At 52.9% G+C, this 54,431-nt stretch carries 50 protein-coding genes, 1 pseudogene and 1 riboswitch; of the genes and pseudogenes, 27 read left to right on the forward strand and 24 right to left on the reverse strand.

Going from position 1 to position 54,431, the window contains the following annotated elements; all coding sequences use genetic code 11:
- Nucleotides 1–375 precede the first annotated feature (375 nt).
- Together RAC90_RS19265 and RAC90_RS19270 are read right to left on the reverse strand one after the other, a co-directional pair.
- Nucleotides 376–552 (reverse strand): hypothetical protein, encoded by a 177-nt coding sequence (locus RAC90_RS19265; protein ID WP_375124663.1) that lies wholly within the window; start codon nt 550–552, stop codon nt 376–378.
- 85 nt (nt 553–637) lie between these two features.
- Nucleotides 638–910 (reverse strand): ogr/Delta-like zinc finger family protein, encoded by a 273-nt coding sequence (locus RAC90_RS19270; protein ID WP_072193591.1) that lies wholly within the window; start codon nt 908–910, stop codon nt 638–640.
- 538 nt (nt 911–1,448) lie between these two features.
- Here RAC90_RS19270 and RAC90_RS19275 point away from each other — a divergent pair.
- The 6 genes and pseudogenes from RAC90_RS19275 (at nt 1,449) to RAC90_RS19300 (ending at nt 5,160) form a co-directional block, all read left to right on the forward strand.
- The gene (locus tag RAC90_RS19275; RefSeq protein ID WP_375124664.1) at nt 1,449–1,715 is read left to right on the forward strand and encodes a helix-turn-helix transcriptional regulator; all 267 of its coding nucleotides are present in this window, start codon (nt 1,449–1,451) and stop codon (nt 1,713–1,715) included.
- Between the two features lie 28 nt (nt 1,716–1,743).
- A pseudogene (locus RAC90_RS19280) lies at nt 1,744–2,064 on the forward strand (ash family protein); the annotation flags it as partial.
- Nucleotides 2,065–2,088: 24 nt separating this feature from the next.
- Nucleotides 2,089–2,283 carry a host cell division inhibitor Icd-like protein gene (locus RAC90_RS19285; RefSeq protein ID WP_375124685.1) on the forward strand — a complete coding sequence of 65 codons (195 nt, stop codon included), beginning with the start codon at nt 2,089–2,091 and terminating at the stop codon, nt 2,281–2,283.
- A complete protein-coding gene (locus RAC90_RS19290; RefSeq protein WP_110015913.1) occupies nt 2,280–2,504 on the forward strand; it encodes a hypothetical protein in 225 nt (74 codons plus the stop codon). Before RAC90_RS19285 ends, RAC90_RS19290 begins: the two co-directional genes overlap by 4 nt.
- Nucleotides 2,501–2,824, forward strand: coding sequence for a DUF5375 domain-containing protein (locus tag RAC90_RS19295; RefSeq protein ID WP_028723019.1), 324 nt, complete (start codon nt 2,501–2,503; stop codon nt 2,822–2,824). Before RAC90_RS19290 ends, RAC90_RS19295 begins: the two co-directional genes overlap by 4 nt.
- An 11-nt stretch (nt 2,825–2,835) precedes the next feature.
- Complete coding sequence (locus RAC90_RS19300; protein WP_375124665.1) at nt 2,836–5,160, forward strand: phage/plasmid primase, P4 family; 2,325 nt, start codon at nt 2,836–2,838, stop codon at nt 5,158–5,160.
- 315 nt (nt 5,161–5,475) lie between these two features.
- On the opposite strand, the gene RAC90_RS19305 is transcribed toward RAC90_RS19300, so the two are convergent.
- Together RAC90_RS19305 and RAC90_RS19310 are read right to left on the reverse strand one after the other, a co-directional pair.
- Entirely contained in the window at nt 5,476–5,886 is a 411-nt protein-coding gene (locus RAC90_RS19305) for an ASCH domain-containing protein (RefSeq protein ID WP_015701119.1), read from the reverse strand.
- 660 nt (nt 5,887–6,546) lie between these two features.
- On the reverse strand, nt 6,547–8,484 hold the full coding sequence (locus tag RAC90_RS19310; protein ID WP_311093013.1) for a methyl-accepting chemotaxis protein: 1,938 nt from the start codon (nt 8,482–8,484) through the stop codon (nt 6,547–6,549).
- A gap of 563 nt (nt 8,485–9,047) precedes the next feature.
- On the opposite strand from RAC90_RS19310, the gene RAC90_RS19315 reads away from it, so the two are divergent.
- Entirely contained in the window at nt 9,048–9,590 is a 543-nt protein-coding gene (locus RAC90_RS19315) for an RES family NAD+ phosphorylase (protein WP_073991325.1), read from the forward strand.
- A gap of 353 nt (nt 9,591–9,943) precedes the next feature.
- On the opposite strand, the gene RAC90_RS19320 is transcribed toward RAC90_RS19315, so the two are convergent.
- From RAC90_RS19320 to RAC90_RS19355, 8 genes are all read right to left on the reverse strand, one after another.
- Nucleotides 9,944–11,584 carry a methyl-accepting chemotaxis protein gene (locus RAC90_RS19320; protein ID WP_264239034.1) on the reverse strand — a complete coding sequence of 547 codons (1,641 nt, stop codon included), beginning with the start codon at nt 11,582–11,584 and terminating at the stop codon, nt 9,944–9,946.
- 369 nt (nt 11,585–11,953) lie between these two features.
- The gene (gene crcB, locus RAC90_RS19325; RefSeq protein ID WP_210454281.1) at nt 11,954–12,328 is read right to left on the reverse strand and encodes a fluoride efflux transporter CrcB; all 375 of its coding nucleotides are present in this window, start codon (nt 12,326–12,328) and stop codon (nt 11,954–11,956) included.
- A gap of 16 nt (nt 12,329–12,344) precedes the next feature.
- Nucleotides 12,345–12,593, reverse strand: coding sequence for a hypothetical protein (locus RAC90_RS19330; protein WP_375124666.1), 249 nt, complete (start codon nt 12,591–12,593; stop codon nt 12,345–12,347).
- 63 nt (nt 12,594–12,656) lie between these two features.
- Entirely contained in the window at nt 12,657–13,088 is a 432-nt protein-coding gene (locus tag RAC90_RS19335; protein ID WP_375124667.1) for a 2,3-bisphosphoglycerate-dependent phosphoglycerate mutase, read from the reverse strand.
- On the reverse strand, nt 13,054–14,346 hold the full coding sequence (eno, locus tag RAC90_RS19340; protein WP_375124668.1) for a phosphopyruvate hydratase: 1,293 nt from the start codon (nt 14,344–14,346) through the stop codon (nt 13,054–13,056). The genes RAC90_RS19335 and eno overlap by 35 nt, the downstream gene beginning before the upstream one ends.
- A 10-nt stretch (nt 14,347–14,356) precedes the next feature.
- A complete protein-coding gene (locus tag RAC90_RS19345) occupies nt 14,357–14,782 on the reverse strand; it encodes a universal stress protein (RefSeq protein WP_058707132.1) in 426 nt (141 codons plus the stop codon).
- Nucleotides 14,783–14,784: 2 nt separating this feature from the next.
- Complete coding sequence (locus RAC90_RS19350) at nt 14,785–15,687, reverse strand: DHHA2 domain-containing protein (protein WP_375124669.1); 903 nt, start codon at nt 15,685–15,687, stop codon at nt 14,785–14,787.
- Nucleotides 15,688–15,757: 70 nt separating this feature from the next.
- Nucleotides 15,758–15,826, reverse strand: a riboswitch (Fluoride riboswitch).
- 92 nt (nt 15,827–15,918) lie between these two features.
- A complete protein-coding gene (locus RAC90_RS19355) occupies nt 15,919–16,059 on the reverse strand; it encodes a hypothetical protein (protein ID WP_210454284.1) in 141 nt (46 codons plus the stop codon).
- A 47-nt stretch (nt 16,060–16,106) separates the two neighbouring features.
- Between RAC90_RS19355 and nhaA the strand changes: the two genes are divergently transcribed.
- The 3 genes from nhaA (at nt 16,107) to RAC90_RS19370 (ending at nt 18,194) form a co-directional block, all read left to right on the forward strand.
- Nucleotides 16,107–17,264, forward strand: a complete 1,158-nt coding sequence (gene nhaA / locus RAC90_RS19360; protein WP_275044411.1) for a Na+/H+ antiporter NhaA — start codon at nt 16,107–16,109, stop codon at nt 17,262–17,264.
- Between the two features lie 195 nt (nt 17,265–17,459).
- Nucleotides 17,460–17,600, forward strand: a complete 141-nt coding sequence (locus RAC90_RS19365) for a hypothetical protein (RefSeq protein WP_210454286.1) — start codon at nt 17,460–17,462, stop codon at nt 17,598–17,600.
- Between the two features lie 234 nt (nt 17,601–17,834).
- Nucleotides 17,835–18,194, forward strand: a complete 360-nt coding sequence (locus RAC90_RS19370; RefSeq protein ID WP_375124686.1) for a GntR family transcriptional regulator — start codon at nt 17,835–17,837, stop codon at nt 18,192–18,194.
- Nucleotides 18,195–18,495: 301 nt separating this feature from the next.
- Here the strand turns inward: RAC90_RS19370 and RAC90_RS19375 are convergent, their stop codons facing one another.
- A complete protein-coding gene (locus tag RAC90_RS19375) occupies nt 18,496–18,831 on the reverse strand; it encodes a FlxA-like family protein (RefSeq protein WP_375124671.1) in 336 nt (111 codons plus the stop codon).
- 990 nt (nt 18,832–19,821) lie between these two features.
- On the opposite strand from RAC90_RS19375, the gene RAC90_RS19380 reads away from it, so the two are divergent.
- From RAC90_RS19380 to RAC90_RS19410, 7 genes are all read left to right on the forward strand, one after another.
- A complete protein-coding gene (locus RAC90_RS19380) occupies nt 19,822–20,544 on the forward strand; it encodes a hypothetical protein (protein WP_210480267.1) in 723 nt (240 codons plus the stop codon).
- A gap of 2 nt (nt 20,545–20,546) precedes the next feature.
- Nucleotides 20,547–21,011 carry a hypothetical protein gene (locus RAC90_RS19385; RefSeq protein ID WP_375124672.1) on the forward strand — a complete coding sequence of 155 codons (465 nt, stop codon included), beginning with the start codon at nt 20,547–20,549 and terminating at the stop codon, nt 21,009–21,011.
- 779 nt (nt 21,012–21,790) lie between these two features.
- Nucleotides 21,791–23,938 carry a TonB-dependent receptor domain-containing protein gene (locus RAC90_RS19390; RefSeq protein WP_375124673.1) on the forward strand — a complete coding sequence of 716 codons (2,148 nt, stop codon included), beginning with the start codon at nt 21,791–21,793 and terminating at the stop codon, nt 23,936–23,938.
- 102 nt (nt 23,939–24,040) lie between these two features.
- A complete protein-coding gene (locus tag RAC90_RS19395; protein WP_375124674.1) occupies nt 24,041–24,982 on the forward strand; it encodes a siderophore ABC transporter substrate-binding protein in 942 nt (313 codons plus the stop codon).
- Complete coding sequence (locus RAC90_RS19400; RefSeq protein WP_375124675.1) at nt 24,979–25,938, forward strand: ABC transporter permease; 960 nt, start codon at nt 24,979–24,981, stop codon at nt 25,936–25,938. The genes RAC90_RS19395 and RAC90_RS19400 overlap by 4 nt, the downstream gene beginning before the upstream one ends.
- Nucleotides 25,928–26,920, forward strand: a complete 993-nt coding sequence (locus RAC90_RS19405; protein WP_375124676.1) for an iron chelate uptake ABC transporter family permease subunit — start codon at nt 25,928–25,930, stop codon at nt 26,918–26,920. The genes RAC90_RS19400 and RAC90_RS19405 overlap by 11 nt, the downstream gene beginning before the upstream one ends.
- On the forward strand, nt 26,917–27,675 hold the full coding sequence (locus tag RAC90_RS19410) for an ABC transporter ATP-binding protein (RefSeq protein WP_375124677.1): 759 nt from the start codon (nt 26,917–26,919) through the stop codon (nt 27,673–27,675). The genes RAC90_RS19405 and RAC90_RS19410 overlap by 4 nt, the downstream gene beginning before the upstream one ends.
- A gap of 223 nt (nt 27,676–27,898) precedes the next feature.
- On the opposite strand, the gene RAC90_RS19415 is transcribed toward RAC90_RS19410, so the two are convergent.
- Nucleotides 27,899–28,612, reverse strand: a complete 714-nt coding sequence (locus RAC90_RS19415) for an IclR family transcriptional regulator (protein WP_033739386.1) — start codon at nt 28,610–28,612, stop codon at nt 27,899–27,901.
- A 175-nt stretch (nt 28,613–28,787) separates the two neighbouring features.
- Here RAC90_RS19415 and RAC90_RS19420 point away from each other — a divergent pair, with 175 nt between their 5' ends.
- From RAC90_RS19420 to RAC90_RS19435, 4 genes are read left to right on the forward strand one after another with little or no spacing between them, the layout of a single operon-like run.
- Complete coding sequence (locus RAC90_RS19420; protein WP_054633280.1) at nt 28,788–29,480, forward strand: diguanylate cyclase; 693 nt, start codon at nt 28,788–28,790, stop codon at nt 29,478–29,480.
- Nucleotides 29,480–30,418 (forward strand): hydroxyacid dehydrogenase, encoded by a 939-nt coding sequence (locus RAC90_RS19425; RefSeq protein ID WP_058702313.1) that lies wholly within the window; start codon nt 29,480–29,482, stop codon nt 30,416–30,418. Before RAC90_RS19420 ends, RAC90_RS19425 begins: the two co-directional genes overlap by 1 nt.
- Nucleotides 30,415–31,347 carry an SMP-30/gluconolactonase/LRE family protein gene (locus RAC90_RS19430; RefSeq protein WP_058702312.1) on the forward strand — a complete coding sequence of 311 codons (933 nt, stop codon included), beginning with the start codon at nt 30,415–30,417 and terminating at the stop codon, nt 31,345–31,347. Before RAC90_RS19425 ends, RAC90_RS19430 begins: the two co-directional genes overlap by 4 nt.
- Before the next feature lie 38 nt (nt 31,348–31,385).
- On the forward strand, nt 31,386–32,738 hold the full coding sequence (locus RAC90_RS19435; protein WP_033739395.1) for an MFS transporter: 1,353 nt from the start codon (nt 31,386–31,388) through the stop codon (nt 32,736–32,738).
- A gap of 515 nt (nt 32,739–33,253) precedes the next feature.
- Here RAC90_RS19435 and RAC90_RS19440 read toward each other — a convergent pair.
- The gene (locus tag RAC90_RS19440; RefSeq protein ID WP_033739396.1) at nt 33,254–34,594 is read right to left on the reverse strand and encodes an MFS transporter; all 1,341 of its coding nucleotides are present in this window, start codon (nt 34,592–34,594) and stop codon (nt 33,254–33,256) included.
- 543 nt (nt 34,595–35,137) lie between these two features.
- Between RAC90_RS19440 and RAC90_RS19445 the strand changes: the two genes are divergently transcribed.
- Nucleotides 35,138–35,806: an ATP-dependent Clp protease proteolytic subunit gene (locus RAC90_RS19445; RefSeq protein ID WP_054687222.1), complete on the forward strand. Its 669-nt coding sequence runs from the start codon at nt 35,138–35,140 to the stop codon at nt 35,804–35,806.
- A gap of 92 nt (nt 35,807–35,898) precedes the next feature.
- Here the strand turns inward: RAC90_RS19445 and RAC90_RS19450 are convergent, their stop codons facing one another.
- Both RAC90_RS19450 and RAC90_RS19455 read right to left on the reverse strand, forming a co-directional pair.
- The gene (locus RAC90_RS19450; RefSeq protein WP_375124678.1) at nt 35,899–36,912 is read right to left on the reverse strand and encodes an NAD(P)-dependent alcohol dehydrogenase; all 1,014 of its coding nucleotides are present in this window, start codon (nt 36,910–36,912) and stop codon (nt 35,899–35,901) included.
- Between the two features lie 334 nt (nt 36,913–37,246).
- Nucleotides 37,247–37,840, reverse strand: a complete 594-nt coding sequence (locus tag RAC90_RS19455; RefSeq protein ID WP_375124679.1) for an NAD(P)H oxidoreductase — start codon at nt 37,838–37,840, stop codon at nt 37,247–37,249.
- 98 nt (nt 37,841–37,938) lie between these two features.
- On the opposite strand from RAC90_RS19455, the gene RAC90_RS19460 reads away from it, so the two are divergent.
- Nucleotides 37,939–38,844, forward strand: coding sequence for a LysR family transcriptional regulator (locus tag RAC90_RS19460; protein ID WP_033739403.1), 906 nt, complete (start codon nt 37,939–37,941; stop codon nt 38,842–38,844).
- On the opposite strand, the gene RAC90_RS19465 is transcribed toward RAC90_RS19460, so the two are convergent.
- From RAC90_RS19465 to RAC90_RS19485, 5 genes are all read right to left on the reverse strand, one after another.
- Entirely contained in the window at nt 38,834–40,717 is a 1,884-nt protein-coding gene (locus tag RAC90_RS19465) for a sigma 54-interacting transcriptional regulator (RefSeq protein ID WP_375124680.1), read from the reverse strand. The genes RAC90_RS19460 and RAC90_RS19465 overlap by 11 nt on opposite strands.
- Nucleotides 40,718–40,856: 139 nt before the next feature.
- Nucleotides 40,857–42,020, reverse strand: coding sequence for a metallo-dependent hydrolase (locus RAC90_RS19470; protein ID WP_205955594.1), 1,164 nt, complete (start codon nt 42,018–42,020; stop codon nt 40,857–40,859).
- 13 nt (nt 42,021–42,033) lie between these two features.
- Nucleotides 42,034–43,428 carry a DASS family sodium-coupled anion symporter gene (locus RAC90_RS19475; protein ID WP_375124681.1) on the reverse strand — a complete coding sequence of 465 codons (1,395 nt, stop codon included), beginning with the start codon at nt 43,426–43,428 and terminating at the stop codon, nt 42,034–42,036.
- Nucleotides 43,429–43,502: 74 nt separating this feature from the next.
- On the reverse strand, nt 43,503–44,201 hold the full coding sequence (locus RAC90_RS19480; protein ID WP_172912828.1) for an RraA family protein: 699 nt from the start codon (nt 44,199–44,201) through the stop codon (nt 43,503–43,505).
- 4 nt (nt 44,202–44,205) lie between these two features.
- On the reverse strand, nt 44,206–45,165 hold the full coding sequence (locus RAC90_RS19485) for a hydroxyacid dehydrogenase (RefSeq protein ID WP_375124682.1): 960 nt from the start codon (nt 45,163–45,165) through the stop codon (nt 44,206–44,208).
- 995 nt (nt 45,166–46,160) lie between these two features.
- Between RAC90_RS19485 and ompC the strand changes: the two genes are divergently transcribed.
- A complete protein-coding gene (gene ompC, locus RAC90_RS19490; RefSeq protein ID WP_033739413.1) occupies nt 46,161–47,264 on the forward strand; it encodes a porin OmpC in 1,104 nt (367 codons plus the stop codon).
- A gap of 276 nt (nt 47,265–47,540) precedes the next feature.
- On the opposite strand, the gene RAC90_RS19495 is transcribed toward ompC, so the two are convergent.
- The gene (locus RAC90_RS19495; protein WP_375124683.1) at nt 47,541–50,642 is read right to left on the reverse strand and encodes a multidrug efflux RND transporter permease subunit; all 3,102 of its coding nucleotides are present in this window, start codon (nt 50,640–50,642) and stop codon (nt 47,541–47,543) included.
- Nucleotides 50,643–51,291: 649 nt separating this feature from the next.
- Between RAC90_RS19495 and RAC90_RS19500 the strand changes: the two genes are divergently transcribed.
- The 3 genes from RAC90_RS19500 (at nt 51,292) to RAC90_RS19510 (ending at nt 53,790) form a co-directional block, all read left to right on the forward strand.
- On the forward strand, nt 51,292–51,822 hold the full coding sequence (locus tag RAC90_RS19500) for a GNAT family N-acetyltransferase (RefSeq protein WP_033739417.1): 531 nt from the start codon (nt 51,292–51,294) through the stop codon (nt 51,820–51,822).
- A 187-nt stretch (nt 51,823–52,009) separates the two neighbouring features.
- Entirely contained in the window at nt 52,010–52,708 is a 699-nt protein-coding gene (locus tag RAC90_RS19505) for a response regulator (RefSeq protein WP_033739419.1), read from the forward strand.
- Nucleotides 52,705–53,790 carry an ATP-binding protein gene (locus RAC90_RS19510; RefSeq protein ID WP_058709011.1) on the forward strand — a complete coding sequence of 362 codons (1,086 nt, stop codon included), beginning with the start codon at nt 52,705–52,707 and terminating at the stop codon, nt 53,788–53,790. The genes RAC90_RS19505 and RAC90_RS19510 overlap by 4 nt, the downstream gene beginning before the upstream one ends.
- On the opposite strand, the gene RAC90_RS19515 is transcribed toward RAC90_RS19510, so the two are convergent.
- A partial coding sequence (locus RAC90_RS19515) for an ATP-grasp fold amidoligase family protein (protein WP_375124684.1) occupies nt 53,746–54,431 on the reverse strand: 686 nt, incomplete at its 5' end. The genes RAC90_RS19510 and RAC90_RS19515 overlap by 45 nt on opposite strands.

Here is a 54,431-nt window from a genome sequence, read left to right on the forward strand (position 1 = left end):
AAAACGCATGCAAAACCATTTACCTTTTGCATGGCTTTTACAAGAAAAAAGCAGAATTTTAGGGGGGTAAATAGTCTACAGAGCGTATAGTTCTGCACAACGGTGGGTGTAATTCAGTTTTTTTGCGGACGTCACTTCTTACAACTATAACCGTGCGAGCCTTATACTTTTACTCACATTTAATTACCTGCCACTCCCTCCCCCGACTGCCGAATATCGGCTGTTTAATTCTCCCCCTGTTATGCCGACCTCAACCTAAGCCCTGTAATGCTCTCTGCCGTGTTGCTCTTCACTTCCCCACTTACTCCTCGCTCTCGAGTCTTGCGTTCTTTAAGCCCCTCTAAGTGGCGAGATTCTCCCCCGCCCGGACCTTGCCTACTTTTCGAGAATGGTACGATTGGCACCATTTAATCCCGCTGCGCGCTCTCGTAGCCCCGCCACGCCTGCGCACTTAACATAGTGGTTTTCATGCACCTGCATGAATGGCTCCGCGCCGCGCTGCTGCTGGCGTTTTTTGCCGTTTTCAGGTGCCGAAGACTCATGCGATTTCATGCAGCACAGACATGCACTCATGCAACAGACATAAAAAAGCCCGGCATATGCCGGGCATTAGATATTTCTGGCCGTCTTCATTCTTTCAGGGTTGTGCGTGCCGGTCCCTGCGGGAACAGGCTGAACCGTAGCGGCCAAGCGTCTGCGGCTGACGTACCGTGCCGCTCTTCACCTCTGCCTCAGTGGCAACAGGCCTGCCGGGCTTCATGATGATTCTCTCGACGCTCTCCAGTGCGGTGAATGTGCAGGAGCAGTCAAGGTTCCGGCACTGGTACCAGGTGCGCTTCACGGACGGTGCTTCATAAGAACTGGTCCGGGTATGAGCCACCTGACCGCATTCGGGACATTTCAGGGCCATTTCGTTTTTCCTGTGTGGTCGTTTTCGGTCAGTCAATTGTGCCGGGGCTGGCACAGGCGGTGCCACCGGATGACATTGTGTGACGGCTCAGACAAAGGGCCCTTCTTCTGGCCAGCCAGGAAAAGGTCTCACGAAACCCACTACTCAGCTTTTAGTTTTATATAAATCCTTCACCTTTCTTCACCGGAAAGAAAAAGATAATTAATACAGTAAATTAAGGGGTGAACAGTTGAAAAAGCATCCTTCACCCACTGTTCACCATCCTTCATCCTCTCAAAAAGCCTGCCGGACACTTATCCGCGTTATTTCCTTTTAATTTTTCACTTTCAATAGCCAGAAACTAAGGCCTGATTTTACCTCGTCTTTATATGTTTTTATTCGTTCCTATTCGTTTTATATGAGCAGTAAATGACCATTTTGTAAGGGTGGTGACACAATCCCGCCCTGTTGATTCCCACAAAAATATGCCCAGAATACAGAGCTGCCCGATGCCGGACGTATCCGCCCGGCTCCGTATGGAATCAACGAGAGGTAGCCCATGCACACTGCTTTAACCGCACCACCCTCCGCCCCGGCGGCTCCGTCAGCCCCTTACGTGCCGCCGTTTCAGGAGCGATTTATGCGCCTGCCGGAGGTCATTCACGTCTGCGGCCTGTCCCGCTCGACGATTTACGACCTCATCAGCCGCGACGCCTTTCCCGCGCAGATTTCGCTGGGCGGTAAGAACGTCGCGTGGGCGGCCAGCGAGGTGAACGCCTGGATGAACGAACGCATCGCCGCCCGCGGTCAGGGGCGTGCGGCATGACCTTCACCCACCGCTGAGACTGTCCGTCATGCTGCATTTCTTCGCTTTCCCCGGCTTGCGCGCCGGGGGCCTTCCCTGGTACAGTGTTTCTGCTGTCGCAAAATCGACAGCCGGGCGTAGGAACCCGAGCGAAACAAAGGCGACACCAGACGCGCCATGCGTCTTTTTTTGTGTCTGTGCCCATGTGCACCCATTTTTCGGGCGGCGGTTTTGTTTCCGCTGCGCCGTCTGCGTAATGGTGGCCCGGGCGGGGCAGCCTTCGGGCTGGCCGGTTTCCTTTGTTGCCGGTATTCCTACCCCCGTCCGGGCTACCACCCCTGAGCGTAGGAACTCTGGTGGTAGCTGTAAAAAGCTAACGAAGGAGTTTGCCCCTGTGACTACCGTCCATAATTCCTCGCATTCAGAATTTGTCTTTGTGTTTGCCGCCGTGCGCCGCTGTGAGCGTCATGCCCGCGTGCAGATGCTGCGCACCACTGCCGCCACCGGACGCGCCGCCCGCCGGCTGCCGGCCCGCGATTACGTGCTGGCCTTTGCCGCCCGCCTGCCGGTCACGGAGGTGCGCGCATGAATCACGCCACCATTACCCTTGACGACCTTGCCCGCCTGGAGCACCTGCGCAACGCCGGACGTCTGGCCTGTGAGGCGGCGGCCCTGCGCGACTGCTGCACCCCGCCGGAGCCTGCCGACAGCGAACAGCTGGCCTCGCTGCTGTTTCTCATCACCGGCCAGCTGGATGACGTGGTGACCCGCTGCCGCGACGGCTGGATGAACGGGGAGGTGAGCGCATGAACGCCCGCACCCTGTCCCCTGAGCTGCGCGCCGCGCTGTCCCGCCGCGCCGTGGCCTGCGCCTGGCTCACCCTGTGCCGCGAGCAGCAGCGCCACTGCGGCCTGACGCTGGCCCGCCTGGAGCGCGCCATTGAGACCGAACTGGAGGGGTTCTACCTGCGCCAGCACGGCCGGGCGCGCGGGCTGGAGATAGCCTGCGCGCTGCTCGACGACCTGCTGACCGCCGGGCCGCTGAAGGCCGCCCCGTGCCTGAGCTTTTTAGGCCAGGTGGTGATGGACGAACTCTGCGGGCGCATCCACGACGCGCCGCCGCTGCACTGAGGGAAAACACAATGAAAATGACCGTATCCGACGCGGCCAGCGCCGCGCGGGGCCAGTGGCCCCGCATCCTGCCCGCGCTGGGCGTGAAGGTGGTGAAGAACCGGCACACGGCGTGCCCGGTGTGCGGCGGCAAAGACCGCTTCCGCTTTGACGATAAAGAAGGACGCGGGACGTGGTTCTGCAACCAGTGCGGGGCCGGTGACGGCATGGACCTGGTGCAGAAGGCGCTGGGCGTCAGCCTGACCGGGGCCGCCGCGCGCGTGAACGACCTGACCGGCAATCTGCCGCCGGTCACGGAAGCCGCTGCGCCAGAGCCGGACGACGAGGCCGCCCGCATGGCCGCCGCCGCGCTGGCGCAGCAGCTGGTCAGCAGCGCGAAGGCGGTCACCGGCAACGCCTACCTGTCCCGAAAGGGGCTGCCGGAGCATTCCTGCCTGACGCTCACGAAGCCGCACAAGGTGGCGCTGACGTCCTACCGCACCGGCGACCTGCTTGTACCGCTGCACGACGCGGACGGCGCGCTGGTCAACGTCCAGCTGATTAACGCCGCCGGTGACAAGCGCACGCTTAAGGGCGGTCAGGTGAAAGGCGCCTGTCACGTCCTGAGCGGTAAAGGCACGCCGAAACGCATCTGGCTCACCGAGGGCTACGCCACCGGGCTGACGGTGCACGCGCTGACCGGGGATGCGGTGTGGGTTGCCCTGTCGTCCGCTAACCTCCTTTCCCTGGCCGGCCTCGTCCGTGAAAAGCACCCGACGCTGCCGCTGGTGATTGCCGCCGACCGCGACCTGAACGGCGACGGCCAGCGTAAGGCGAAACACGCCGCCGCAGCCTGCAACGCCAGTGTGGCCCTGCCGCCGGTGTTCGGCGACTGGAACGACGCCCTTACCGCGCACGGGGAGGACGCCACCCGGCAGGCGCTGCGCGAGGCTTCAACCCCGCCCGCCGCCAGCCCGTTCGACACCATGAGCGAGGCCGAGTTTACGGCGATGAGCGCCAGCGAGAAGGCGGAGCGCGTCGCGGAGCACTACGGGCGTAATCTGGCCGTGGACGCCAGCGGCGAAATCCTCTGCCGCTATGAGGCCGGGGCGTGGAAGGTGATTTCCGGCAACCAGTTCGGGCGCAACGTGGCGAAGCTGTTCCAGCGCCTGCGCGCGCCGTTTTCGGCGGGCAAGGTGGCGGGCGTGGTGGACACGCTCAAGCTGATGCTGCCCCAGCAGGCCGCGCCGCAGCGCCAGCTCATCGGATTCCGCAACGGCGTGCTCGACACCCGCAGCGGCACCTTCAGCCCGCACCGGCGTGAGAACTGGCTTCGCACCGTGAGCGACGTGGACTACACCCGCCCCGTGCCCGGCGAAACGCTGGAGAGTCACGCGCCGCACTTCTGGCAGTGGCTCGACCGCGCTGCCGGGCGCAGCGCAGAGAAGCGGGACGTGATTCTGGCCGCGCTGTTCATGGTGCTGGCGAACCGCTACGACTGGCAGCTGTTTCTGGAGGTCACCGGCCCCGGCGGCAGCGGCAAGAGCATCATGGCGGAAATCGCCACCATGCTGGCGGGAACGGACAACGCCGTGTCGGCCACCATCGAGACGCTGGAGTCGTCGCGCGAGCGCGCCTCGGTCATCGGCTATTCGCTCATCCGCCTGCCCGACCAGGAGAAGTGGAGCGGCGACGGCGCGGGCATCAAGGCGATTACCGGCGGCGATGCGGTGTCCGTTGACCCCAAGTACCGCGACGCCTACTCGACCCACATCCCGGCGGTAATTCTGGCCGTGAACAACAACCCCATGCGCTTCACCGACCGCAGCGGGGGCGTGTCGCGCCGCCGCGTCATTCTGCACTTTGCGGAAATCATCCCGGCAGACGAGCGCGACCCGCAGCTGAAGGAGAAGATACAGGCGGAGCTCGCCGTTATCGTGCGCCAGCTGATGCAGCGCTTCAGCAACCCGCAGGACGCCCGCGCGCTGCTCCAGCAGCAGCAGAACTCCGGCGAGGCGATGCGCATCAAGCGCGACGCCGACCCGATGGTGGACTTCTGCGGCTACCTGTTTGCCACCGCCGAGCCGAACGGCCTGCACATGGGCAACGCCAGCATCCGGCCCCTGCAGCCGAAGCGCTACCTGTACCACGCCTATCTGGCGTACATGGAGGCCAACGGCTACCGCAACCCGCTCAGCATGAAGACTTTCAGCCAGGCGCTGGAGAGCATCCTGCGCGAGTACGGCAAAAGCTACCTGAAGCGGCGCACAAAACTCGGGATGCAGACCAACCTCGGGCTGACGGACGAAAGCAGCGCCGACTGGCTGCCGAAATGCGATGACGTGTACGCAGTATGACAACCTGAACCGGCGGAAGCCGGTTTTTTTACGTCCGCCGCGCACCCGTAGTGAACGATATGCCCAGACCTTCTCTGTTCACCACAAAGTCAGCGACTGATAAAAAATGAGCGTTGAGCAGTGCAAACAAAAATAACGGGCTTACTGTACTTCAGCTCATTGCAATTTAAGTAAGTTATCCGGGAACAGGAGAAACAACTGCACACTGACAACTCTCGCCAAAGCAGATATAAAACTACATTTAGTCCGCTATGTGCCAAAAGCGGACATTGTAATAAATGATAAGGTTTGAAACGCCAGAGTATTTATTGAATCTTACAGCGACTCAACCACCTCAAATTCTTCTGTGATTAGTTCCATATCGTCAGAAAAATGTCCTACACTCGAGAAAAACCTCTTATGCTCTTGCTGCCAGTATTCAAGACTTAAATCGCCTTCACCTTCTTTGCGGGCAAACTCCTCAGTAACATCACAATAACGAACCAGTTTCATTGAAACCAGTCTGGTTACGCAGACCGGGACGTTCTCTCCATCAAGGATGATGTTATAGCTACCAATTTTCGGGGCAGGCTCTTCCTGCTGGTAAGATATAAGAGAGCAGCAGGAGGCCGTTTTGATCCCTTTTTTAATCAGGTCAGCCAGATTGCTTGCCAGCTCTGGGCTGTCACCAAACTGCCAGGCAACTGCTCCTGGATACTTTGCTTTTAATACCTCAACTGTAGCCATTAACAGCCCTTTTATCGTCTATGAAAAATGTCATAAAGAGTTTTAACATATACTTTCCGGGCATTTAAAGAGATGCTATCACTCGGGTGCAGGGGCTCTCATTTGGCTCATAGCTGAAACCGGTCTGTTCGTAAGTCCGCTCAGTGCCAAAAGCGGACGTTGCTTGCATCATGGAATGTTAGTTTACCGGGAGCAGGTCAGCGCCTCTATGCAGCTAACCCCGCATCTAATGATTTTCTGCATATCGCCATTTTCAAATTTGAAGTCTGATTTATGAAACTGCGTAGTAAGAGATTTGACTGAATGGCCGGATGGCGCGAGTGCAGAACAGCGCCCCAGGGGGAAGGTGTAACGCGCCGTCCGGCACGAGAGGAATTATGAAGGCCATCTGCAATAGAAACAACTTTAAAGAGGAACGCGTTGCAGGTTGCATAACGGATGTTATGAGCGTAGCTCATATGGGCAATTGGGGGGTAATGCCAAATATTTCAACAGGCGTTTAATTAGTCCACCGGGCCTTTAAGTGCAAAAGTATAACTTTATCATGGTGTTAAATGAGATAAGCCATCCCTGAAGATGGCTTATCAAATGCAAATACAGACGCAGTTTTGTAAAAATGTTGCCGCATTAAATGGCACACAACCAAAGTATTTGAACCAATTATACAGCGTTTGTGCGGAATACGCTGACAGCATCCCTCAGGCTTGCGGCCCGGCTTGCAAGTTCATCAGCAGATGATGCAGACTCTTCAACCAGTACGGCATTCTGCTGCGTAACCTGATCCATCTGTGTCACCGCAATATTTATCTGAGATATGCCCGCACTTTGTTCTTCAGAAGAAGATGAAATCTCTCTGACTAATTGAGATGTTTGCTCAATAGCTTCCACGCTTTGCTTAACTTTTTCACCGGCATCCCGGGCCATCGAAATTCCCTGTTCGGCATGCTCAACTGACTGCTCAATCAGTCCTTTGATCTCCTTCGCCGCTCCAGCCGATCGCTGTGCCAGTGCCCTGACTTCAGATGCAACAACAGCAAAGCCCTTGCCGTGCTCACCTGCCCGGGCAGCTTCAACGGCTGCATTTAAAGCAAGAATATTCGTCTGAAACGCTATCCCGTCAATAACGGAGATGATTTCTTTAATCTGCCCCGCACTGTTGCTTATTTTTTCCATTGAATCCAGTACTGACTCCATCGCCTCACCGCCTCTTAAGGCCGCACTGGTAGCGGAGTTGGCCATTTCAGCAGCATGGCGCGTGTTATCTGCATTATTGCCGATAATTGACGATAACTGCTCCATACTGGCCGCAGTCTCAGCCAGAGAGGCTGCCTGTTGTTCAGTTCGCGCAGAAAGATCACCATTTCCGCGAGCAATTTCTTCAGATGAGGTAGCAATAGTGACAGCGTTGCTTTTGATGTTTTCAACCGTAAGTGTAAGTCGCTGACTCATTTGCAGTAATGCCTTGAGCAGCCCGGCAGTTTCATTACGTCCTGTCACCGTAAATGTTGACGTAAGGTCACCACCTGCGACTTCAAGCGCAAGCTTTGAGGCTGCACTGACAGGTCTGGTAACGGAGCGAATAATAACCAGAGCAAAAATTACTGCCAGCAGGACGATAAAAACAAGAACGGTCAGTAGTGCATATTGTGCATACCGGTGTTCCTTAATCTGCCCATTCAGCATTTCATTCAGTTCATTACCCCCGCCAATGGCGTAGTCGCTGAATTTGTTTATAGCGTGCGTAAAGAGCGCTGCATAGTCCTTCGGGTTTTGATTCGTCATGCTCCGGTTAATAAAAATCGCCTCAGCGGTTTTGAGAGCACTGCTTGCCTCCTGAACGGCTGCATCTGCATCTGCACTGAACTTTTGCTTAAGTCTGTTATCAGATAAAAATAGTTTTTCAGAATCCTGAACAAATAAATTCAGGTTATACGAACCATTACTGATTAAAGACTCCATACGGACAGAGTCTGCTTCACTTATGCTTTCATTTCGGGCAAGAAGGGAAGTGCCGAATGCACGTATTTTCCCAAGGCTTTCGGTCAGCTCAGGCAATGATGAAAAATTACTCGTAATTAAACGGTACGTGCTGATATCTGAATCGAGAGAAAGGCCGTAAAAATCCAGCACATCACGGTTCGCGTTCAAAAGGTTGCGGATGAGGAGGGCATGCGCATCAAGACTGGCTGTCAGAGTCAGTTGTGAAGAATCTATTCTCTGCTGTAACTGGCTCCACTGTGTGCGCACATCATTAATTTTGCTGATTATGGCAGCGCTGCCTTCTGTCTTGGCCATATCTTTAGTAATAATGTCAGTGATGTTTTCAATTTCATCCCTGACCTGAACGCGGGACGGTGTTGCTGGATTTTTAGTTGCAATGGCAAGGGCGGTTTCTGCACGATGGCGCTGTATCAAATTGAGTAGGGCTAAAATCCTATTTTCTACGGGTACACCTGTTACCTCCCTTTGCTTGTCCTGAATGTATTTATTACCTTCGGAAACAAAAAGCATGGTAGGAACTGAGAACAGGACAAGGGAAAACAGGCCCAGAATGGCAAATTTAGCGGTAAGACTTATATTGTTAAGAATCTTATTCATTTATAATTCCTGGTGAATTAATTCGTTATAGTGACAATTACAAAAGATACATTTGCAAAGCACCTTAACTTTTTTATCGGTTATTCCTTCATTAACTTTATACCGCATTGTTGATTTACTGCTTTACGGAATAAACTTTAAGTAACGTTAAACAAAGCACTTAAGCTAAATAATCATTTTTTCTCGGGATGAAGTTCTGTTCGCAGCGGCATTAGCCATTGCTGGATTTTCATCTGAGAATTTTTACTGAGATTTGAATGAGTCGGCTGAACTAAATGCGGTTCGCGCACATGTATTATTAATATGTCGCCGAAGGACGTTGTCTCGGGGGTGTAAGGTGAAGCAAAACTATCTGACCTGGCAGGCGCTTTGATCGCTGCGAGTGACCTGCTCCCCGTTGATTCACTCATAACGCTGTTAGCAATGTCCGCTTCTCGCTCAAAGCGGGCCTGAAAAAAGCGTCCGGTTCGTGCCATTAACAGACATTTTGTAACTTTGGATATGCATCATCGGACATCTTACCTTCATCGTATAAGGCAGATTTTTTAATTCTGTGAGGTAATATGAGTCAGGCCGACAAGAAATTTTTAAGAAGAATGAGTGGCTATTTTTTTCGCACTGTTCCCATAGAAAAGTTAGCTTATGTCCTTGATCTCCCAAAACCAGAAAGTAGCGGGCGGTATCATCGCCCTGGACAGCCTATACTCTATATGAGTCCCGTAAAAGAGTGGTCAATAAGGGCTGTGTCCGGGTATATGCGGACTGACGGAATTCGACGCGTAGTTGTTCCACTCTATATCGACGAAGCATTTGTCTTGGATCAGAATGATGAACTGGCTTGTAGTGTGTTGGGAATTGATCCAGAGCTTTCAAAAAAGCCATGGATACCTGCATTACAGGTAAATGGTGAACCACCTTCATGGAAAAATTCTGATCTTGCTCGTAGTTACGGTGCTGATGGACTTATTGATTGCTCAAGATTAATACCGGGCGGCTGGCATCTTAATCTGTTTCGATGGAATGAACCTGGTGCTCCAACTGTACACATTTGCGGAGAACCCATGGAATTCAGACTATCTGTGGAAGGGAAAAAATGGGACCTTTGACAAAAGAATCAGCCGTATGAACCACCCCATTACATCATTATGAATGTTAACTCTCTAAGATATGAATAAGCTATCAAACTAAGGAATAAAGTCGCGTAAGTAGTATTTGCAGCGATTCTAGTAATTATTAGACTTAAAAATTCTTCTCTTTGCCAACTTCTGCTCCTCGCTCAAAGCGGACCTTTAGCTCGGTCAGCTTGTCCGCTTCGTGCCAAAAGCGGACATTGCTAACATCTGAATGTATTGATATGCGTGGTACTGGTTACCTGGTCTGGTCTCCTGCACCCCCTCCGTCGAACCGGAGAGGGTTCCGTACTTACTCTGAATCTGCTTAATGATTCGCAGTGCCTTGATCAGAAATGTGTCCAGCCGTCGTCCGTTTTTTCAGGTTTATTAATGACCGCCGCCGGAAGACGTGCCGGAGCGACAGGGGATAAAACCGAAGGGCCGCTCTGACCGCCCAGGCTGAATACTGACACGGCCTGCAGCAGCAGGCTGGCCTGCTCTTTCAGGCTGGCAGCAGCTGACGCAGATTCCTCAACGAGTGACGCATTCTGTTGCGTGGTGCTGTCCATTTCAGTCACTGCTATTCCTACCTGCTCAATACCACGAGCCTGCTCAGCACTGGCTGAAGTGATTTCCTCGACCGTATCCGTCAGTCTGCCGACCGCAGACAGAATGCCTTTCATGGTTTCTGAGGCGTTTAACACCAGTTCATTACCTTCACCGACACTGCGTGCGTTGGTCTCTATGAGCTGACGTATCTCGCCGGCAGCTGTTGCACTCCGCTGCGCCAGTGACCTGACTTCACTCGCCACTACCGCAAATCCTCTGCCGTGCTCACCCGCGCGGGCTGCTTCCACCGCCGCATTCAGCGCAAGAATGTTGGTCTGGAATGCAATCCCGTCAATCACGGCGGTGATTTCGGCAATGCGTCCTGAGCTTTCGCTGATGGATTTCATGGTGCCGGTGATGGCACCGGTGGCCTCACTGCCTTTGTTCGCTACGTCCCGAACGCTGACAGCAAGCTGACCTGCCTGACGCGCATTGTCAGCATTGTTTTTAACCGTCATCCCGAGTTGCGTCATGGTTGCTGCCGTCTGCTCAAGTGCGCTGGCCTGCTCCTCCGTACGCTGTGAAAGGTCAGCGTTGCCCTGTGCAATCTGCGTGCTCGCAGATGCCACGCTTTCCGCGTTATTTCTGACCAGGCTCACTGTATTAATCAGCGAATCCTGCATATCACGGATGGCCAGAAGCAGGCGGCCTGTTTCGTCTTTGTGCTCAGCATGTACCGTTCCACTCAGGTCACCACGTGACACACGTCCCGCGGCCTCAACGGCCTCAAGAAGCGGGCGGGTAATGCTGCGGGTAATGAACCTGGCGGAAACTGCAGCCAGAAGAAGAGCAACCACCCCTGCGGCGGTGAGCATCATAATCGCACCTGAACGGTCTTCACGCGCTTTTTCTGATGCTGATTTCATGCGGCCTTCCTGAAAGTTCTGCATTTCTTTCAGCGAAGCCATGTAGTCGCCCTGCGTCTGGTAACGCGGTCCGAAAAGGAGCTGCGTAGCCTCATCGCTTTTCCCCTGCTGAGCGAGGGCAACAACGTCATCAATGAAAGGCAGGAACAGTTCAGCGCTGGTTTTAAGCCGGCTAAAGATGTCTTTCCCTTGTGGTGAGTTAACCTGTTTCCCGATGAGCTCAATAAGGCCGTTTACTTCAGTTCTTTCTTTACGGTAATCACTGATGGCCTTCTCCCGTTTAGACTCATCTTTCAGGAGAATGGCATTTCGTGCCAGCCGGCTCATGTCTGAAGTGTAATAGCGTAATGAGGATGAGGAAGAGGCTTTGCTGTAAAGACTGCCCGATATTTCATCATTGATCTGGCCGAGTGAGTTCAGCTTAATGATGCCAATCAGCACCATAAAGATGACAAGAAGCGCCATAAAGCCAAACGCGGCTCCGAGACGGATTCCGATTCTGATGTTGTTCATATTTTTCCCAGGACGTAAATCAGCCGCCGCCCGTCAGGCGGAGCGAAAGCGGATGCGAGAATTATCCCCTCAAAACGGGGGCGTTACAGACGTAAGGCACTGAAACGAGCTGAGTCTGCAGTGATGTTATCGGCCGCGAGCGGGAAAATTTTAACGGGTTATCGTTACAGTAGGGTATGAAACGCTGCGTTCAGCACACTTCAAACGACAGCGGTATGCTTTCGGACCCGCAGTGACAAAGCCTGCAACTGCTGATTTATCCTGAACGTACGAAGCAAAAGCGGCCACAGGACTGAAAGGGCTGGCCACAGACGATTCGGTCCGTATCCGGAGCGTCTGTGGCCAGTGACAGTAAAGTTTCAGGCTTGCTCAGAACAGTAGCTTGACGAGGTAAAAGCCGGCTGCCGTCATAAGCACCGAGCCGGTCACATGAACAAACACTGACGCCATTGCCCAGCCGAAGTTCCCCGCCTGGAGCAGGGTGAATATCTCAACTGAGAATGTAGAAAACGTCGTCAGCCCACCGCAAAGGCCGGTAACGATGAGAAGCTTCCAGGCCGGATCGAGGTGCGGATGGCGAAGAAAATACGCCACCGCTGCCCCAATGATAAACGCGCCCAGCAGATTAACGACGAGCGTGCCAGGCGGAAGTGACGGGAAAAAGCTGTTCAGCTTTATGCCAAAAAACCAGCGAATAACGCACCCCACGGCACCGCCGACCATGATTGCTAACAGCTGACTCACTTCGTGACTCCTTTTCTCAGACAAGTGTAATTTTTGAAATAATATTTATTTTCGTATCCATCCGGTATACCAGTGGCACAGCAGTTGGAACATGCAGATTTTCTGTGGCCACGGCATCCAGATTTTCAAGCAGAAACATTAGCGCTCTGAGCAGGTTCGCATGCGAAACAATCAGCACTGTTTTCCCTTCATCAAGCCGGGGAAGAATGTTGCCCGTCCAGTAAGGCACCAGCCTCATCAGCGCCCCGCACAGACTCTCCGACATGGGCAGCACTTAATTCCGGATATTTTGGTAACGCGGATCGCGCTGAAGCACTTCGGGTGCATACTAATCTGCGGGCGGAATGCCTGAAAAACTGCGACGCCAGAAGCGGACCGTTTTACCACCAAAGATGAGTTCAGCCGCATCTTTGTTAAGCCCCTGCAGCGCACCATAATGTCGTTCATTAAGTCTCCAGCTTGCCTCTGGCTTTAACCATGTACGGTCTGCCTGTACCTGGACGCGCCGGACTGTCTGCACTGACCGTGAAAGCACTGAGGAATGAATGCTGTCGGGCTGCAGACCAGCCTCCATGAGTTTTTTTCCTGCCGCATCCGCTTCACGCATCCCCCTTTCAGTCAGGGGCACGTCTGTCCAGCCTGTGAAACGGTTCTCCCGGTTCCACAGGCTTTCACCGTGCCTCAGCAGAATGAGTGTAGAAGCACAGCGTATATCACCATACCGTTCAGCTGCGGCGAACAAATGCATCGATACCCGCATAGCGGGCCCCACTACCCAGTTCCTGCTCGATGCGCATCAGCTGATTGTACTTTTCGATGCGCTCTCCCCGGCAGGGTGCCCCGGTTTTCAGATGACCGGCACGCAGGGCCACCGTCATATCCGCGATGAAGGTATCCATGGTTTCACCACTGCGGTGGGATATAAATGCTCCCCATCCGTTTTCGTGACACAGAGATACGGCATCGAACGTCTCGCTCAGCGTGCCAATCTGATTGAGCTTAATGAGCGCTGCACTGGCAAGGTCTTCCCGGATGCCGCGCTCGATGTATTTTACGTTGGTGACAAAAATGTCGTCGCCGACCAGCTCAACGCGGTCGCCGAGGGCCTGATGCAGGTGTTTCCACCCACTCCAGTCGTCCTCCGCCAGGCCGTCTTCCAGCAGGATGACCGGAAAGTCGTCCAGCAGTGTGCGGTAATAATCCGTCATCTCCTCAGCGCTCAGCGAGGCTGATTCCGTACGGAGATGGTAGCGGCCGTCACGGTAAAACTCACTTGAGGCCGGATCCATGCAGATACTGATGTCTTCTCCAGGACGATACCCCGCCATCTCAATGGCCCGGACGATGTATTCAAGTGGTTCGCGGTTTGAGCTTACTGGTGGCGCAAACCCACCTTCATCCCCGACCCCTGCTGACAGGTTCTTTGACAGCAGCAGCTGGCGAAGCGCCTGATAGACCTCGCTGCCCTGACGAACGGCCTCGGTCAGTGAGGCCGCACCGTGCAGGGCTATCATAAACTCCTGAAAGTCGGCCCCCTGGCCGCGGGCGTGCACGCCACCGTTAATGATGTTCATGCAGGGGACAGGCAGCAGGTTTGCACGAAGTCCACCCAGATAGCGGTACAGCGGCTGACAGGAAACGTCTGAGGCCAGCCGGGCCACGGCAAGGGACACGCCGAGTAAGGCATTGGCCCCCAGCCGGCCTTTATTATCAGTGCCGTCGAGAGCCCTCATTGCGTCATCAACAGTTCGCTGTTCACGGATGTCCATGCCCGAAATCACCGGTGATATGTCCTGATGCACAGCATTGACCGCATGAAGTACGCCCTTTCCACCATAACGGTGCGCATCACCGTCCCGTCGCTCATGCGCTTCGCGCGAGCCGGTGCTGGCACCTGAAGGCACCGATGCCCTTGCACGGCTGCCGTCTGCGGTGAATGCCTCAACCTCGACAGTAGGGTTCCCGCGTGAATCCAGGATTTCCCGGGCAGTGACTTTATCAAGAACAAAACTTTTCATGTTTATCTCCTTACTGAGGCAGGTGCGTGACAAGCACGTCGGTGTTCAGGTGGTTGACATACTCCAGAGACCCCGAAGTCAGCTGGCCCATAAAGCGGTTGCGGTGACCAGCAATCACGAGGTCTATGCCGAGCTCAGCAATGCATTTTTCGACATCTTCAAACCGGTGCATTGTTACCAGCTCACGCGTTTCAACGTTCTCAGGCATTGATGCAGCCAGTGCATTCAGCATCGCCTTCCCCCGGATGACCGCCTCTGCCACGACGTCATCCATCAGGCTGTCGGAGACGTAATTCATCACCCGGTAGTCATCGCTGACGTGGGCGAGCGTGATTTGAATACCCGCCTGGCTGGCGAGCCCAGCCGCAGTGTTTACCAGCACCTCACCGTCCTCCCGGCCATGAACGAGCACAAGCGCATGCGTATAACGTTTCATCATTACTCCTGACATTCATTGAGTTGCGTTTCCAGCCACGGCAGAAGCTGTTTTTTTCTGCTGAGCATACCCGGAACAGAGCAGGCACCCGTCTGACTGAGCGCCGGCCCTGCAAAATAGAGCGTGGAATAATTGTCTGTGATATTCGTCAGCATCAGCACCACCAGTCCCGCCCCGGTCTGACCGGCAAGCCATGACAGCGACGCCCGCAGAGGCTCAGTCAGTGCGCTGAGCTGCGACCTGTCCATGACCTCGACCTGCGAGATGCGCACGTCCGTACCTGCGATGATGAATCCCTTGAGGTCTTTGTCTATCAGGGTCTGCGGCGAGAGGCCGCCGGTATCGGTTTTGGCCGAGAGAAGGCGGCGGGCGAAAGATTTGCGGTCCACACCTGACCTGACACAGAGCTGGGTCACCGTACGGATATCGTCTTCCGTGGTGGTGGGTGAGCGCAGATTGACGGTATCGCTGAGTAAGGCACCCAGCAGTAACACGCTGAACGCAGGTGGAAGGCTGTTGCGTTCGGCCTCGCTCATGAGCAGCCAGAGGACCGTGGCGCTGCTGCCAACGGGCTTTATCCAGACTTCCGGCGGCAGGCGCGTGGCCAGACCGCCCAGACGGTGGTGGTCGACGATCCCCGTCACGTTGCAGTGACACAGCCAGTCCGGCCCCTGTGCTGGCTCGGTAAAGTCGACCAGCCATACCTCAGTGCCCTCTGCCCTGGGCGGTGACAGAGCAGGCAGCGGAAGGCCTGCTTCACAAAAGATAAAACAGGTCTCGCGGTTTGCTTCGCCCAGCCGCCAGGCACAGGCTTCCCGGTGGGTGGCATTAAGCCAGTGCGCCGTCACCACCGCAGTGCAGATGGCATCGCTGTCAGGATTGATGTGACCAAAAACGTTTATCATGTGCATCTCCCCGGAAAGGGAGGTATGAGAGGCAAAACTGGAATGCGGCCTGACATACCCCGGTTAAAGAGTTATATCAGGCGTCATCAGCCCACAAAGGGGCGGTTGGGAAAGGTGGAACGCCATCACCTTTAATCTCATCTTAGAACAACGATTTGGAAAAGTCAGCAGGCTGGCAAACTTCTTTATAAATGTGTTTTTGCTAAGACCTGAGCCGGTGTTTACCGGACTTTACCCCTGATGCAAAAGAAGTGGGCGCAAGGCGTGATAAAATAGCAATCTATCAACGGCTTCCGGTAGCAGACCTGCGTCGGACAATTTTATAATCTCAACAAAACGTTTGTGAATAATCGCTTTATGAATATCTGCCATGAAGTTTTCTGTTCACGACCATTCAGGGAGGCAGAATGCCGCAGTCAATGAATCAAGGTAAAAAAAATGTCCCGGGGATTGTCAGTGAGTTTATCAGCTCGCCGGCCGCAGGCGGCATCATTCTCATTCTTGCATCCGCAGCGGCTGTCACTGTAGCTAACTCACCCCTGCGCGAAGGATATGAAGCCGCACTGAAATTCAACGCAGCCGGGCTGTCTGTCGAACACTGGGTGAACGACGGCCTGATGGCCATTTTTTTTCTCTTTGTCGGTCTGGAAATAAAGCGGGAACTTCTCGCAGGTCAACTGGCCACCTGGAGCCAGCGCGCCTTACCGGGTTTTGCCGCGATGGGCGGACTGGCCTTGCCCGCTCTGATATATGCCGGCTTCAATAGCGGCAACGAGGAAACGCTTCGCGGATGGGCCATACCGGCTGCAACGGATATTGCGTTTGCGCTCGGGGTTCTGACGTTACTGGGCAAACGGGTTCCGGCATCACTGAAGATTTTTCTTTCTGCACTGGCCATTCTTGATGACATGGGTGCCGTGGCAATTATTGCCATTTTTTATACCAGCCATATCTCTCTCATAATGCTGGGCGGTACGGCAGTGACTGCACTGTTGATGTTTATGATGAACAGATGTGGCGTAAAAAGTCTGGTTCCTTATCTTCTGGCAGGCTTCGTGATGTGGTTTTTTATGCTGCAGTCGGGAGTCCATGCCACTGTAGCCGGTATACTGATGGCGCTGTTTATCCCACTGAGAACGGGCAGTAATCATGAATCACCGCTCGAGCGGCTTGAGCATGGTCTGGAACCCTGGGTGGTTTTTCTCATTCTCCCTGTGTTTGGCTTTGCCAATGCGGGCGTGTCACTGGCAGGTCTGACCACTGACGACCTCCTGTCCCCCGTTCCTGTTGGTGTCGCTGCAGGGCTGTTCTTTGGCAAGCAGGCAGGTGTGTTTGGCCTTTCACTGCTTGCCATCAGTACAGGGCTGGCAAAAAAACCGGAAAACAGCTCGTGGCTGCAGATATACGGCGTATCTGTTCTGTGCGGAATTGGATTCACCATGAGCCTTTTCATCGGCAATCTTGCTTTTGCAGGAAGTCCGCTGCTTGTTGATGAAGTAAAAGTCGGCGTGCTTGCTGGCTCCATAGTCTCAGCAGCAGCAGGGGCGCTAATACTTTTGCTTAAGCGTCAGCAGTAAACTGATACCGACTGCATTAAGCTCTGGCGCATTGTGGGTGTGACAGAGAAACTGATGAAGTTCACCTCGTTAACACGCAGGGAGCTTGATAAGCTGACTGACCATTACAGCGACATGAAAGAGACTGTCGGTCAGCTTGCTGAGCGGGTCACCAGCGCAGTATATAAAGAAACCGGCGCAGGCCGGTTTTAAATTATGAGTAGCCCGCTCAGCGAGGAAGTGTCAGGGGCCGATCCGTTTCCCCTGTTCAGCAATAACCTGTTCACCATCTTCTTCGTCGGCCGTTGCCAGCAGGGCCAGCTCTTTGGGCCGGCCCTGCTGGAAACGGTGCGCTAGGCGGCGAAGGCCGGCAGGGTTATCGCAAGCGGCGCCTTGCTGGTCATCATGGGGGGCCTGATTGACCACTATGTCTAACTGCGGGTGCAGGCGTTGCGTGTGCATGACTTTTATTATTACCGCAAGCCTGTGCCAACCCGGAACAAAATCTGTGATTGCTAAGTCTGGGATTAGATACTGATGGAGATGCTCCATCTGACTGGAGTTAATGACGCTTAGTCACATTGTCAATGTCTGCTTCTCGCTCATGGCGGATTTAAGCTCCATGTCAGTCCGCTTTGTGAGCTTAACGGCCAGATTGCACTGGCTGGAAGAATGAATGATCGTGAAAAGATGATGCTTCTTGACAGAGAATTTCATCAGATACTGGCTGAAATCGCGGGGAACCGGCGGCTGACGGATATTCTGGGCGTCATACATGCTCAGGCGCAGCGTTTCTGGGCCATGACACTTTCGAATGTATCACATATCGAAGAAGTAATAGTCGAACACGAACAAATTATCAATGCGCTTGAGCAGGGAAGCGTGACCCATGCGATTTCAGCCGCTCAGGCTCATATACTATCCTTTAAACAGGCACTTTTGTCAGCATGACTTGCGTCTCAGCCACGCGGTCATTCCCCGGGGGCACGGCGGGCCATTAAATGGCAATTCCATATGACGGCCTGGAAAGCTTACGCGCTTCACCGGGCAAGCACATGGCCAGGGCACTAATGATGCGCGGACGCTGACTCCCGCCGATCTGAAGTGTGTCAGAAGCTGATATCTATGATTGCCTGACGCAAATGACCCCAGACGAAACTTACATATTTCTACACTAAGCGGCTGTTTACTGAGTGGAAAAACGTGAATGATTCAGGAAATGGCCCGGACAGGGCCATAGTGAAATTATTTCTCAGACATAAATGTCTATCACGTTGGCGCTGACGTTATTAATTTTATTCTCAGGGCCATTCTGGATGTCTTTATCTTTTTTCTCAGCTTTCTCTGCCTGCTTTCTCTGCAACTGAGCCATTTCAGCCGCCAGGCTTTGTATCTGCTTCTGTATCATTCTGGCCATTTCTTTTTTTTGTTCAGGCGTGATACCGTCTTCTGAAGGAATTTTGGCCAGTTTCTCTGTCAGTTTCTGAATCTGCTTAGCTATTTGCGCTATTTGCGATGAGAGATCCTGACCAGAGCTGTCAGAAGCCCCTATGCCTGTATTAGTGGTGGTTTGAATTGAAATAGACACTTAGCCCTCCTTGTTGTCCTTGCTAAACCTCATTGATTATCGGTGTTGCGCAGAGAAACTTTAACCTTAAGTTACTACTCAGTACGCAACCAAATCCAATTGCTTTCAATTTCGCTCTGGTTTCGCAGAATGAAACGAAAAAGCCATCTTTTTGCTCAGGAAGAGCCATTAAGTGTCTCTCTGCTGACTTACGCATCAGCCTGAAAGTGAAATTGTCGTGACAACATTTCAACCTTCTGACGTTATGTAAGCATCCTAGGAAAACTGACCATTCACTTCTGGCGCTCTTCTTATCTCTCCACAGAGCAAAAGTCCTCTTTTCGCTCATGGCTGACTTTCAACCTTACATGAGAGCTATCGATGTCCACGGACATCAAATTTTTCATCTGTAAGTCTTTCAACCATCTCCAATGCGTCTGGATCGCCATGCCAAGCCATGCAACTTAAACAGTCTCCTCCACAGTCAAAATTCAATGTGTCTGGTCTTACTCATTGGCTGATTACAGGTCTGGCAATTGTTTTCTTTCACTGGAAGTGGCATCCGTTTTTAGATCTTCATTTCTATGTTAACTAACATATCATCCTAAAGTCCGTTTCTCGCTCATAGCGGACTGCCCCCCAAACTTCACGGCGTGCTCGCATTTTATGTGAACATGATAAGAGCTATCTTATGATGTGGCTATAATAGCTCGGACCAAAGACCAACTTGGGGCCGATTGACGAATACAGCTCCGACTAGCGAGGCTCCGAACGCAGCATGACAATCTGAACCGGCGAAAGCCGGTTTTTTTATGCCTATCGTTCACCCGTGGTGAAGGATTTGCGTCATCCTTCACCCATCCATCACCGGTTAACCATATGATATAAATAGATAAAATAAAAAGATGAACAGTGTGAAGGATTATTTATAAAATCTTTTTTCGTAGGATCTCGCTTTCTGGCCGCGCAACTGTTTTGATGACGTTTGTATGCCTAAAAAAGGAGCAATAAATGGACACCTCTTTTTTGAATGCACTGGACACTAAAAATCGTGAACAGTTTGACGCAGCGATTAATGCTTTGCAGGGAGATGTTGCTGCTGCTGCCGCTCGACTATCCATAGATCCCCGCTTGCGCCTCGAGTATTCGAGGCGCATCAAAGAGATGGCTGACGATTTACGATCCCGAGTTAATGCTGGATTGCTAACATGGGAACAGGCTGCGAAAGAAGCTCAGGAAACGCGAAATCTCATCATGGAAATGATCAGGACTCGCAGTACGCCACTTGGGCGTGCAATGGCGGAAAGGATGAAGTCATCAGGTAAGACGCTTAATGAGTTAGTCGCAAAGAAAGCGACCTCACTTTTTGGGCCTAAAACAAACTTTGCCAGCCTTTCTGAAGTGCAAAAAAACCAAGTGTATGCCAGCATTGTGGAATCTGCGGGTAAATCAAATCCCAGCGTTAACCTGAAGATGTTGCAGCTTTCACGAGCAGGAAAAGGACTTATCGTTCTCTCTTTAGCCATCTCTGTATATGAAATTTATACCGCTGAAAACAAGGTTGCTGAAACCGGTAAACAAATAGCGATTAACGGTGCAGGCATAGCAGGTGGTGCAGCGGGAGGTGCTTTAGCAGGTTTGGTATGCGGCCCCGGAGCACCCGTTTGTGTTTTGATTGGTGGATTTGTTGGTGGTGCACTTGCCGCTTTTGAAATGGGACGTTTTTGGGGGTAGTCATGGAACAAACTCTCTCGGTAAAGCTTGTTGAGAAAAGTAAAGCGACTGATTTTCAGCAGGCCGTTTCTGAAGTAGTGATCGATAACAAACCGACGGGTATTACTATAAAAGGTCAGGTACTCGAAGCCTCAGTTAAAGTCGACAATGACAGGTATATTCTTTTCACAACTGACGATGTGATCTTTGAGGAGTTTCTTACTGTTACTCTCATCAGCCTAAGTCAGGGGATTGTTGAAAGTTTGCAGGTTGGCAACGAGTATTCGTCAGGCTCTTTCGAGGCACTGTCTATCAATCACAAAACCATTGAGTTCAATTTCATTGGCGGGTCTGTCTGGACAATTGAAGTGAACGACACCCCAAAGCTCCGTGTTCCCTTCTTTTCCGATCCGCGTGGTGTAAAACGCTCTTCAGGTCTGAAAGCGTATCTGACGATAGATGCAAAGCCATCGCCCTCCCCAACATAAAAAATCATATAACTAAAGCAATTGGTATACGTTTAGGTATACCAATTATTTTAAAATTAAACATTTAAACTAAATTTCATATACATAGGAAATTTATTCAGATTCCGCCAGCGTCCTGAAAGCCCACACGGCGCAAGCCTGCGGGCTTTTTTGTTCCCTCCTGTGCCTTTGAAACCCGCATTCAAAACTTACCGGTTCCAGAAAAGCATGGTCATTTATTGCAGGTATCCGATATTGACTGACTTAATGGACCATGCGTCATGGTAGACCTCAATGCATTATGGGAAAACCATTATTCATTTAAATAACGCTATTATGCTAAGCCAGCTTATTTCACAAAACAGAATCAAATATTTCACATAATCAGACTTATTATTGATCCAAGTCATTTTTCTCAACCTCTTAACAATTATATAAATTAACAAGAACATCTTTTACCTTTCGTAAATATCATCCAAAACGTAAAAAAAGATAATATTAAAAAGAAACTTACAGGCAGGGAATTATTCAGAAATCCAATCAGCAAAAGAAGAAATTCTTCGCCTTAAATCTTTATATATCAAAGGCCTGTCTTACATAAAAAGCAACTACCCTTTCCCGCTTCCAGATCATTCCCGCCGATCCTGAATCATTAAAATTCCCACGCAATTACCCTGCGCATTTATTTCACCGCCAACTGATAATGATTATTGATTTGATTCCCATTTATATATCACCTTATGCTGTTTATCAGCCCGTAAATATCTTCAGGACAAACAACCGTTAAAGGATTAACCGTTATGACGTCGTTAACCCCTCTCGCCCGTCGTATCAAAACCAGTCTGTTCATTCCCGTTTTTGGCATAGCTTCACCTGCGTTTGCTGAGCCGGAGATCACTGATCCCGATGAAGAGGTGATGGTGGTGACGGCTTCGGCTGTCGAACAGCGTCTGAAAGATGCCCCGGCATCAATCTCGGTGATTACCGCCGAACAGTTAGCAAAGGACGTTGGTAAATCGGCTACCGATCTTGCGGATGTGCTGGAACGTGTCGCGGGCGTATCCAAAGCCATCGGAACAGATGTGGGCTCCGGTATTCAACTGCGCGGTATGCCAGCGGCGTATACGCTGTTGCTGGTTGATGGCAAACGCATGAGCTCCAGCAACGGCATCAAAAGCACGCAGCAAAACTATTTCGACGATATCAACTGGATCCCCGTTGATGCCATTGAACGTATCGAAGTGGTGCGGGGACCGATGTCCGCGCTCTATGGCTCGGATGCGATGGGCGGCGTGGTGAATATCATCACGAAGAAAAACAGTGATGTCTGGCACGGTACCTTAACCGCAGGCACGCGCCAGCCGCAGGACGATAAGCGGGGAAGTACCCAGACCTGGACAGGTAGCGTTGGCGGCCCACTGGGGAAAGGATTTGACCTGCGTCTGAATGGTTCGTGGAATAAGCGCCAGGCGGATAAAAGCGACACCGGCGCACTGCGCTGGGGAAGCGGTCAGGAGGGACGCAAGAATGAAAATTACGGTGCCGAACTGGGCTGGGATATTACCCGCCAGCATCGGCTGACGATCTCTACTCAGCAGGGAACCGAAGAAGGTCTTCCCGGCGTCGCCAGTAACGGCAGTGAAATTAATCTGCGCGGGGCCAGTAAGCTTGAGCGTGAAAACTATGCGCTGGATTACCGCGGCATTTTTGCATTTGGCACGGCGAAGCTAAGCGCTTATCAGAATAAATTTAAAAACTGGGTGTCGGACGTACCGGTTATCGCCAACGGCGCGGTGACGGGCAGCGAGGACAGCACGTTGTGGAATAAAGAATCCATTATTGAAGGCGATCTCAACCTGCCCTTCGAACTCGGTTTGCCCCAAAACCTGACCGTGGGCGCGCAATGGAAAAAAGAAGAGCTGCATAACCCACGCTCGCTGGGCGTGACAGCCGACGCGGCCGATACCTTTGGTAAACATACTGGCGAAGCGAAAAGCACCGGCATCTTCATCGAAAACCAGATTGACCTGCGGGACGATCTGGCCCTGACGCTGGGCCTGCGCCGGGATAATACCGATTACGGCAACCGGACCACGCCACGCGCCTATCTTGTCTGGCAAGCCACGGATGCTCTGACGTTGAAAGGCGGCTATTCCGAAGGCTTTAAGGCGCCCAGCGTACGTCAGGCCAGCAAAGGCTTTATCGAAACCTCCCGCGGTGCCGGCTGTAACGGCTATGCCGATTACCAGGGCGGGAGCTGCTATACCCTGGGTAATGACGCGCTGAAGCCTGAATTGTCGCAGAACTGGGAAGTGGGCGCCCTGTACGATTATGCGGGATGGGGCGTGGGCTTAACCTTCTTTGACAGCCGCTTTCAGGACAAAATTGCTTCCGCGCCGGTGGGCTATATCCCGGGCGATGCGTCCGGTAGCTACTGGCTGAAGCGCGTCAATCTGGATACCGCCCGCACGCAGGGCGTGGAAGGCAGCCTGACGGTGCCTCTGATTACGGAAGAGAAAGGCCCCTGGCTGAAAAGCCTGACCCTGAATAACACTTTCACGCGCATGATCAAAGCGGAAGACACGCTGGGCGTCATGTTGGTGACCACGCCAAAACTCGCCACCTGGTCCTCGCTGGACTGGCAGGTCAACGAGGCGATCAGTCTGTCGATGACCGCCAAATACTACGGAAAAATGCTGGGGCTGAATAACCGCGCGGATCAGGCCGCACGCGGCAATACCGCAACTGCACGTATCCGCCAGGCCTATATGATTTATGGCCTGTCCGGGCAGTACCGGGCGACCAGGCATCTGAAATTCAACATGGGCGTCGATAACCTTTTCGATAAAAATCCGGTGTCCGCGCAACCCTCTGCCAGTACCACCAGCGGCAATAACTATTACGTTCCCGGACGAACACTGTACGCCTCCGTGACGGCTTCGTTCTGATAACACTGAGGGTCCGTACCACGTACCCAGGGCGGAAAGCGGATGGTCAGCCCGACAACCGGGCACACTTTTACGGACAATGACAACGTACAAGGAGAAGGTATGCGTTTTTCCCCTCTGGCAGGTTTACTGGCGCTCGCCTGCTTACTGAGCGCGCCGTTAGCGTCGGCCAGCGGCGCCCCCACCGTCCAGCTGTCGCATTTTCAGGGCACAACGGCCATTCCTCTGCATCCCCAACGTGTGGTGATCTTAAACCCGGTAACGCTGGACAGTGCCGATGCGTTAGGAATTCATCCGCTGGGCGTGCCCCGGACCGCGATAAGCTATCCGGCCCATCTGACGCGCTACAACAGTGATGAGTACCTCAATGCGGGCACGTTATTTGAGCCTGACTATGAGGCCCTGAGCCGCGCCAGGCCGGATCTGATTCTGGCCGGCGGCAGAGCCCTGGCGGCCTATAACAAACTCAGCGACATCGCGCCGACCGTATCGCTGGATATCGATCCCAATGATGTTTTAAACAGCCTGCGTCAGCGAACCACGCAACTGGGCGAAATCATGGGTAAACAGGCGCAGGCGAGCACCGTTCTGGCGAGATTTGATGCGCAGGTTGCTGACCTTCGCCGCCAGGCGGCTCAGGCAGGCACGGCCATGATGCTGATGGTCAACGGCGGCAAACTCAGTGCTTACACACCGCATTCCCGCTTTGGTTTTATTTTTGATGTCCTGCAGTTCAGACCGGCCATCGCCCTGCCGACCGCCAGTAAACACGGAAACGCCATTTCGCCCGAACTCATCATGCAGGCCAATCCGGACTGGCTGTTCGTTCTGGATCGCGACAGCGCCATCGGCAGCAAGGCGGGCGTTTCTGCCCGGCAGGTACTGGATAATCCGCTGGTGCGCCGCACCACGGCATGGAAAAAACAGCAGATTATCTGGCTGGATTCGGCCTCGTTGTACCTCGCTGGCGGGATCCAGAGTTACAGCCTGATGATGGAGCAGATCAGGCAGGCACTCAGCACAGCCGGCGTCCGCCCAGAATGAAGTCCGTGGCCTTTAGCTTTAGCCTGATCCTGCTGGGGGCGCTGATGATGCTCAGTGTGATGACGGGCGTCACGCAGCTGTCACTGATGGACGTGTGGCGCGATGCCGACATGCGGGAGATTATGTGGGTGAGTCGCGTGCCGCGCACGGTCGCGCTGGTGCTGGCTGGCAGCGCCATGAGCGTTGCAGGGCAAATCATGCAAATGCTGACGCAAAACCGTTTTGTCGAGCCCTCTGTCGTGGGCACGACACAGTCCGCCGGTCTGGGCTTACTGCTGGTCATGCTGTTTTATCCCGCCGCGCCCGTCATAGTCAAAATGGGCATTGCCGCTCTGTTCGCCCTGGCCGGTACCCTGCTGTTTATGCTGTTAATCGCCCATGTTCGTCAGAAAAGCGCCCTCCTCGTGCCGCTGACCGGCATCATGTTGGGGGCCGTTTTCAGTTCGGTCACCACCTTTCTGGCGATGCAGTTTGACCTGCTGCAGGCGCTGGGCAGTTGGGAATCGGGGGATTTTTCCAGCGTGATGCAGGGGCGCTATGAACTGCTGTGGCTATTAGGGATGATCGCCCTGCTCGCTGGCCTGCTTGCCGACCGTTTCACGGTCGCCGGTTTAGGGCATGACTTTTCCGTAAACGTCGGGCTGAACTACCGTCGTGTTCAGCTCACGGGCATGGCGATGATTGCGCTCATCAGCGGCGTGGTTATCGTGGTCGTCGGGGTCCTGCCGTTCCTGGGGTTAATCGTGCCGAATATTGTCAGCCTGATGGCTGGCGATAACCTGCGACGCACCGTGCACTGGGTCGCGCTGACGGGGGCTATGCTGGTAGTAAGCTGCGATATCCTGGGGCGGCTTATCGTGCAGCCGTTCGAGATCCCGGTCAGTACGTTGCTCGGCGTACTGGGCGCGGCGGTGTTTCTGCTGCTGATTATGAAGGGGAAACGCCATGGCCGTTGAGTGTTCGCTGCCGTCTCGCGTGCTGAACAGGATGCGCTCCCCTGCCGGACGGCTGTGTTTGCTGACCGTCATCGCGATTGCGCTCTGCACGCTGTTTCTGACCCTTAACCTGCAGGGCAATATCGGCTATCTCCTGAAACACCGCGGGCAGATTTTACTGACAATGGTGCTGGTTGCGTTTGCCTCGGGCATCAGCACGCTGCTTTTCCAGACCATCACGCAAAACCGCATTCTTACGCCGTCGATCATGGGGCTGGAGTCGCTGTTTATTTTACTTCAGACGCTGATGGTCTTTTTTATTCACCTGTCGCCGTTGAGCCAGACCTACCCTGTGGTGCAGTTTCTGGGCGAAACGGCGCTTCTGATGCTGTTTGCCACGCTGCTTTACCGCTGGTTATTTAACCGCAGCGGGCTGGAAATTCAGCGCGTCTTACTGGCAGGCCTGGTGTTCGGCACGCTGTTCCGCAGTCTGTCCGGACTGATGCAGCGCCTGCTATCACCGGGAGAATTTGCCGTTTTACAGAGCCGGATGTTTGCCACCTTTACCCGCGCCGACAGCGACGTCCTGCTGTTGTCAGGCAGCGTCATTGCTGTTGTGACGGTAATCATCTGGCGCATGCGCCATCGCCTTGACGTGCTGGCGCTGGGCAGCGATACCGCCACCGCACTCGGCGTGCCCGTTCAGCGCTACGTGACCGGTCTGTTGCTGCTCATCTCCCTGCTGGTAGCGATCTCAACCGCGCTGGTGGGGCCAATGACGTTTCTGGGCTTGTTGATCGTGAATCTGGCCTGGCCCGCCATGGGCTCATGGCGTCATCGCGAGATGCTGCCTGCCGTGGTACTCATCGGCATGATTACGCTGACCGGCGGACAGCTCATTCTGGAGCGACTGCTGGACAGGGCAGGCACGCTGTCCGTCATCATTGAATGTGTTGGCGGTGGACTCTTTCTTTATCTGGTGCTTAAAAAGGTGGCAACGTGATTGAAGTGGTGAATGTGAATAAGCGCTACGGCACGCTTTCTGTTCTCAACAATATCAATGAAACCCTGCCCGCGTCGGGCATTACTGCCATCATTGGTCCTAACGGTGCCGGAAAATCCTCTCTGCTGTCGGTGATGAGCCGACTGCTGACGCCGGACAGCGGTGAAATCAGAATCGATTCGCTGGTCGTGAACGAGGCGCACACTGAACAGCTGGCGAAAGTGCTGTCGGTGCTGCGGCAGGAGAATCATTTTACCCATCGGCTGACGGTGTACGATCTGGTCAGTTTTGGCCGCTATCCCTGGTCAAAAAGACGGATAACGGAAGCGGACAGGCACCATATTGAGCAGGCGCTGTATTTTCTGGATTTGTTGCCGCTGGCACAGCGTTATCTGGATGAGTTGTCCGGCGGGCAGCGGCAGCGGGCCTTTGTGGCGATGGTGCTGTGCCAGGATACGCAGTACGTTCTGTTAGATGAACCGCTAAATAATCTGGATATGAAACACAGCGTGGCCATGATGCAGCAATTGCGACGAGCGGCGGATGAACTGCACAAATCCATCATTCTGGTTATTCATGATATCAATTTCGCCTCCGCCTATTCCGACTACATCATTGCCATGAAAAACGGCGCCGTTTTTATGCGCGGTACGCCAGCCGACATCATGCAGCCGGACGTGCTGACGCGGCTGTTTGAGATTCCGGTGGCGATTGAAACGGTGGCGGATCAGCGGATAGCGATCTATTACCGCTAACCTGACTCACGCTTTCGTGGCGCGGAAGCGGAGCCGCGGACGTCGCCGCGCGGTCCGCTTTATCACTGGCCGATTGCAGGCAAGCGGAGAAACGCGGATGCGCCCGGCTGAGCAGTAGAATACATGTCGGAGTTCTGCCTGCACACGGGGCGGAGGACGGCAGCACATGCATGCCCTGCTCAGCCGCCGAACGGTTCTTGACCCAACCGCGCGGCACTGCCCGCTATTTACCCCAGTAAACCCCATCGCAAAACGGCTTTCTGGCCCCTAACTGAGCCGACAATCTGGCGGCACTTTCCCGCATCAGGTCACCCAGCCCTGCCGCTTTGCGGTCCAGGGTTAAGCGTGATGACGGACCGGTCAGCGCCAGGGCGGCCGTTAATTTATCCCCTTCGCCAAACACCGGGATGGCAAAGGCGGCAGTGTGCGGATCGCGCGCGCCCGACGTATAGAGCGGTAAGTCCGGTGTCTCAGCAAACAGGGGTTCGCCCATTCCCCAGTAACGCAGCACCTGGCTAATCGCCGAGTTATCCAGAGGATAAAGCGAGCCCGGCAGTCGCGTATGGCGCAGGCCATCCGACGATTCCGCACGGAAGACGCAAAGACGCTGACCGTTATCAATCACATACCAGCTGGCGCTTTCATGGGTGGCCGAAGCCAGCGCCTGTAGCTCGGGCTGGACCACGCTGGCCAGATGAAACGACTGTTCGTAGAGCTTGCCCAGATACAGCAGTCTTGGTCCCAGGGTATAAATCCCGTTATCCCGTCTGACTACATAACTCATGCGTTCCAGCGAATTCATCAGGCGATAAACGGTGGTTTTGTGGTAACCCGAGAGCTGCGACAGCGCCGTCAGGGACAGGCTTTCTTCGCCTGGCTTAAAACAATCCAGCAATGCCAGCGCCTTCTCTACCGCATTAACCCCTTCGTTTCCCATTTCGCTTCTCCTGATTTTTGCTGGCACTGAGTGTACCTGAAACTGTGAGTCACATCTTATTTACATCACAAACAAGCTCGCAACACTGGCGCGAGCGTCAGTGTCACCGATATAGTAATTTCATTATGTACAACACAGTTTTACTCTGTAAAACATCAAACCTGTGAGGTGACCCATGTCCGCGAACGAAAAACCGATGATCAACCGCGACGTTACGCGAGTCAGTCATGATTATGTCAGACGTGCCGCTGAATTTCAGGCCGCGATTATTGCGGATGTCGCGGGCAGACGAGGCACGCTCCATGGCCGCGTTAAGCCACTGGGTGCGCATATGAAAGTGGCCGGACCGGCGGTAACGGTGGAAGTGCGTTCAGGTGATAACCTGGCGATCCATGCTGCGCTGGCGGTGGCCAAACCCGGCGATGTCATCGTGGTAGACGGTAAAGGCGATATCAGTTGTGCGCTGCTAGGCGAAATCATGGCGACCCAGGCAGAAGCGTCCGGCATTGCCGGCATTATCATCGATGGCGCGGTCAGGGATGCGGATGCGCTGAGCAACCACACCTATCCGATTTTCGCCGCTGGCCTGAACCCATGTGGCCCGACCAAGCTGATTCCCGGTCGTGTGAATTACCCGGTTTCTGTGGCCGGTGCGACGATCAACGCGGGCGATCTGGTGGTCGGTGATATCGATGGTGTGGTGGTCGTCCCACGTGACGAGGTCGAATTGGTGCTGGAACTCGCGGCGAAAAAGCTGGATATGGAAACCCGCCGTATTGCGGCAATCAAAGCCGGAGACAAAAGACCGACCTGGCTGAACGGTGCCCTGCGTGCAGCAGGCATGTTAGCGGAAGGGGAGGAACTCTGATGCGCAAACAGGATACTGTCATTATTACCGGCGCTGACATCGCCCCCGCCGCGCTTGCGATGCTGAACGATTATGAAGTGGTGTTTGCGGGCACCAGGCCAACCGAAGACGATCTGGTCGCGCTGTGCCAGCAGTATAATCCCGTCGGAATCGTGGTGCGCTATGGAAAAATTAACGCCCGCATCATGGACGCCGCGCCTGCGCTGCGCGTGATCTCTAAACATGGCAGCGGCATTGACGTTATTGATCAAGCCGCGGCGGCCGAACGAAACATCAGCGTTCAGTCTGCGCCGGGTGCCAACGCGGCGGCGGTGGCTGAACATACCTGGGCAATGATTCTGGCCTGCACCAAATCCCTGATTCCGCTGAATCGCCGGATGCGTGAAGGACACTGGGACAAATCCAGCCACAAGTCCCTTGAACTGGAAGGCCGGACGCTCGGGCTCGTGGGCCTCGGCGCGATTGGCGGCCGGGTGGCTGATATTGGCCGCGTGTTTGGTATGCAGGTTATTGCTTACGATCCCTGGGCGAAAACGCTGCCCGCGGGCTGTGAGCAGGTGGACGACTTAGCCACGCTGTATGCGCGCGCGGATATAGTGTCGCTGCACTGTCCGCTGACCGCGCAAAACAGCCAGATGATTAATGACCAGGCGCTGGCACAGTTCAAACCCGGCGCCGTGCTGGTGAATACCGCACGCGGTGGACTGATTGATGACGATGCTCTGGAACGCGCGCTCAGGAGTGGCAGGCTCAGTTGGGCGGCGCTGGACAGCTTTACTGTGGAGCCGCTGACCGCGCCCAACCTCTGGCAGACGGTAGAAAACGTCATTATTACCCCGCACATCGGCGGCGTGAGCGATAACTCTTACGTGAAAATGGGAACGGCTTCCGTGACCAATCTGCTGAAGATCTTGGCGCAGAAGGAAGCGACGGTATGATGTGCCTGACCACACCGGAGATCAGGCAGACCACGGTATTTACCCGGCTGCCCGATCGTTTCCGCCAACCTGACAGCCACAATGCCTGGGCGGCCGCTAATCGCGGCGGCCAGCTGACCGATTCGTTTCTGGAAGGGCCGGTCTGGCATCCCTCGGGTTGCCTGTACCTGACCGATATTCCGTATGGCCGCATATTCCGTGTCGATATGGCGGGCAACTGGGAGCTCGTGGTGCAGTACGACGGCGAACCCAACGGCATGAAACTGACCGATCCCGATACGCTTCTGATCACGGATTACCGTCACGGCCTGATGAAGCTGTGCCTCAAGGAGAACACGATCGCGCCGTGGCTCTCGCGCCGTAACAGCGAAAGTTTTCGCGGCGTGAACGATCTTACCCCTGACAGCCGGGGCAATCTTTATTTCACCGATCAGGGGCAAACGGGGCTGCACGATCCGTCCGGACGCGTTTACCGGCTCAGCCAGGACGGGCAACTGTCCGTTCTGCTGGATAACTGCCCGAGCCCAAACGGCCTGGTGCTGTCACCCGACGAGAAGGTGCTGTATGTCGCCATGACGCGCGGCAATGCGATCTGGCGCGTACCGCTTCAGCGTGACGGTTCGGTCAGCAAAGTCGGCCAGTTCTTTACCTCGCACGGGCCAAGCGGTCCTGATGGTATCGCCGTCAACGCGCAGGGCGAACTGCTGATTGCTAACCCGGGGCTGGGCCGCGTCTGGCTGTTAAACGATCTGGCAGAGCCGATTGAGATTCTGACCAGCCCGGTCGGACGATCCACCACCAACCTCTGTTTTGGCGGCGATCAGCGCCGGCAGTTATTTATCACCGAATCTGTCAGCGGCAGCATTCTTACCTGCTCAATGCAAACGCCAGGCCACCCGCTGCCCTTTCTTTCCACTGCTTTTCTCTGAGAATAACTCTGCGTTGACGCAACGCAGCGGAGACAACCATGAATCTGCACTCAACGCCTTCCCGCTCAATGACGGAGCAGGATGACGTGCCCGTGTCCCATGACGGCATGACTCAAACGGATTTTGAACAAAGTGAAGTCGCGGCAGGTAAAGCCTTTCGCCGGATCCTGCCTTTTATTTTTATCTGCTACGTGGTCAGTTATCTGGACCGCACGAATGTCAGCTTTGCCGCGCTGGGCATGAACGCGGATCTAGGGATTACAGCAGAGCAGTTTGGCTTTGGCGCGGGCATGTTCTTTATCGGGTATTTCCTTTTCGAAGTGCCCAGTAATCTGATCATGCAAAAAGTAGGTGCCCGCATATGGATCGCCCGCATTATGATTTCGTGGGGGTTGATCTCCATGGCCACCGCCTTCGTCACCGGTCCCGTCAGCTTTGCCTTTGCCCGTTTCTGCCTGGGCGTGGCGGAAGCGGGCTTCACCCCGGGCATTTACCTGTTTTTTACCTACTGGTTCCCCGGCAGCTGGCGCGCCAAAATCACGGCCGCCTTTCTGGTCGGCATTCCCGTGGCGAATATTATCGGTGCGCCGTTATCCGGCATGTTGATGCAAATTACCGGACACGACACTATCCGCAACTGGCAGTGGCTGTTGCTGCTGGAAGGCTTTCCGGCGGTAATACTTGGTGTCATGTGCCTGTTCTTTTTACATGACCGTCCGGCCAAAGCGGGCTGGCTAAGCGAGGCGGAAAAAGCGTTGCTGAGCAGGCGGCTGGCGAATGAACAGAAAAAGATCGAACAGGCACACGGTTCCAGCCTGCGGGATGCAATGCGTAATCCCCTGCTCTACCTTCTGGCTTTTATTAACTTTTGCGGCATTGTCGGCTCAATTGGCGTAGGTTTGTGGATGCCGCAGATTATCAAACAGCTTGGCGTCAGCCACACCGCGACGGGTTTTCTGACCGCGTTGCCCTATATCTGTGGCGCCTTCAGCATGCTGTTTTGGGCACAGCGCGCGAATGCTTCCCGCCACCGTATTCGCTGGATCAGCGCGGCGCTGGTGATCGCCGCCGTGGCGTTAGGCTGCAGCGCCCTCATTGATGAACCCGTCCTCAAAATGCTTGCGCTGTGTTTCACTGTGAGCGGCATCCTGGCATTTCAGGCATCATTCTGGGCGCTGCCTTCCGGTTTTTTGACAGGGAGCGCGGCGGCGGGCGGACTGGCGATGATTGTCTCGATTGGTAATCTGGGCGGCTTCGTGGGTCCTTCGCTTATTGGCTATGTGCGCCAGACCAGCGGTGGCTTTATGTGGGCGCTGCTGGCGGTGTCGGCGGTGCTGCTGCTGGGAGCCTTCTGCGTAGCGTCCGTCAAGGACCCTTACCGTCACACCTGACCGGACAAAACGACCACGCCGCCGACATTCAGGGTGGCGTGATGTCGCCTCGGATTATGGCCTCAGTTAACTAACCCCGACGCACGATCTGAATGGACACAAAGCCACGCCAATATCAGAGGCGGCGTGGTTTTATCCCTCACGGCTTCATTTCTCCATTATCCTCCTTCCTGCCGCCGTTCCTGCGCATGCAGACTGTTTTTCCACGCCGTTGTCTTTCCCACCGCAACAACGTTCGCGTTCGTCTGCTGATCGCGGCCCGGTATTTCCGATAACCGATACCGGTTTCCGGGAAGTATCCCATCACGATGGCAGGCGAGCACATGGAGCAGAGCGGGCTGAAACGGTATACAGGCGTTCTTGCAACATCAGAGCGCTCGGCCTGCCCGATAAGGATGGCAGAACCGAACACGGCACCGGTCCTTCCCGGCATTCCTGCGGTTCGCCTCACCTTCACTTTTCTCCGGTATAAAAAAAAGCGCCCGGAGGCGCTTCAGTGATTTCAGCGATGCGACTTATTTGCTGACGGTCGACAGGCTGTGATCCGCTTCGATTCTGGTCGCGCTTTTGCGGCCCATGATCAGCACTGCGATACCGCCCGCCCCGCAGAGCACGGCCAGCGGAACCATGGCCAGCGCATGACTGCCCGTCTGCTCGTTGATGATCCCGTACACGTTAACCATCAGGCCGCCGCCAATCAGGTTCGCCATGGCACCGATAGCCGCCAGGCCCGCCGCTGCGGTGCTGGACGACAGCCAGCCGGAAGCCAGTGCCCAGAACGGCCCTTTCATGGAGTACGCGCCAATCAGCACCAGCGACAGAATGACCACGCTGCCCGCCAGCGACTGCGTCAGGAAAGCCGACAGTAGCCCACCCGCAATAAGGAACAGCGTCAGCGCCGTGTGCCAGCGACGTTCGCCCGTACGGTCGGAACTGCGGCCCCAGACGATCATCAACACGGACGCCAGGCCGTAAGGAATGGCGTTCACCAGACCGGTCGTGAAGTTGTCGAGTCCGAACGACTTGAGTAATTGTGGCGACCAGACGCTGAGCGTGGAACCTGCCGCCGAGGCACCGGCATAGATTAAGGCCATCACCCAGATGTGCTTGTGTCGCAGTAACTGCCACAGCGAGATATGACCGATCACCTTACGTTTCGCATTCTCGTCCGCCAGCGTTGTGCTAAGCCAGTTGCGCTGTGCTTCCGTCAGCCAGGTCGCGTTTTCCGGGCGGTTGCTTAACAGGAAAAAGGCGGCTATTCCTAAAAGGATGGCCGGGAAGCCTTCTAAAATAAACAGCCAGTGCCAGCCACGTAAGCCAAACCAGCCATCCAGTGACAGGATGGCCCCGGAGATCGGTGAGCCGATAAAGTTTGCTGCCGGGATAGCCACCATAAAGGTCGCAATGACGCGGGCGCGGTATTTACCGGGGATCCAGTAGGTCAGGTAGAGGATCACGCCAGGGAAAAAGCCGGCCTCCGCCGCGCCCAGTAAAAAGCGCAGGAAATAAAGCATCCCGGCACTGGAGACAAAGGCCGTACAGACCGACACAATGCCCCACGTCACCATAATGCGCGATATCCAAATCTTCGCCCCGATCTTTTGCATCGCCAGATTGCTGGGCACTTCAAACAGAAAATACCCCACAAAAAACAGGCTGCTCGCCAGGCCGAACACCGCTTTGGTCAGCCCGAGATCTTCATTCATCTGCAGGGCCGCCATTCCGATATTGCCCCGGTCAATGATAGCGATCAGATAACAGACAATCAGAAACGGCAGAATGCGCCATATAACACGCTTTACCGTCTGCTGCTCTATATCGGAGGTTATGGCCACATTGGGTCTCTTTTCAGACATGGTGTTCCTCACAGAAGGTTCATGGTTTTACATCTGGGTAAACTTCATGTTTTACTCTGTAAAACTATGGTGTACAAAGTACACTCATTATCTGGCGAAACTTTTTCCTGTGCTGGCAAATGTTATGAGGTTGTGTGACTTGTCACAAAAAGGGATCAGTTTGCCGTGGGATATGTGACGCAGCCGGAGCTTTTCCCGCTTCCCCCGCGTCCCCGGGACATGGCGCATTGAGCAGAATCGCAGAAAGCCCGCAGGTACAAACGCCAGGAAAAGCGGAGCCGTGCGATAAAAGCAGCACGGTGCCCTGCGGTGCTGACAATACTGAAAAGCAGTATGCCGTTTACCGGACTGCATATGTGATGCGGCTTCGTTGTTCCCCTCTTCGACAAAATTAGCGTCGCCGCAGGTTATTTTGAAAAAGTCATTTAAAAGCCATAATACTGAAATATATTTTTAGCGGTAACAAACGCGTGCAAAATGATAATAGATATTGCAGATATAATGTCGCACTGATAATTAAAGGGCAAAAAGGATGGAGTTAATATGAAATATATTTTCTGTGCGGCTGCCGTTTTTGTCCTGACCAGTTTTACCTCACAGGCGGCGATGAACAAAGTCGTTGACGAGAAGCGCCCACCCAACACCGTTAAAACGGTAAAAATTGCTTTCACTGGCGCGATAACGCAGAACAAAATTATGGCCCTGTCCGCCGCCATTGACGAGATTGCGCAAAACTACAAAGCCGCTACGGAGATACAGCTTTATCTCACCAGCCCCGGCGGTGATGTTGATGCCGGGAAAATGGGCTATCAGATAGTGAAGGACTCACCCATTCCGGTGACCACCGTGAATATGTCCTCCGTCGAATCCTCAGCAACCTTAATTTATTGTGGCGCAAAGAAACGGCTAACCATGGACGATTCGATTTTTTTATTACATGCGCCCACGATTCATGATGCTCAGGACAGAAATTTTTCAGAAAATATGCTGGTTGAAAAAAATGAATTTAGCAGCCGATTCCGCAATATTATTAAAAATATTTATCACACCTGTACCAACCTGACGGATGATCAAATCGACAAAATTACCTACAGCGAAGACAACCATATGCTGCTGGATAATCAACACGCACTGGCTGTCGGCATTGCGACAGGCGGGCTCAGCCATTTTATGCCCGCTGACGCGGCCTATTATATTCACGACAATAATTAGTCCTGCGCAGGCCGCGATGCCTGATGAAGGTTCTGGTTTCAGCCCTCATCAGGCACCGTTTCTACGGACACACCAGCCTTACTGCGCGTGACTCACCATTCCACACAGATCTTGCCGAAATGCGAACCGCTCTGCTGCCAGGCAAAGGCCTCGGCGAGGTCCTGATAACGGAAGAGGCGATCAACGACGGGCTTCTGATTCATCCCTTCCAGCGCGTTTACGTAATCGATCTGATCCTGTCGGCTGGCAACGATCCCCCCTTTGATGGTGACCTGCTTCGCCAGGACAGACAAAATGGACAGCCGGGCTTCATCGCCGGAAATGATGCCGATTTGGGTAATGTGGCCGCCCACTTTGATCGCTTTCAGCGACTCACCCAGCGTGGCAGGTCCGCCCACTTCCACCACCTGATCCACGCCCACGCCGCCGGTCAGTTCGAGCACCTTCTTCCCCCACTCTGGCGTCGTGCGATAGTTAATGGTTTCGTCTGCGCCCAGTTGTCGGGCGCGCGCCAGTTTCTCATCCGAAGAAGAGGTGGCAATCACTTTCGCGCCCATGGCCTTAGCGATTTGTAAGGCAGCGATAGATACACCGCCGGTGCCCTGCACCAACACGGTATCATTAGCCTGAAGATTGCCTTCGGTCACCAGTGCTCGCCAGGCGGTCAGGCCAGCTGTCGTAATGGTGGCTGACTCAGCGTGCGTCCAGCCTTTTGGCGCATGGGTAAAGGCGCTCTGCGCCCGCACAACGTATTCACTGGCCATGCCATCAATGCCGTCGCCCGGCGTGTGGGCAAAGCCGCCGACGTCCGCGGTGGGTTTGCCGGACAGCCAGACGGGGAAGAATGTCGACACGACGTGATCACCTGCGCGAAAATCGGTCACGCCCTCGCCCACGGCTTCCACCACGCCCGCGCCGTCGGACAGCAGTATGCGGCCATCTTCGGTGGGAAATTGCCCGGTCGCGACGACCAGGTCATGGAAATTCAGTGAGCTGGCCTTGATGGCGACCCGGATTTCGCCTTTTCCCGGCTGTCCCGGATCGGCTCGGTCTGACAGGTGGATGTTCTGCAGTCCGCCAGGGGCTTTCAGGGTCATTGCTTTCATTACGTTCTCCGTTGCCTGATGTGTTTTCTTAAGACATGTTGCTTAACATAGTCCACAGGGAGATTTTGTAAAATGTCGTCATCAGGAAGCGGATCGCGGCAAACAGAATACGCTCAGGCCTGCGCGATGGTACGGTGACCGGGCTAAAGGCGTGACCATCATCACCGTGGTTAACGTCGCAGCGCTGTCAACGCGCGCCTCCGTTTCCCGCTAAACGGCCGTAAAGGGCACGCTCGCGCCTTGCAAAACGGGCACTGCGAAGCAGAGCACCCCGCGCGTCGTTCATTGTACGGGTGAGCATGTTAAAGGGCGCCTGTTGGCGCCCTGCTTCGCGTTAAACCGTGCTGTCTACCACCGCATACATTTGCTCAAAGAGTTGTGCATAGTGGCTGACGTCATCCTCAATGGCCTCCTCAACCCCTAACGTGTTGTAGAGGAAATGGACGTCCACATCGCGGATCGCCAGATAAGCCGAAACGCCCAAAAGATGATCGGTGATGTTTTTCTCCCAGCCATATTTAATAAATGACCGATGGGAGCCGCCCGCCAGCGCCAGCCAGCGCACCGTTTTTGCCGTTAACCGGTTTTGCTCACCATAGGCCAGGCCATAATTCCATACGCGCTCAAGATAGCCTTTCAACATGGCCGGAAAGCTGTACCACCACACCGGGAAGACAAAGAAGATAATGTCCTGATTGTCCAGTTCAGCAAACAGGCGGTGGACCTCTGGCGAATAGCGCTTATTCGGGTTGTCCCACTCAGGTTCATCCTCGACACGTAACACCGGATCAAAATCGCTGCGATACAAATCCAGTTCAGTAACATGGGCGCCGCGCGCCTCTGCGCGCTGGCGCAGGCTTTGGACCATCTGCGCGGTTAACGAATCCCTGCGCGGGTGCGACCAGACGATATAGACATGTTGTTTCATCGTTCACCTCATTTTTGTGCTGACGAAAGCACCATACGCTCGCGACATTGCTGTGGGAATCGTATGATTTGAGACGGGTTAATGAGAGATTTTCACCAATGAAACTGAACGTCTATGACTTCGCGACTTTTATTGCCGTTGCCCGGCACAACAGTTTTCGCGCCGCGGGTGATGAACTCGGACTGTCGCCATCGGCAGTCAGCCACGCGATTAAGCAACTGGAGCAGCGGCTGAAAATTCGCCTGTTTAACCGTACCACGCGCAGCGTGTCACTCACCGAAGCCGGCGCCCGTATGTTTGAACGTTTACGCCCCGCTTTCGATGAAATCAACATGGTGCTGGATGAAGCCAACTGCTATCGCCAGACGCCGATGGGCGTGCTGAAAATCAATGCCTCGCGCCTTGCCTCACGCCTGGTGCTGATTCCGCTGGTCACCGGGTTTAGCCAGCGCTATCCGGATATTCGTGTGGAAATCACGACAGAAGACAGGCTGGTCGACATTGTGAAAGAGGGTTTTGATGCGGGCATTCGCCTGAGCAGTACGCTGGAAAAAGACATGATTGCCCTGCCGGTAGGGCCAAAAGTCAAACTGGTGGTCGCGGCCAGTCCCGATTATTTTGCCCGTCATCCTCGTCCCACGCATCCACGCGAAATCGACGTGCACCCGTGCGTCATGTTTCGTCATCGCAGTGGCCGGATTTATCAGTGGGAATTCAACGGACCGGACGGCCAGTTTGCGCTTCTTCCCGGCGGAAACATCATCCTTGACGACATGGATTCACAGTTGGATGCCGTACTGCAGGGGGCGGGGCTCGGCTATCTCTATTACGAGCAGGTGAAAGATCATCTGGCAAACGGCAGTCTGATCTCGGTACTGGAGGACTGGTTACCGGAACGGCCCAGCCTGCAATTTTATTATCCTAATCGCCAGTATATGTCTTCGGCATTGCGGACGTTTATTGACTATATCAAAGCGGCACCGTTGTCGACGTTCAGCCGCTGATCTCATACGCTTTTAGCTTACGCCACAAGGTGGTCGCACTGATCCCCAGCATTGCCGCCGCCTGGGTTTTATTACCCTGGCATTTTGCCATCACGTCAATAATTAGCCGGCGCTCCTGTTTTTTCAGAAGATCGGTTTCAGCGTCTATGCACGCCAAAGAGGATGATTCATACACCACGTTATTGAGTACCTGCTCATCCTCAAGCAACGAGATCACGGTCGATTTATCGACCGTACCGCCCTGATGAAATACCGCCAGTCTGCACACGACCGATTGCAGTTCTCGTATATTCCCCGGCCAGTGATAACGGTTTAAATACGCCAGCGCATCCGGCGAAAAGACCCTGTCTTTTCCCTGCTGGTGAAGTAAATGCCGGATAAGAGGTTCAACGTCACCTTTACGCTCAGTCAGCGCGGGAAGCCGGAGTGTGAGGATATTGATACGGTAATAAAGATCCTGACGAAAAGCGCCCATGGTTATCTGCGCCTTCAAATCTTTATTACTTGCTGTTATGAGTCGAAAATCCGCCGCAATCAGCCCATCACCGCCCACGCGAACAAACTGTTTTTCCTGTAGCACACGCAGTAATTTGACCTGTACGTTGAGTGGGGCCTCGCTGATTTCATCAATAAATACGGTGCCCTTCATCGCCATCTCAAAGATACCGGGCTTGCCCCCTTTCCGGGCCTGGGTAAATGCCCCGTCAGCATAACCAAACAGTTCACTTTCAAGCAGACTTTCAGGAATCGCCGCGCAGTTAATCGCAATGAACGGGCTGTGGCTTCGGGTGCTGTGCTGGTGAATGCTTTGAGCGAACAATTCTTTACCCGTACCGGTATCACCTAAAATATGGACAGGTGCATCATGGCTGGCACAACGCTTTGCTTTTTCGATCGCTGACTTAATACTGGCTGACTCACCAACAATGTCATCAAAGGTGTAACGGGTATAAAATGCACGCTGTTTTCGCTTTTTACTGACCATGTTTCGCCACGGGGCTTGCGATTGCAGACAGCCGGTCACGATTGAATAGCTCTCCTGCCGCTTACAGTAATGCTTTATCGCGACAGAAATGCGTTCACCGTCAAGTTCAAGGGTCATATCGCTGACGTCAGACTCGTCAATAATGGCATTGTATACGTCTTTGAATCCTTCTTTTTTGTATATTTTCTCCCCGACGCGGCACTGAAAAAGCGCTTTTCCTTTGCTGTTTATTGTGACAACAGTCCCCATCGGGTCGAGACACATAATGCCTTCCCGTGACTGATTTATCGCGGACTGACTTATCTCCAGCTTCAGATTTTCCTGGTTAATATATTTTAACAGGCTGAAGGCCTCGTTAATGGCCTGTTCAATAGAGATATTATCGGTATCCCCCATTACAACCTTCAGACCATATTTTTTGGCCATTTCAGCAACGGTCAGACCGCCAATCACGACCTGATAATTATTTTCCGCAAGGCTTTTGACGACATTATCGATATCGTAATGATTATAGACCTGACAGATCTTGAAATTATCATGAGTCATATGTTGATAATGCTTAAGCGCGTGGCAAAACTGGGGAAAGCCGACCGCAGCAATCTTCTGTGACTTGATTTTTGCTTCCTGCAGAATACGGTTCACGCCTTGAAAATCATGTGCAATTTCGACCACCGGGATGGCCAGGCTGCTGCGCAGTAAGGCAGCGGTACCGCCACGACTGATGATGATTCTGGTGCCGGCGCGAATCATTTCATTCGCTTTATCCAGCACATCTGAATAACCTATTTCGTAGACGGGTAATTCTAGCTGTTTTTCAAACAGCACATTAGAGATACGCTGAGTAATGGTTTTTGAAACAGAGAAAATGACAATTTCATTGAACTTCATTAACAGTCCGATTATATCGATAACGCGCTGAACAAGTATAAAGATAACGTCTGCCCCTATATTGACAGACGTCATGTGCAGGCACGTAAAAGCCACCTGGCGTTAATATTCCAAAACTGAGCGAACGGATAAGGCGTGATTAAACATGCAGACGGCGATAGCAGATCTGCCCACGACTGATGGTTAAGCAGTTATCAATATAGCGATCGCCTTGTAACTGATTGCCCCTCGTGTCTTCGAAAATGGTTTTTTCCTGACGTATTTTAACCACGGCGATGTCGGCAAATGCCCCCGGTGTGAGCGTTCCGATCTGGCCCTGCATTTTCATTAGCCTGGCAGGGGTGCTGGTGACCGCTTTTACGATATCAAACAGTGACATACCCATATTCAGGTATTTTGACATGACATGAAGCAGACTGTAGACCTTATTCGTACGCAGGCTGTTACGCTGCGTTAAGTCCGTGCTGATAATATCGGGATAAAATCCCTGCGCCATCGCATGACGGGCAATATTAAAATCAAAATGCGCCACGCCATTTGAACAGTCAAAGATGACGCCTTTCCGCTGGGCTGCCTGAATCGACGGGTACACTTCGCCCTGCTCATTAAGGATGGTGTGACCCGTTCCGTGAAAGCAGTGCGCGTATATATCACCCGGGTTGAAATGCGGGATGAGTTCGTCCGCCTGGCGTTGGGAATCCGTGACGTGCACGCATAACGAGGTATTCAGCTCACGTGCCAGCGCAACGGTGGTCAGAAAAGGATCGCTGCTGTAGGGTTTGCCTTTCGCAATATCCTGACTGTAGCGCAGCTTCAGGCCCAGAATATTGTCTGCATTTTTGCTGACAACCTGCTTTATTTTTTCCCGATTAAAATTGGCCGGGTTCGTGTTTTCCAGATATCCCGTCGGCCCACCACCCAGCGTAGACAGGCCTACATTTACTACATTTAAGTAACTTTTTATCCTTACCGTAGCCGTGTTGATCACACTGTTACGGAACAATCCATAATTGACCCAACCGCTACTGCCAGCGTCAACCACGCTGGTTACGCCATTGGGCAAACAAATGATGTCTGGATTCACGCTGATAGCCGTTCCGCCATGAAAAACATGAGTATGAAAGTCAATTAAACCGGGAAGGACAATACAGCCTGCGGCATCAATTTCAGTTTCAGCTTCAATGCCGTCAACCTGGGTAAGATCAACGATAACATCCCCCATAATGCCCACATCCCGCTGAATATAATTCTGGCCGTGGCCGTCTATCGTCAGGCCATTTTTGATACGAAGATCCAGTTTCATGTTTATCCTCCGATCAGATACCGATGAATTTCCAGTAAGGAATGCCGAGCAGGAAATAAACAATGACGTTAAACAGCACCATCATTGTGCCCAACAGCCAGAAGGTTTTTTGCGGCACATAGCCACTGGAGAAGGTAAAAACCCCCGCTCCGTTACCGTAATGCGTGAGGAGAGCACCGTAGCCTGCTGAAAACGCCAACGACAATGCAACGTACATTGGATTGGCCTGCGTCGTCATGCCGAGGGTAAACAACACGGGATAAAAAGAAACGACAAACGCACTGTTTGAGACAAAGAAATAACGTACGGCAAGACTGATAAAAATCAGCACACCAATTGCGCTAAATTCATTGAGATGAGAAAGATCCAGGTAGTTTTTAATCACCCCCACCAGGAAAACGTAGAACCCGCCTTTTGACAGCGCGACAGCACATCCATAGAACGCGCCGTACCAGACAAACGTTTGCCAGGCCGCTTTTTCACTGACCACATGTTCCCAGCTCAGCACTTTAAATAACAACAAGCAGGCAAGGAATGCAAAGCCAACCGGAATAAAAGGAATACCCGTTACTGAGCCGGTCATCCATCCCAAAACGCCCAGAATAAAAAACACGATCAGCAGTTTCTCTTCGCGCTTCACCGGCCCGAGTTCACGCAGTCCCTGTTCAGCGATCTCATTGACGTTATCAATTTTTTTCAGTTCAGGCGCATAAACTTTATAAAGTATCCAGGGACACAGCAGCAGAACTAATCCGGCCGGAATAATGGCCGCCTTAAACCAGGTCATCCAGTCCAGATCGACCTTCATAATTTCGTTAGCCAGTGACACGGTGATAGCGTTGGTGGCCATACCGGTTAAAAACAAGCTGGATGTTCCCATTGATACGACATACATCAGAATCGTCAGGTAGGAACCAATCCGGCGGCTACCCTCGTCAGGTTTTGAGCCCAACGCTTCAGCAATGTTGCGGAAAATGGGATAGACGATACCGCCAGAGCGCGACATATTCGAGCCGGTGGCCGGAGCCAGCACGGTGTCCGTAACCATCATCAGATAACCCAGCGTCAGAGTATTTCTGCCGTAGCGTTTCAGTAAGATGTAGGCGATACGTTTACCCAGTCCGGTAATAACGAATGCCTTACAAATAATAAAGGCGCTGATAATAAACCAGACCATGGCCGTGCCATAACCTGCAAACAGAATATGGGGATCGATAAAAACAGATGCGATGCCGAGGATAATGAGCATAATAATCGCATCCGTAAAAGGCCGAAATACCAGCCCGCATAACATCGCCAGATAAATACCGACCATATGCCAGGTCGTGGCGAAAATCTCGTCAGGGTTAGGCAAGAGCCAGAATAAAACCGGGAAAAACACGATCAATAAGATTTTTAAAGAGAACATATATTTTTACCTTTGCTTATCACCACGAGAGCATGACTCCCGTGGTTTGAGCGAATGGATATTATATTGGTCGACTAACGAAATACGTCGTTAATTAATTCAACGCCCTTTTCTTCCAGTGATTTGGTGACCCATTCACGATTTGCCGTGCCGTTTTTTGCGGCTTCAACTTTGCTCGCATCGAATGCTGCATACGCTTTAGCTTTTTCGAGTAAGGGTTCTGCATCATGCAAAGGAACAACAATTACGCCATCCGCATCACCAATAATGAGATCGCCAGGGCACACGGCTACGCCACCCACCGCAACAGGTGTATTCACTTCGCCAGGACCTTCTTTAAACGGACCGGCCGGATTTGACCCTGTAGCAAAAAGGGGAAAATCCAACTGTGACAAAGCATCAATGTCGCGGATGGGGCCATCCAGCACGATGCCAGCGATCTTCTTGCAGTGATGCGCGTAAGCCACCATGATTTCGCCCATCAGGGCTCGCGAACGGTCACCTTCATTAGATACGACAATAACGTCATTCTCCGTCGCCATATCCAGTGCGGCATGCAACATCAGGTTGTCGCCCGCGCGCGCTTTCACCGTAATGGCATAACCCGCCATAACCGGTTTTTGAGGGGAAGAAATCCGCCTGATACCGTTGCCCAACACCGCAATACGATTCATGGTATCGGCGATATTCGCAGCGGGAAGTTGCGCGTATTCCTTGAGTAAATCAGGCTTACCTGCAGGACGTTTTAAATAAATACGATTTCCAATAGTCATTTTATTATTCTCCAAAGCCAGGAACGGGCCAGGTTGGTTTTTTACCCGACAGCACCTCATCAATCCCTATGGCGGTATGAAGTGAGGCTCTGTCGGTGGCTTCTTTCGTTGCGGCACCGATATGAGGGCCAATAACAACATTGCTGAGTGAAAAAATCGGATCGCTGGCGTCGAAGGGCTCTTTCTTCAAGACGTCCAGACCTGCGCCGGCAATAAGGTGGTGACTGAGGACGTGATACAGCGCTTTTTCATCGACGAGTTTGCCGCGCGCAGTATTAATGAAGTAAGACGTCGGTTTCATCATGGCAAATTGCTTTTCTCCGACGAAATTCTGGGTCTCTGCCGTTGTCGGGCAATGCAAAGAGACAACGTCGCTTTCGCTGAAAATACGGTCAATATCATCTGTACGTTCAACGCCGTCTGGCATTTGTTCCTGCGTCTTATAGGGATCGTATGCAATCACTTTCATATTAAAACCCCGTAAGGCTTTAACAGCGACGCGCGAGCCAATATTGCCTACACCAATTAATCCCAGCGTTTTGCCATCCAGTTCCACTTTGGGCGTGCGCAATTTTGCCCAGTAGTAATCCTCAAGCATTTTCTCTTCAACCAACCTGAAATTGCGGGAACAGTGCAGCATGTAAAAAATAGCCAGTTCGGCCACGGACATGCTGTTCGCCACCGGCGCATTCAGCACCACAACACCGTGACGTTTCGCGGCCTCAAGATCGACAGTATCGTAGCCCGCGCCGTGTCGTGCGACGACTTTGAGTTTTTTCGCGGCGTTAAATACACGTTCAGACATTTTTGAAAGCCGAACGATGATGCCATCACAGTCGGGAATATCACGAATAATGTCTTCCTCTTCCATGCCAGAGCCCGTAATTAATTCATAGCCCCGACTCTCCAGATACGCTCTCCCTTCCGCCATAATTTCCTGTGGGAGTAAAATTTTATAAGCCATGCCATTATCTCCAGTGTTATACGCGACAACGTTATTGTTTGCAGACGCCGTGCCAGACCCGATAAAAAAACAGAAGAAATAATGCAATCGCCTGAGAAGAAAGGATTTAATTTATTTGGCCGTAAAAGAAGGTGAAGGGGTAAAAGTGAAATGCGTCACGAAATAAAAAATGAGAATTTCAAAAAGAAAACCCATTTCGGATAGTGAGTTCATTTTGAAATGCGAGATGTGAATACGTTAACAGCGAATTAAACATCAACACCGCATCATCTATGAACATCTGATGCATCGACGCAGACTTATTATTACTGCAATCCGTACAGGTATGATAAAAACGCGCTTTAATTACGCGTGCCTTTCTAAGGCGTCACCTAAAAAAATGAATACGCTTAGCAACCTGCTCCATTTTTGTGCTGGCAGGCTAATACAGAAAACGATCAGGCCCGATGTTTTAACCGATGCTGCAACAGCGTCAGGAGGCTTGATGGGCATTTTTAAGGAATCTTTATTACAGCGTTAGTGTCATCTGCAAAATACCTCTCTCTTGACACTATTCACGCTGCCTTTCACTCAAATTTTAATAATATAATTCGATACAGCTTTAACTATTACTTAAGATATGCCTCTGTAATTAACATGCTAGTTACGAATTCTGATCGATACAAAAAATGACATAAACCATCACAGCGACACCCATAAAAATTCAAACAAAAAGTAAAAATAAGAAGCAGTAACAACAAACACCGCCAAGGTAAAAATATATACAAAAACATTCAAAATAAATATCACAATAAAATCAAACAGCATAATAAAGTGATAACAAATAATCACTGATTACTGGATCGGGATCATATAAACAAAAACAAACAAGATCTTACGGAAACTTATTATTGAATTTACACTGCATTCTATTTTAAAAATAACGCGCTATTTAAGCGCACCATACTTTTCAATTGCTCTGGTCGAGATAAAACATAATTAAAAGGATTTCTTTAATGAAACTTAACTTAGTTGCAGTGGCCGTTACCACCTTATTCGCCGCAGGCGTAACAAATGCTGCGGAAGTTTATAACAAAGACGGTAATAAAATTGATCTTTACGGTAAAATGCAGGGGCTGCACTATTTCACCAGTGATAACGACGGACGTGGGGATAACTCCTATGCCCGTCTCGGAGTAAAAGGTGAAACACAGATTACTAACCAACTGACTGGATTTGGTCAGTGGGAATACAATATGCAGGCGAACCGTGATGAAAGGTCTGAAAACCAGTCCTGGACACGTTTAGGCTTCGCCGGGCTCAAATTCGGTGAGTATGGTTCGGTCAACTATGGCCGCAACTACGGCGTCGTCTACGATGTCACCTCCTGGACCGACGTCCTGCCAGAGTTCGGCGGTGACAGCTACGGCTCGGATAACTTTATGCAGCAACGTGCCAATGGCCTGGCAACCTATCGTAACACCGATTTCTTTGGCCTGGTCTCCGGCCTTAATTTTGCCTTGCAGTACCAGGGCAGAAATGGGGGCTCCAACGCTGAAGGCGGCAGTCTCACCAATAACAACCGAAATGCAGTGAAACAGAATGGCGATGGCTATGGCGCGGCTGTAACGTATGCTCTGCCAGAAGGTGTGAATTTCGGTGTCGCCTATTCGCATTCTAAGCGTACGCTGGACCAGAACGGCCTGGCATTGGGCGAAGGCGATAATGCTGAAACGTATTCAGGCGCCCTGAAATACGATGCCAATGCTATTTACCTGGCAGCCCAATATACACAGACATACAATGCTACCCGCATTGGTAATGGCAATCCAGGCTACGCCAATAAAGCCCAGAACGTTGAACTCGTTGCACAATACCAGTTTGACTTCGGTCTGCGCCCCAGCATCGCGTATCTGCAGTCAAAAGGGAAAGATCTTGAAAGCTATGGCGATCGGGATTTAGTGAAATACATCGACGTGGGCGCGGCTTATTACTTCAATAAAAACATGTCAGCCATCATCGATTACAAGATCAACCTGCTTGATGAAACCGACTTTACTCAGGCAGCCGGTATTTCAACCGACAATATCCTGGCCGTGGGTCTGACTTACCAGTTCTGATTCCGGTGTACGCGTATCAAGCCAGCGCTTTCTGCGCTGGCTTTTTTTATGGTGCGGCTTTTATCGCTCTGCGGTTTCACAAGTGGCGCTCACGGCACTGACCGGACAGCATCTTTGGTGGGGCGGCCCGTTCACAATCCAGATCCACGAACGAAACAGGCACGTCCGTTATTTACGCTCCGCCCGCCTCCCGGCGACAATGCAGAAGGCGTTGGTCTTCTCCACTGTGCTTTTCACGCCAGGAGGCGGCCTTTGCCCACGCGGCCCTGCACACTGTTAAGACCGCTTGCGCGTCAGTTTCTCCACGACCTTCATGACCGAGAAATAGAACAGCGGAACAAAGAAGATGGCCAGTAACGTGCCGCTGATCATGCCACCAAACACGCCCGTTCCAATCGCCTTTTGCGTTGTCGCGCTGGCCCCTGTGGCCAGCATCAGCGGTACAACACCCAAGGTAAACGCCAGCGATGTCATCAGAACAGGCCGCAAACGCATACGTGAAGCCGCTAAGGTGGCGTCGACCAGCCCCTTACCACTTTCGTGAATCTGTTTCGCAAACTCGACGATCAAAATGGCATTTTTTGCCGACAGCCCGATGAGAGTGATCATCCCGACTTTAAAAAAGACGTCGTTTTGCATATCCAGCATGCTGACCATCAGTACCGCTCCCAGCAGTCCCAGCGGGACGACCAGCATGACCGATATCGGAACTGACCAGCTTTCATAAAGCGCCGCGAGCACCAGAAAGACCACCAGCATCGACAGCACCATGAGCGCGGGCGCTTCTGATGCAGATTGCTGCTCCTGTAACGATCCGCTGCTCCACTCAAGGGCAAACCCTTCAGGCAACTGCTTTACCAGACGTTCCATCTCGTTAAGCGCATCGCCACTTGAATAGCCTGGTGCAGGGTTACCGGTGATTTTTATTGACGGGTAGCCCTGATAACGCACCCGTTGCAAGGGGGCAGTTTCCCACTGAGCCTGCACAAACTCACCGATCTGCACCATGCCGCCTGTCGCGTTGCGCACATATAACGCCAGGACGTCGTCCGGTTGCATGCGATATCTCGCATCCGCCTGAATGATGACCTGCTGCATACGATCGCGGTTCGGGAAGTCATTGACGTACAGCGAACCGATCGCTCCCGAGAGCGTCTGGCTGATCTCCTCAAAAGAGATGCCCAACGCGAAGGCTTTCTGGCGATCAATATTCAGTCGGATCATCTGTCCGTCAGGCAGGCCATCGACATAAACGTTGCGGACCACCGGGCTTTTTGCCGCCAGCGCGAGCAACTGCGCTTCAGCCTTCTTCAGTTCAGCAAGGCCTTTACCACCGCGATCCTGCAGACGCAGGGTAAAGCCCGAGGAGTTTCCCAGCTCATCAATGGCGGGCGGGATCAAACTGAAGGTTTCCGCTTCAGGATTCATCGCCATCTGTTCCTGCACATGCGCCGCTTCAGAAAAGGCGGTCGCGCCGTTTCGTTCGTCCCAGCCTTTTAAAGTCGTAAACGCCATCGCCGAGTTGGGCCCGGATCCGGCAAAGCTGAAACCGAGAATGGCGATGGTCGATTGCGTCGCGGGGCGTGAAAGCACCGCCTGTTCAAAAGCCTTAACCACGTTTAACGTGCGCGCTGCCGTGGCTTCCGAGGGTAGCTGAATGGACGTCATAAAGTAGCCCTGATCCTCTTCAGGCAAAAAGGACGAAGGCAGATTTTTCATCGCCAGGAAAAGCAGCAGACACAGCGCCGCGTAAACCCCCAGCGCACTGCCGACGCGTTTCAGTAAGCGACTGACGCCGCGACCATACAGCGCCGTAATGGCGGCAAACTGGCGGTTAAATCCGCCAAAAAATCCTGTTTTCTGCTGCGCGTGTTGGTTGACAGGCCTGAGCAATGTCGCACAAAGGGCGGGGGTCAGGCTCAGCGCCAGAAATGCCGAGATCAAGACAGAGACAGCCATTGTCAGCGTAAACTGGCGATAAATCGCACCGACCGACCCGCTTGCCATCGCCATCGGGATAAACACGGCACTCAGCACTAACGTAATGCCGATGACCGCGCCGGTAATCTCTTTCATCGCTTTCCGGGTCGCTTCTTTCGGGCCCAGTCCCTCTTCCGCCATGATACGTTCGACGTTTTCCACCACGACGATGGCATCATCAACAATGATCCCTATGGCCAGTACCATACCGAACATCGTAAGTACGTTGACCGAGAAGCCAGACAGCAGCATAACGGTAAATGTGCCCAGCAGGGCAATCGGAGCCACAATAGCCGGGATAAAGGTATAACGAATGTTTTGCAAAAACAGGTACATGACGAGAAAGACCAGCACCATGGCTTCAATAAAGGTATGAACCACTTTCTCAATGGAGATTTTTACAAACGGCGTGGTATCAAACGGAATGCTGTAGGTCATGCCTTCGGGCATGGCGTTACTCAGTTCATTCAGGCGCTGTCTGATCCTGTCTGCGGTTTTAACGGCGTTTGCTCCCGGCGTCAGCTGAATGGCCGCGGCCGTCGACACGTGACCGTTTTCACGCGTAGCAAAACCATAGGATTGGGAACCCAGTTCGACGCGGGCCACATCCGACAGAATGACGCGCGAACCATCGGGATTGGCGCGTAAGGTAATATGACCAAACGCCTCAGGTGAGCCGAGCTGCCCGGTGACCAGCAGCGGATAGCTGACCTGCTGACCGGGGATAGCGGGTGAATCACCGGTCCGGCCTGGCGCAATCTGTGCGTTTTCGATGCTGACCGCCCGGTTAATATCGCTGACGGACAGACGATACTGACTCAGCCTGACGGGATCGATCCAAATCCGCATCGCTTTCTCGGCACCAAACAGCTGAACGCGGCCCACGCCTTCCACCCGGCGCAGTTCTTCGGAGAGGTTACGGGAAAAGTAATCGCTCAGATCGGCGTCAGTCAGCTTACCGTCTTTCGATGTCAGCCCGACAATCATCAAAAAATTTGCGCCTGAGGCTTCAACGCTCAGGCCATTCTGTCTCACAACCTGCGGCAGGCGAGGCTCCACCACTTTTATACGGTTTTGCACGTCAACCTGCGCCAGCTCGGGATCGGTTCCCGGCGCGAAGGTCACGGTAATGGAAGCCATGCCGCTGGTATCGCTGGATGATTCGTAATACAGCACGTGCTTCGCCGAAGAAAGCTCACGCTCAATCAGGGCAATCACGCTGTTGTTCATCGTTTCCGGCGTTGAGCCCGGATAAGAGGCATTAATGGTAATGGTAGGCGGCGCGACAGACGGATACAGGGCCACCGGTAATTTTGGAATCGCGAGCAGGCCAGACACGATAATAAAGATGGCAATTACCCAGGCAAAAACGGGGCGGTTAATAAAAAACTGAGGCATGTTCTACCCTGAGAAAATAAGTAAGGTGTGTTCCTGCTGCATCTGATCAGGTGTTATTCAGCGCATGACGCCCTTTTGTGCGCATCTGTGGGATGCATTTCACCCGACGCGCTCCACCGTCAGTTTTCAGTCAGCCGATGGACAACGGACTTATATAACAGCCGGGTAACCCGACCGCCGCGCCAGGCTGTGGCGTTTGTCGCGACGGCCTGCCAAAAATGCCGGTTCCACGCGTGAACGGTGAGCGTTTTTTTTGGATAATAAAGCGCAATAACCGTCGGCTTTGCGTGGGGAACACGATAAATTTTTTGAGACAGGCCTGATGCGGGACTTATTCCTGTCGCGAGTAATGACCAAAATAAACAGCAATAACTTAACCTGATTAAAATACCTGGCCTCATCACGAACGGTCTCATAATAATGCGCATAGTTACAGCTTAACGCGCGAACAATGAGCCATGATGTCATTTTTATGGAGGGAATATGGAGAAGAAAATCATTAAATAAAAACGGGGGGAATGGCTTATATACGATGGACAACATCAAACCATCAACAGTAATATAGCGCCAGTTTTCACACAGTGCAGCCTTTTAAAAATGCTTCATCTGTCCTTATTATCGCTTCTATTTCCTCACGTAAAGGTGCGTTATGCAAATAGCAGAATCAGAACGATTAATCCTGCGGCGTTTTATGCCGGACGACGCCGAAGCGCTGTTTGCTTATTTGTCTGATCCCCAGCCCGCATGCTTTTACGATGAAAAACTGGAAGACATGGCCGCCGCCAGAGAGGAAGCCGCAAAAAGGCGCGATGATGACACGCAATATGCCATCTGTTTAAAAGAAACGGGTGCCGTGATCGGCCATCTGTTTGCTTCTGGTGAGGCCGAGCCCGATGACAATACGTTAAGCGTTGGCTGGTATGTCAATCCACACTATCAGGGACAGGGTTTTGCACTGGAAGCCACGACCTGTCTGTTTACTTATCTCTTTAACGTCAGGGACGTCCGCCGCCTCTATGCGTATGTTGCAAGCGATAATGCAGGCTCACAAGCGCTATGCCGCCGTCTGGGGATGCGCCTGGAAGGCTGCTTCAAAGAGTATGTCTGTTTTACGCAGGAAGACGGTGTGCCTGTGTATGAGGACACGTTGGTTTTTGCCCTGCTGCAAAAAGAGTGGTGAGTGAACTGTTGCGAGCCTCCTGCGGTCTCATCATGCTGTATGCGTCAAGGGCCTGATGTCTGTTATGTCGCAGTGTGCTTTGCTGGTCTGCCGCGACTGACATACTGTGCCGATTGCGAGGCGACGCATTCTGGTGTGGATGTGACATTGACCGGCAACCGTTTCTGACTTTGATGTTGAGGGCGTCATGAATAACGACAAATTAATCCTGGTGGCGGAGGATGATGTTGAAATCTCCGATATCCTGATGAGTTACATCAAGCGAGCCGGGATGAGAACCGTCCATGCGGCCGACGGTGAGCAAGCCCTCACATTGATCACCCGCCTGCAGCCTGATTTAGTGCTGCTTGATATCCAGTTGCCCCGCGTTGATGGCTGGAATGTCCTTTCAACATTGCGCAAAGAGAGCAATACGCCGGTCATCATGGTCACAGCCCTGGACCAGGATATCGATAAACTCATGGGGCTTCGGCTGGGTGCGGACGATTATATCGTTAAACCGTTTAATCCTTCTGAGGTCGTGGCCCGTATCGAGGCGGTGTTGCGCCGCGCCAACCCTCAGGCGGCACCGCATAACCTGATTAAAACCCGTTTCATGACGCTTTATCCCGATGAGTTTTATGTGGAGATCCACAGCAACGGTCAGACACTGACGCCTGTCCTGACCACGACAGAATTTAAACTGCTGACGCACATGGCAAAATACCCACGTAGAGTTTTTAGTCGGGAAGAGTTGCTGAACGCCTGCTTACCTGAAAGCGATACGCTGGACAGAACGGTCGACAGCCACATGAGTAAATTACGCAAAAAATTCGAAAACTGTGGCATATCAGGCGTACCGGAAAGTATTCGCGGCATGGGCTATCGGCTGGGTGAACAGAAGTGAATAAAGACAAAGCGCTCAGTCGGCAAATTCTTTTGTTTATGCTGACTCTGGCCTTAGCCATTATTTTTGTTGCGGTGGTGGGCTCCTATCTGTTCTACAGCTTTGTCATTGATCATATCCCTGGTGGCTTATCCGCCAGCAACAGCGAAAATATGACGGTCTTCGACTGGGTCTGGATCGCCATCAGTTCCTCTCTCTGCATCCTGATTGCCTTGCTGTTTGCGTTTAAACTCACCGCGAAAATCCTTCACCCCTTAAGTTCCGTGGCCGCCAGCCTGCGACGTATTTCTCAGGGTGATTTAAGCGCGCGCGCCGCCAGCAGCCAGAGTCGCCTGGGCGAGGTCAATCTGTTAGTCCGGGACTTTAACGACATGGCGGAAAAACTGCAGACCCTGGACAACGAAAGGAAGTCCTGGAACGCGGCCATTGCCCACGAACTTCGCACACCGGTGACTATTCTGCGCGGCAGGTTGCAGGGGCTGGTCGACGGCGTTTTTGAGCCTGAACCCCCGTTATTTATCAGCCTTTTGCGGCAGACTGAGGGATTATCTCGTCTGATCGACGACCTTCGCGTTGTCGGCGCGGCGGAAGGGGGTTCGTTTACGCTGGATATCCAGTCTGTCCCGTTTAGCGATATCCTGGAGAACGTCAGTACTGCGTTTTGCCATCCGTTCCGTGAACGTGGATTCACTCTGGTCATGGAGAAAACGCAGGCGATAACGCACTGTGATCCCCTGAGAATTATTCAGTGCCTGACGATTTTATTTGATAATGCACGCAATTACGCCACGCCAGGCCCGATCGCTGTGCGAAGCGGTGTCCGGGACAGCGCCTACTTTATTGAGGTGGAAGATGCGGGGCCGGGCGTAGCCGAAGAGTTCCAGCGTCATATGTTCGAGCCGTTTCAACGTGGTATCGCAGGCCGTACGGCCAATCCGACAGGCTGCGGGCTGGGCCTGTCGGTCGCCAAAGCAATTATGCAGGCTCACGGTGGCGATATCGGCTATAAAACGTCTTCTCAGGGCGGTTCGCTGTTTTTATTGCGCTGGCCAGTTGCGCGCCAGGGCAGATCGGCAGGATAAGGTGGGTTGATACGGCTTCTGTTGCCACATCGCGCCGAGTTTAGCGTCCCATTCCAGAGGCATTATTTTGAGCTTGCCGCGCTGAGGCGTTAAGGTGATTTCACTAAAATACAGGCTGTCATCTTTCAGCATTAAATCGACCCGACAGTAGTCGATATCTTTTGCCAGCGCCTGCGCGGCACAGAGTGCGCGATAAAACAACGCGGGCTCGGCTATCGGCGCAGGATGATGAGGATAGTCAATCTGGAAAGGCTGCAGTTCCCACTTTCTGTTGTAGACATTGACATATTCCCTGCCCTGCTCATCCGTAAAATCCGCCTCAATAATGCTGGCATTACCGTTGAAACAATGGATACGCAACATCTCAGGCGTTGTACTTCTTTCACGGCCTGCAAACAATTCAATATATTCTTCACAGAGAATCATCGGCGAGATGTTTTTATATTGCCATTCCCGAGTGGTGTAATACATATTCTTTTTCATCGCTAAATCCAGCTTCAGTAAAGCGACTTTGATATTGAACGTCGTTTTGTCTTTACAGATTATCGTGCTGCCGCTGTCGTGATTGCATTTCAAAACGAAAGTCGCGGGTAAACGGTTTAACGTAATCTCTTTGGTGCTTTTATACGTGTTAATGAGTG

It is taken from the genome of Pantoea sp. CS_6 (assembly GCF_041954745.1).
GTDB classification, from domain to species: Bacteria; Pseudomonadota; Gammaproteobacteria; order Enterobacterales; family Enterobacteriaceae; genus Pantoea; species Pantoea stewartii.

Bases quoted from the DNA above. Each gene is read 5' to 3' on its own strand.
- RAC90_RS19450 (WP_375124678.1), bottom strand. From the start codon at position 36,912: ATGAAAGCAATGACCCTGAAAGCCCCTGGCGGACTGCAGAACATCCAC.
- RAC90_RS19445 (WP_054687222.1), top strand. From the start codon at position 35,138: ATGAAATATATTTTCTGTGCGGCTGCCGTTTTTGTCCTGACCAGTTTT.
- nhaA (WP_275044411.1), top strand. From the start codon at position 16,107: ATGAATCAAGGTAAAAAAAATGTCCCGGGGATTGTCAGTGAGTTTATC.
- RAC90_RS19395 (WP_375124674.1), top strand. From the start codon at position 24,041: ATGCGTTTTTCCCCTCTGGCAGGTTTACTGGCGCTCGCCTGCTTACTG.
- RAC90_RS19315 (WP_073991325.1), top strand. From the start codon at position 9,048: ATGAGTCAGGCCGACAAGAAATTTTTAAGAAGAATGAGTGGCTATTTT.
- RAC90_RS19485 (WP_375124682.1), bottom strand. From the start codon at position 45,165: ATGGCTTATAAAATTTTACTCCCACAGGAAATTATGGCGGAAGGGAGA.
- RAC90_RS19290 (WP_110015913.1), top strand. From the start codon at position 2,280: ATGAATCACGCCACCATTACCCTTGACGACCTTGCCCGCCTGGAGCAC.
- RAC90_RS19265 (WP_375124663.1), bottom strand. From the start codon at position 552: ATGAAATCGCATGAGTCTTCGGCACCTGAAAACGGCAAAAAACGCCAG.
- RAC90_RS19465 (WP_375124680.1), bottom strand. From the start codon at position 40,717: ATGAAGTTCAATGAAATTGTCATTTTCTCTGTTTCAAAAACCATTACT.
- RAC90_RS19500 (WP_033739417.1), top strand. From the start codon at position 51,292: ATGCAAATAGCAGAATCAGAACGATTAATCCTGCGGCGTTTTATGCCG.
- RAC90_RS19475 (WP_375124681.1), bottom strand. From the start codon at position 43,428: ATGTTCTCTTTAAAAATCTTATTGATCGTGTTTTTCCCGGTTTTATTC.
- RAC90_RS19330 (WP_375124666.1), bottom strand. From the start codon at position 12,593: ATGTCGGAGAGTCTGTGCGGGGCGCTGATGAGGCTGGTGCCTTACTGG.
- RAC90_RS19455 (WP_375124679.1), bottom strand. From the start codon at position 37,840: ATGAAACAACATGTCTATATCGTCTGGTCGCACCCGCGCAGGGATTCG.
- RAC90_RS19320 (WP_264239034.1), bottom strand. From the start codon at position 11,584: ATGAACAACATCAGAATCGGAATCCGTCTCGGAGCCGCGTTTGGCTTT.
- RAC90_RS19355 (WP_210454284.1), bottom strand. From the start codon at position 16,059: ATGGCAGATATTCATAAAGCGATTATTCACAAACGTTTTGTTGAGATT.
- eno (WP_375124668.1), bottom strand. From the start codon at position 14,346: ATGAAAAGTTTTGTTCTTGATAAAGTCACTGCCCGGGAAATCCTGGAT.
- RAC90_RS19425 (WP_058702313.1), top strand. From the start codon at position 29,480: ATGCGCAAACAGGATACTGTCATTATTACCGGCGCTGACATCGCCCCC.
- RAC90_RS19420 (WP_054633280.1), top strand. From the start codon at position 28,788: ATGTCCGCGAACGAAAAACCGATGATCAACCGCGACGTTACGCGAGTC.
- RAC90_RS19505 (WP_033739419.1), top strand. From the start codon at position 52,010: ATGAATAACGACAAATTAATCCTGGTGGCGGAGGATGATGTTGAAATC.
- RAC90_RS19310 (WP_311093013.1), bottom strand. From the start codon at position 8,484: ATGAATAAGATTCTTAACAATATAAGTCTTACCGCTAAATTTGCCATT.
- RAC90_RS19365 (WP_210454286.1), top strand. From the start codon at position 17,460: ATGAGTAGCCCGCTCAGCGAGGAAGTGTCAGGGGCCGATCCGTTTCCC.
- RAC90_RS19270 (WP_072193591.1), bottom strand. From the start codon at position 910: ATGGCCCTGAAATGTCCCGAATGCGGTCAGGTGGCTCATACCCGGACC.
- RAC90_RS19400 (WP_375124675.1), top strand. From the start codon at position 24,979: ATGAAGTCCGTGGCCTTTAGCTTTAGCCTGATCCTGCTGGGGGCGCTG.
- RAC90_RS19495 (WP_375124683.1), bottom strand. From the start codon at position 50,642: ATGCCTCAGTTTTTTATTAACCGCCCCGTTTTTGCCTGGGTAATTGCC.
- RAC90_RS19380 (WP_210480267.1), top strand. From the start codon at position 19,822: ATGGACACCTCTTTTTTGAATGCACTGGACACTAAAAATCGTGAACAG.
- RAC90_RS19275 (WP_375124664.1), top strand. From the start codon at position 1,449: ATGCACACTGCTTTAACCGCACCACCCTCCGCCCCGGCGGCTCCGTCA.
- RAC90_RS19385 (WP_375124672.1), top strand. From the start codon at position 20,547: ATGGAACAAACTCTCTCGGTAAAGCTTGTTGAGAAAAGTAAAGCGACT.
- RAC90_RS19305 (WP_015701119.1), bottom strand. From the start codon at position 5,886: ATGGCTACAGTTGAGGTATTAAAAGCAAAGTATCCAGGAGCAGTTGCC.
- RAC90_RS19470 (WP_205955594.1), bottom strand. From the start codon at position 42,020: ATGAAACTGGATCTTCGTATCAAAAATGGCCTGACGATAGACGGCCAC.
- RAC90_RS19480 (WP_172912828.1), bottom strand. From the start codon at position 44,201: ATGACTATTGGAAATCGTATTTATTTAAAACGTCCTGCAGGTAAGCCT.
- RAC90_RS19350 (WP_375124669.1), bottom strand. From the start codon at position 15,687: ATGATAAACGTTTTTGGTCACATCAATCCTGACAGCGATGCCATCTGC.
- RAC90_RS19295 (WP_028723019.1), top strand. From the start codon at position 2,501: ATGAACGCCCGCACCCTGTCCCCTGAGCTGCGCGCCGCGCTGTCCCGC.
- RAC90_RS19405 (WP_375124676.1), top strand. From the start codon at position 25,928: ATGGCCGTTGAGTGTTCGCTGCCGTCTCGCGTGCTGAACAGGATGCGC.
- ompC (WP_033739413.1), top strand. From the start codon at position 46,161: ATGAAACTTAACTTAGTTGCAGTGGCCGTTACCACCTTATTCGCCGCA.
- RAC90_RS19435 (WP_033739395.1), top strand. From the start codon at position 31,386: ATGAATCTGCACTCAACGCCTTCCCGCTCAATGACGGAGCAGGATGAC.
- RAC90_RS19440 (WP_033739396.1), bottom strand. From the start codon at position 34,594: ATGTCTGAAAAGAGACCCAATGTGGCCATAACCTCCGATATAGAGCAG.
- RAC90_RS19345 (WP_058707132.1), bottom strand. From the start codon at position 14,782: ATGAAACGTTATACGCATGCGCTTGTGCTCGTTCATGGCCGGGAGGAC.
- RAC90_RS19300 (WP_375124665.1), top strand. From the start codon at position 2,836: ATGAAAATGACCGTATCCGACGCGGCCAGCGCCGCGCGGGGCCAGTGG.
- RAC90_RS19390 (WP_375124673.1), top strand. From the start codon at position 21,791: ATGACGTCGTTAACCCCTCTCGCCCGTCGTATCAAAACCAGTCTGTTC.
- RAC90_RS19335 (WP_375124667.1), bottom strand. From the start codon at position 13,088: ATGCGGGTATCGATGCATTTGTTCGCCGCAGCTGAACGGTATGGTGAT.
- RAC90_RS19415 (WP_033739386.1), bottom strand. From the start codon at position 28,612: ATGGGAAACGAAGGGGTTAATGCGGTAGAGAAGGCGCTGGCATTGCTG.
- RAC90_RS19430 (WP_058702312.1), top strand. From the start codon at position 30,415: ATGATGTGCCTGACCACACCGGAGATCAGGCAGACCACGGTATTTACC.
- RAC90_RS19460 (WP_033739403.1), top strand. From the start codon at position 37,939: ATGAAACTGAACGTCTATGACTTCGCGACTTTTATTGCCGTTGCCCGG.